The organism is Saccharopolyspora rectivirgula DSM 43747 (assembly GCF_000497205.1).
GTDB classification, from domain to species: Bacteria; Actinomycetota; Actinomycetes; order Mycobacteriales; family Pseudonocardiaceae; genus Saccharopolyspora; species Saccharopolyspora rectivirgula.
This window is the reverse complement of the sequence record NZ_AYJW01000030.1, coordinates 1-48,942: the sequence shown is the minus strand read 5'-3', so window position 1 is coordinate 48,942 and position 48,942 is coordinate 1. Positions and strand designations below refer to the sequence as shown.

Below are 48,942 nucleotides of genomic sequence, written 5' to 3'. Positions count from 1 at the left end.
GTGTGCTCTTCCGATCTCGCGGCGGGCGGGAAATACTCAAGGAGTGCCGGGAGCTGCGGGAGCGCAAGTACCCGAACGGCTTGCCCACCGGTCAGGCGGTGGCCACCACCGCCGGGAACTTGCCGGCGCGCTGGGTCATCCACCCCCCCGGGCCGGTCTACGACCCCGCCGAGGACAGCTCCGAACTGCTCGCCACCCGCAGCGATTCGCGGTAGCAGGAGGCGAGCAGTTCGGAGCTGTCCTCGGCGGGGTCGTAGACCGGCCCGGGGGTGTGGATGACCCAGCGCGCCGGCAAGTTCCCGGCGGTGGTGGCCACCGCCTGACCGGTGGGCAAGCCGTTCGGGTACTTGCGCTCCCGCAGCTCCCGGCACTCCTTGAGTATTTCCCGCCCGCCGCGGCGGTGGATGGCGCCGTCCACCCCGCCTCCGCCCAGCAGCGTCGTGTTCGCCGCGTTGACCACCGCGTCGACTTCCTGCGCGGTGATGTCGCCTTTGACCAGGGTTACCCGCATACCGGCCAGTGTTGCGGTCCGCCGCGGGACGCGCTCGTGGATCGTCGAAGAACGCGGTCAGTGCGCGCCGCCCAGCTCCAGGGCGACCACGCCGGCTATGACCAGCGCGATTCCGAACAGCTGCACCAGCGTGACCGTTTCCCCCAGGAACAGCAGGCCGATGAGCGTCACCAGCGCGACGCCGGCTCCGGACCAGATCGCGTAGACCACGCTGACCGGCAACCCGAGCTTGAGCACGCCGCCCAAGGCGATGAAGGCGGCCGCGTACCCGATCACCACGCACGCCGAGGGCACCAGCTTGGTGAAGCCCTCGGAGAGCTTCAGCGACACCGTTCCGATCACTTCGGCCAGGATCGCCCCCGCGAGCAACAGGTACGCCACCAAGCCTCCCCCGCAAAAACTAGTACATATGTACTAGTTTTCTAGCACAGCGGCGCGAACCGAACAAAGCATCGAAAGCGGGGCCGCTAGTCCTCCTTGCCCTCCTTGCCGGTCTTCCCGTCGTCCTTCTTGCCGAAGACCATCTCGGCGACCAGCACCGCCGCCCAGATCCCCGACGGGATCAGCGGCCAGAACGGCAGCAGCGAACCGGACACGACCGACGTGACGACCCAGATCGCCACCATGACGACGGTCGCACCGGCCCAGTCGCGCCACTCCTTGCCCGCCCACGCGGGCAAGGCCTTGCCCTCCTCCTTCTTCACCGGGGCGGACCGGCTCGCGGATTCGTCGACCACGGCTTTCGACGATTCCGGCAGGTCAGCGGTCAACTTCGCCAGCTCGCCCAGGGTCATCGCGGAGTACGCGGCCTGCAGCCGCTCGTCGTACTCGGTGAGCGTGAGGCGCCCCTCGTCGAAGGCCATCCGCAATCTGCCAGCGACGGCTTCTCTGTCCGCGTCCCCGGCGCGGAACGAGTCGTGGTCCGGCTGCATCACCCTGCCTCCCTAAGCACCGAGGTCCTCGTCGAGCCGACCGGACACCCTGCTCGACGCCTCGAATAGTGGCGAATATCGCAATTGTGATCGATCTCGACCGACGGCGGCCAACAGGCCCCCTCCACCAGCGCCTCCGGATCGCCGAAAAGCAGCTCCCAACAGCAACAACGGTAATCGACGCCGCCCCCGCCGAACCCCCTCTTCGCATGCTCGCCTGCCTGACCAGGACATAATTCGGGCCGAACCCAGGTGTGCGCCCACCTAGTTTCAGCTTGGGTGTTCAGCCAGAATCACCGTCTGTTCCCGACCCGGGCGCGCCCCCGTTGTTACTGATCAGTAATAGGGCGTACGCTCCCAAAACACGAACAAACGCTTCGAACAGGAGGCCGCGAGCATGGGTGCCCTGCAGCTCGTCCTGGGCCTGATCTGTCTGGCCGTGACGGCAGTCGCGGTCGTGCTGGTCGTCAGGACGGTCAGGCGGATGGTGCAGTCCATTCGCCTGGGACAGCCCGATCCGACCAGAAAAGGACCATTCGGAGCCCGCTTCGGGAACATGGTCAAGGAATTCCTCGGCCACACCCGGATGCTGAAGTGGACCCACGTGGGCATCGCCCACTGGTTCGTCATGGTGGGCTTCCTGGTCCTGAGCCTGAGCGTGCTCGAGGCTTATTTCGAGGTCTTCAACCCGGCCTTCGAAATGCCGCTGCTCGGGTCCTGGTCGGTTTGGAACCTGCTCATCGAGATCACCGGCATCGCGACCATCCTCGGTGGGCTCTGGCTGATCATCGTCCGTCAGCTCAACCATCCGCGCCGCGCCGGACGGCTCTCCAGGTTCCAGGGATCGAACTTCTGGCAGGCCTACTTCGTCGAAGCCGTCGTCGTGCTCGAGGGCATCGGCATCGTCGGACTGCGCGCGTTCAAGTACTCCTCGGACCTGTTCCACGCGCCGGCGTGGTCGGCACCGCTGACCTACGTGCTGGGCAACGCGCTGCCCGCCAGCACCACCGCGGTGACCGTCTTCGCCGCCTTCAAGATCCTCTCCGCGATGATCTGGGTGATCGTGGTGGCCAGCAACATCACCATGGGTGTGGCCTGGCACCGCTTCACCGCCTTCTTCAACATCTACTTCAAGCGGGAAGCCGACGGCGACGTGGCGCTCGGCGCGGCCAAGCCGATGATGAGCGGCGGCAAGCCGCTGGACTTCGAGGAAGCCGACCCGGACACCGACGTGTTCGGCGCCGGCAAGATCGAGGACTTCACTTGGAAGGGCTGGCTGGACTTCACCACCTGCACCGAGTGCGGTCGCTGCCAGTCGCAGTGCCCGGCGTGGAACACCGGCAAGCCGCTCTCGCCGAAGCTGCTGATCACGTCGCTGCGCGAGCACGCCTACGCCAAGGCGCCGTACCTGCTGGCCGGTGGCCGCAAGGACATGGCCGGTGACGAGGTCGGCATCACCGGCGAAGGCGCCGAGGAGCGCCTGGCCAAGATCGACGCCCTCGCCCTGGCCGAGGCCGAGCGCCCGCTGATCGGCGGCCCGGAGGAGATGGGCGTCATCGACCCCGACGTGCTGTGGTCCTGCACCTCCTGCGGTGCGTGCGTCGAGCAGTGCCCGGTGGACATCGAGCACGTCGACCACATCATCGACATGCGCCGCTACCAGGTCATGATCGAGTCGAACTTCCCGACCGAGCTCGGCGGGATGTTCAAGAACCTGGAGAACAAGGGCAACCCGTGGGGCCAGAACGCCAAGGACCGGCTGGCCTGGACCGAGGACCTCGACTTCGAGGTCCCGGTGTTCGAGGGCGAACTGCCCGAGGACGTCGAGTACCTGTTCTGGGTCGGCTGCGCCGGTGCGTTCGAGGACCGCGCGAAGAAGACCACCCGGGCGGTGGCCGAGCTGCTGCACATCGCCGGCGTGAAGTACATGGTGCTGGGCCCGGAGGAGACCTGCACCGGTGACCCGGCGCGGCGGGCCGGCAACGAGTTCATCTTCCAGATGCTGGCCCAGCAGAACGTCGAGGTGCTCAACTCGGTGTTCGAGGGCCGGGAGCCCGGCAAGCGCAAGATCGTCACGACCTGCGCGCACTGCTTCAACAGCATCGCCAACGAGTACTCGCAGCTCGGCGGCAACTACGACGTCGTGCACCACACCCAGCTGCTGAACCGGCTGGTCCGGGAGAAGCGGCTGGTCCCGGTGGCCCCGGTCGCCCAGGACGTCACCTACCACGACCCGTGCTACCTGGGTCGGCACAACAAGGTGTACACGCCGCCGCGCGAGCTGGTCGGCGCTTCCGGCGCCAACCTCCGGGAGATGCCGCGGCACGCCGACCGGTCGATGTGCTGCGGTGCCGGTGGTGCCCGGATGTGGATGGAAGAGCGCATCGGCAAGCGCATCAACCTGGAGCGCGTCGACGAGGCGCTCGGCACCGCGCCGACGAAGATCGCGACCGGCTGCCCGTTCTGCCGCGTGATGCTCACCGACGGGCTCACCTCCCGGCAGAACGAGAAGGCCGCTTCCGAGTCGGTCGAGGTGGTCGACGTGGCCCAGCTGCTGCTGTCGGCGGTCAAGCGGGGCCAGGACGGCCAGGAGGCCGGCGGTGAGGCCGAGGCGGACGGCAAGGCCGACGTCTCGACCGCGACCAAGCCGACCGGCACCACCCTGCCGGAGCAGGACAAGGAGTAAGAAGCAAGCAGCGTGCACCTGCGGTGCGGGGGCGGCTTGGCCGCCCCCGCACTTTTTTCGCCGCCGGTACCGACGCGCGGTGCCGGCTGACGGGAACGTCCCGTCCGGGGTTGGCAGGAAAGTTCCCCTCCCGCCTTCGGGGACCGGAAGCGGCCCGCCCTCCCGAGCGCCGGGCAGCCGCCCCGCCGCCCGAAAAGCTGGAGCGGGGCGTCCGGGATCCCGGGCGCCCCGCTCCAGCTCGATTCGCTCAGCTGCCCATTTCCTCCAGCGAGCGACCGTTGGTCTCCTTCAGGTAGCGGACCACGAAGAACAACGAGACGACCGCGAACGCGGCGTACACCAGGTACGTCACCGAGAGGTTCCAGTCCCGCAGCACCGGGAAGCTGACGGTGACCAACCAGTTGGAGACCCAGTTGGTCGCGGTGCCGAGGGCCAGCGCTGCGGCCCGGATGCGCACCGGGAACATCTCGCCGAGCAGCACCCACATCACCACGCCCCACGAGGCGGCGAAGAACAGCACGAACGCGCTGGCGGAGATGAGCGCGACCACACCCCACTGGAACGGCAGGTGCGCTTCTTCCCCGGTCACGACGGCGTAGCTGAACGCCCAACCGGTCACGGCCAGCGACACCGCCATGCCGGCCGAGCCGATCACCAGCAGCGGCTTGCGCCCGATCTTGTCCACCAGTGCGATGGCGATCAGCGTGCCGATGATGTTGACGATCGACTGCACCAGGGCCAGCAGCAGCGAGTTGCTCTCGTCGACGCCGACCGACTGCCACAGCGACGACGAGTAGTAGAAGATCACGTTGATGCCGACGAACTGCTGCAGCGCGGCGATGGCCATGCCGATCCAGACGATCGGCAGCAGCCCGAACTTGCCCTTCAGGTCCCGCAGGCGGGGCTTGTGCTCACCGCCCAGCGCCCGCTGGATCTCACCGATCTTCTCGTCGGGGTCGCCGGGCTCGATCCGGGCGAGGACTTCCCGCGCCTGGTCGGCTTTGCCGGCGGCGACCAGGTAGCGCGGGGACTCCGGGATCAGCGACGCGACCACCAGGTACACCGCTGCGGGCACCGCGGCCGCGGCGAGCATCCACTGCCACGCCATCAGGGGCCCGAGCTGGCCGGAGGCGCTCCCCCCGGCGGCTGCCGCCAGGCCGTAGTTCACCAGCTGCGACAGCGCGATGCCGAGCACGATCGCGAGCTGCTGCAGCGAGGAGAGCCGCCCCCGGTAGCGGGCGGGGGCCACTTCTGCGATGTAGGCCGGGGCGATCACCGAGGCGATGCCGATCGCCACACCGCCGACGACCCGCCACAGGGCGAGGTCCCACACCGCGAACGGAACCGCTGACCCGATCGCGCTGATGACGAACAGGATCGCGGCCAGCTGCATGACCCGGATGCGGCCGATCCGGTCGGCCAACCCGCCGGCGATCCCCGCGCCCACAGCGGAACCGAGCAGCGCCGCGGAAACGGTGAGCCCGGTGACCGCGGAACCAACCTGGAAATTGCTTTGAATCGCTTCTACCGCGCCGTTGATGACGGACGTGTCGTAGCCGAAGAGGAAACCACCGAGCGCGGCCGCCCCGGCGATCATCACAACGTGCCCCAAACCTGCGTCGGCGGCACGCGCACGCGTTACGGACATCGATACTCCTGCTCCCCGCCCGCGATCCGCCACTTTGCGAATCGTTTCAGCAGAGTCGGGCGTCAGACACGGTAAAACGCGCGCGGCGTGATTGGCTGCACCGATCAAGCGTGAAGCTTCTCACCCATCTGGGTGACATGGCGGCTATCACACGGTAGTTGCCCCCAGGCGCCGTTCGGTTTAACGGCGGGTGTCCACCCGGGTGAAGTTCAGGTGGGCGCGGGACGGGGTCGGCCCTCGTTGCCCCTGGTAGCGGGACCCGACCTCGCGGGAACCGTAGGGGTGCTCGGCCGGGCTGGAGAGCCGGAACAGGCACAGCTGCCCGATCTTCATGCCGGGCCACAGCGTGATCGGCAGGTTCGCCACGTTGGACAGCTCGAGCGTGATGTGACCAGTGAACCCGGGGTCGATGAACCCCGCCGTGGAGTGCGTGAGCAGGCCCAGCCGCCCCAGGGAGGACTTGCCCTCCAGTCGTCCGGCCAGGTCGTCCGGCAACCGCACGCTCTCGAACGTCGAACCGAGCACGAACTCGCCCGGGTGCAGCACGAACGGCTCGTCGTCGCGGGTCTCCACCAGCGAGGTGAGCTCGTCCTGCTGTTGCGACGGATCGATGTGGGTGTAGCGGGTGTTGTCGAAGACCCGGAAGAAGCGGTCCAGCCGGATGTCGATGCTCGACGGCTGGATCATGGCCGCTTCGAACGGGTCTATCTCGAGGCGCCCTTCATCGAGCTCTTTGCGCAGGTCCTGGTCACTCAGCAACACGCATGACAGCCTATCGGCGCCCCTGTTATGATCTACGGCGGATGCGGTGCTAAACTTGAAAGCGACAGCACCGGACCATCCGGTGATGCATGCGGATGTAGTTCAATGGTAGAACATCAGCTTCCCAAGCTGAGAACGCGGGTTCGATTCCCGTCATCCGCTCTGCAGAGCGAAAACCCCGGGCCCAAGGCCCGGGGTTTTCGCGTTCCCGGCCGAGTTCTCCCGCCCCGCGAGCGCTCCCCCTCCGGTCAGCACCCGCAGCCGCCTACCGCATCGGCGCGTGGCGCAGTCGACGAACCCCCACGGCCAGCAGACCGGCGATCAAGCCCCACAACGCGTTCACGACCAGCACCCCGACGATGGCCGGCGGATGGGCCAGCGGCCCCTGCAGTTCCCCCAGCAGGACCGGGGACAGGACCCCGCTGAGGACGATGGCGAAAACGCCGTAGGCGAGCCCGGCGAAGACGAGCGTGAGCAGCGGTTCGGCCACGCGCGTGAACCCCACCACCGCCACCCAGACCAGCGTGACGAGCGCGGTCACCGCCAACTGCGTCTGCGGCTTCCCCAAGCGCTCCGTCACCCCGACGACGTTCAGCAGCGGCCGGACGAGCGCGAACGCGCCAAGACCCAGCACCAGGAACCACTGCAGGTCCTTCAATCTGCCCATGGGGGAATGCTCGTCGACGAGGCCGGCGCGGCGCATCGGGTTTTTCCCGGACACCACCCCGATGCCACAGCTCGCCACCCCTGCCGCCCCTCGGGGGACGACGCGCACCGCCCCCAGGGGAGTCCGGCGAGGACGGGTGCGCGCCCGGGCCTCAGAACCACACGTCGGCGAGCAGCTCCATCGAACGCATCCGGTCCGCCGGGTCGTAGGTGTAGGTCACGGTGATCAGCTCGTCCACCCCGGTCGCGGCGACGAAGTCGGTGAGCTTGCGCCGCACGGTCTCCGGGGAGCCGACCGCCCGGACGCTGAGCATCGAATCGCTGAACGCCCGCTCCGACGGGGTGCCCAGCTCCTCCGGGTCCACCGGCGGCTGCAGCGGGCGGCCGCCCTTGCGGACGTCGAGCATGAACTGCTGGGTGGTGGTCCACAGCCGCTGGGCCTCTTCGTCGGTGGGCGCGACCACCACGTTGATCCCCGCCATCACGTACGGCTCGGACAGCTGCGCGGTGGGGGCTTGGGGGTCGAAGGACGACCGGTAGACCTCGATCGCCTGCTCCAGCTGCGCCGGGGCGAAGTGGGAGGCGAAGGAGAACGGCAGGCCGAGCTGGCCAGCGATGGAGGCCCCGTTGACCGTGGAGCCCAGCACCCAGAGCGGCACCTCGGTGCCCTGCGCGATGCCCGCGGTGACCGGGACGCTCTTGGCCTTGCCGCTCTTCCCGAACCAGCTGGTGAGGTCGTAGATGTTGGAAGCGAACGACTGCGGGTCCGCGCCGGAGCGGCTGAGCACCTGGGCGGTCATCGGGTCGGTGCCCGGCGCCCGCCCCAGCCCCAGGTCGATGCGCCCGGGGAAGAAGTTGGCCAGCGTCCCGTACGCCTCGGCGACGTGCAGCGGCGCGTGGTTCGGCAGCATGACCCCGCCGGAGCCGACGCGGATGCGTTCGGTGCGCGCGGCGGCCTGTCCGATCAGCACAGCGGTGGAGTTGGCGCCCAGGTGCGCCGTGTTGTGGTGTTCGGCGTACCAGACGCGGTGGTAGCCGAGCCGGTCGGCCAGCTCCGCGGCGCGCATCGATGCGGACAGGGCGTCCTGGACGGTGCTGCCCTCGGAGACGGGCACCAGGTCGAGGATGCTGATCGGAACTCGCTGCGACATGCGGGGTGACGTCCTTTCTGTCTCTGCCAAGAGAAGCAAGTCGAGCAAGTCTCGTATTTCGTGAGTCCCCTCACAGGGCCACGGCAGCTGGCGACCGGCGGCGGAGCGCGGACTGTGCCGAATGGCTCATGCGCAGGGCCGTTCCCTCGATTAACCTCATCTCGCGACGACATATAGCTCTGCGGAAATTTATTGCGGGCGCAATTTTCGGAAATCCCCTAATACACGGGAAATCACCCCCTATTACCGAAAAAACACCCCTAATCGGTATGTACTGAGCGCATTCGTTGCTATACGGTCCGAATAATCGCGCCGGTCGAAACCTGCCCACCCCGAATTGTTTCCGCAGGTCGATCGGCAGATCCGGGTTAACCGCCAAGAAGGCGGTCGACCGGTGACCGAACCTGCCGCATTACCCCGAGGAGAATCGAAAAGTGAAGACGAAGCTGCTCCGTGGTGCGCTCCTGGCTTCGCTCGTCGCAGTGCCCGCGCTGGTGTCCGGTGTCGCCGTCGAACCCGCCGCGGCGACCGGCACCCCGGCGGGGGACACCGCGCTGGAAGTTTCGGTGTCGCGCGACGGCGCGGTCCGGGAGACCAACCTCGAATGCCACCCGGCCGGCGGTGACCACCCCAAGGCCGCTGAGGCTTGCGCCCAGCTGGAAGCCGTCGACGGCAACTTCCACGCCCTCGACCAGCGCGGCGCCTCGCCCTGCACGCTGCAGTACGCCCCGGTGACCGTGAAGGCCCACGGCACCTGGAAGGGCCGCACCGTGCAGTACGAGCAGACCTTCTCCAACGACTGCGTGCGGATTTCGAAGACCGGAGCGGTCTTCGAGTTCTGATCCCGTGCGCGCCGAACCCGCCGCACCGCCCAGGGCTCCCGTGCGGAAAGGTGCTGCCACATGGAACTAGTTCGCGAAGACGTCCTGACCGGCAAATTGCGCCAACTCCTCCAGTTGGCCGGGACCGACGAAGACTTCGCGGTCGACGAATTCCACCGGCTGGTCGACACCTACGGCTGCGGGGAAATGCGCAAAGCCCTGGAAGTCGTGGGCGGCGCGGAAATCGACTCCTGACGCCGACCGGGGTCCGCGGCCGCGGACGAGGCCGCGGGCCCCGCTAGACGTCTGAGGCCAGGGCCAGTCCCGCGGTCTGCGCGGCAGCGATGCTGTCGTCCACCGCGACCACCTCCCGCCCGTGCCGGGCCAGCAGCGAAGCAGCCGTCACCGCGCGGTTCCCACCGCTGCAGTGCACCCACACGGTGCCGTCCGGGATCTGGGACAACCGGCGCGGCAGCTCCCACAGCGGGACGTGCACCGCCCCGCGCACGTGCTGCTGCCGCCACTCCCGCCGGCCCCTCACGTCCAACACCACCTCGACATCGGCCTGGCCGAGATCGGCGAACCTGGCCACCGGCAAGCTGCGCAGCGCGTTCAGCCCCGTGGCCAGCTCCTGCGGGGTGCCCACCGCAACCGCGTGGTCGACCCCGATGCGCACCAGTTCCCGGCGGGCCGCGGCCACCTGCTGCTCGTCCTCCGCGACCACCGTGACCGGTTCCCCGGGGTCCACCAGCCACCCCAACCAGGGAACCAGGGAGTTGTCCAACCCGAAGCTGACGGTGCCCGCCAGGTGGCTGCGGGCGTACCGCTGCCGGTCCCGCACGTCCACCACCAGGTATCCCGCCGCCAGCCGCCGGGCCAGCTCCGCCGGCCCCACCGGCTCCTCGACCTGCAGGCTCACCGGCGGCGGCCCCACCCGGTTGTCCTCCACCAGGCGCTGGAAGTAGCCGGGAACGGGCCCCACCCCGCTGAGCAAGTGCTCCACGAAGGCATCGGCGGAGAGGCTGAACACCGGGTTCACCTTCTTCTGCTGCCCGATCGTGCCCTGCTGGCCGACCGAGCGCGAAGCGAGGCAGAAATCGCCGGTGACGTGGGTCGGCCAGAGCTGGGCGTCGTCCGGCAGCAACCGGGCGAGCTTGTGGGCCGACTCGTGCTGCTCCCGGGCGAGCTCCTCGCTGTGCTCCGGCCCCACCAGATCGGCCCGCCCCGTGGTGCCGAACAGCAGCGAACCACCGGTGAACACCCCGACCGCCCGATCGCCCTCCTCCAGCACGTAGGCGTGGTGGTTGAAGGCGTGCCCGGGGGTGGCCACCGCGCGCAGCCTGCTGCGCAAGCCCAGCGGCAGCACCTCCCCCTCCGCCACCGGGTGGTGGTCGAAGGAAACCCCGCTGCCGGCCGGCACCCAGTACGGGGCACCGGTCAACCGGCTCAGCTCCAACCCCCCGGAGAGGTAGTCGTGGGGCAGGTGGGTTTCCAGCACCGCGGTGATCCGGGCACCGAACTGGCCGGCCACGGCGAGCACCCGGTCGACATCGCGCTGCGGATCCACCACGACCGCGGCCCCGCCATCGGCGACCACGTAGCTCCGGTCACCGAGCGAAGGCGTGGAGATCACTTCGACAGCTGGCATGGTGACTCCCGCAGAATCGGCGTGCTGCCACGGAACCACCGTCACCCGGGCGGCGCAAACGCGGACCGATCAGCCCAGCGCGGTGGCCGCGGCTGCGCCGAGCAGGGCCGCTGCCACCCCGGCGGCGAGGGAACCGCAGGCGTTGCCCGCGGCCGTCCGCCAACGACCGGCCAGCAGCAGCTGCACGGTCTCGTGGCTGAAGGTGCTGAACGTGGTCAGCGCACCGCAGAAACCGGTGGCCAACAGCGGCTGCGCGGCCCCGGGCAGTCGCGCCGACGCAGCGGTGAGGAACCCCAGCAGCAGGCAGCCGGTCACGTTGACGACCAGGGTGCCCAGCGGCAGACCGGTGCGGCTGCGCTGCTTCGCCCAGCGGTCGACCAGGAAGCGCGTCCCGGCCCCGACCGCTCCCCCGAGAGCCACCAGCAGGGAGCTCACCACCGGTCCTCCTCGACCGGGGCTCCCCGCTGCAGCACCAGCCCGGTCAGGCCGATGGCCGCCGCGGTGGCCACCAGGCAGCACAGGACGCTGCCCACCGCGAAGACGACGGCCAGCAGCGGATGGGCCCGCAGCTGGAGGACGTCGATGACGAAGGTGGAGAAGGTGGTGAAACCGCCCAGCACCCCCACGCCCAGGAACGGGCGGAGCAACCGGTGCGCCGCCCGCTGGCTGATCAGGGTCATGAGCACGCCGATGGCGGCGCAGCCGACCACGTTCACCACGAACGTCGCGGCGGGCCCGCCGAACAGCAGGGACGCTGCGTGGCGCAGCAGCGCGCCGAGCGCCCCGCCGACGGCCACCGCGGCCAGCGACTCACCGGTGCGGGGCGGAGCGTCGCGCCCCGCGGGCGGTGCAGCACCCATTCGGCCTCGCAGCGTCCTCTCCAGTGCTCCCGCGCCGCGTCCCGCGGCGGGGCAGGGCGGTCCTCGCAGCCCTGCCCGCCACGACGGTACACGGCGCGACCAGGAGCTCCGGTGGCGCGCGATCACCCGGACACGTGTCCCGCCCGCCGCGCGTTGGCCTCGATCGCCGTGCGGACGTACTCGGCGAGTCCCGGCTCGATGTCCTCGTACACGGCGGTGAACCGCTCGTCCGACACGTACATCTCGCCGAGGCCCCGGTGGATCCCGTAGTCGCAGTCGTAGCACCAGCGGGTGATGTGCTGGCGGTGCTGTTCGGCCAGCCCCATGGCGTGCTCGCCGTCCGCGGGCAGCCCGCTGCGCAGGGCCTGGGCGAACCGCTCGTGGATGTCCTGCTGCTCGGCCAGGAACCGCTGCCAGTCCTGCTTGGTGTAGCGGCTCATCCGCTGCCGGGACTGCCGGTAGGCGTCGGTGCGGCCCCACCGCTGCTCGGCTTCCGCCTCGTAGTCGTCCGGGTCGAAGTCCCCGAACAGCTCGAACTTCTCCTGCTGGGTCAGCTCGATCCCCAAGGTGTTCGCCTCCAGTTCGCGTTCCACTGCCGCGAGCATGCGCTGCAGCCGGTCGATGCGGGCCTGCAGCAGCTCGCGCTGCCGTTGCAGGTGGGCGGTGGCGTCCCCGTCGGCGAGGATGTCGGCGATCTCGTCGAGGCCGAGGCCGAGTTCCCGGTAGAACAGGATCCGGCGCAACCGGTCCAGGTCCTCGTCGAAGTAGCGGCGGTATCCGGCCGCGGTCCGGTGGCCGGGCACCAGCAGCCCGATCTCGTCGTAGTGGTGCAAGGCGCGCACCGTGACCCCGGCGAGCCGGGCGACCTCCCCCACCGTGTAGCCCGTTTCCTCCCTCTGCACGGGTCCCAGCCTGCGGCCTCACGCCGCGTGAGGGTCAAGCCGAATTCCGCGGCGACCGGTCGGTGGCCGGCTGGATCGGGTGGGCGGTGTGCAGCCGCTGCTGCGGGTCGTGCTGGGCCTTGAGCCGGGCCAGCCGCCGGTAGGTGTCCGGTTCGAACCCGGCGCGGGTCTGCTCGGCGTCGCGGGGGCCGTAGCTGAAGTTGAGCGAACGCCCGAGCGCGTGCTCGGTGAACGGCTCGAAGGCCTCGGCGTGCACCGCGCGCACCAGGTCTTCCTCGCCGGATCGGACCGGGGAGAGCACGCCGAGCGAGTAGGCCGCTCGCCGGTGGCCGACGGCGTTGGGGATCCGGGGTGGCCGGGCCAGCGCGCCGCCGAGGTGGCGCATGCTGACCACGCACATCACCGGCGCTTCCGGGCCCGTGGTCCCGGGCAGGGTGGCCAGTGCGCGCGGGTCGAGGTCGGCGAGCAGCCAGTGGTCGCTGCGGTAGGCGTGCGGTTGGTCGGGTTCGGCGAACACCGAGCCCGATTCGGCGTACGGGAGCTCGCGCAGGGTGTCCTGCAGGTGGGGGCCGAGTTCGCGCAGCGGCTGCAGCACCCGCTCGCCTTCCGCGGCGCTGCCGAGGTGGGCGAGTTGGATCTGGGCGACGTACCGGCCGCGCAGCGGCGCCGGAACCCCCTCCACGTCCGGGTACGGCAGCACGGCCACCGCCGAGGTCATCTCCTCCGGCGCGGTGCTCGTCCACTCCCGCCAGGCTTCCAGCACGTGGGGCACCTCGGCGACGTCGAAGAACAACGAGCCGCCGTAGAGGCCGGTGACCGGCACCAGCTCGATCTCCATTCCGGTGACCACGCCGAAGTTGCCGCCCCCGCCGCGCAAGCCCCAGAACAGCTCGGGCTCGCCGTCCGGGGTGACCTCGCGCAGCGAGCCGTCCACGGTGGCCAGTTCGAAGCGGCGCACGTGGTCGGCGGCGAACCCGTGGCGCCGCGCCAGCAGCCCCACCCCGCCGCCCAGGGTGTAGCCCACCGCTCCCACGCCCGGGAAGCTGCCCGACAGCGGTGCCAGCCCGTGCGGTGCGGCCGCTTCGATCACCTGCTGCCAGCTGGCCCCGGCCTCGACCCGAGCGGTGCGCGTCCGCGCGTCCACGTGGACGCCGGACATGCGGCGCGTGTTGATCAGCACCCCGCCTTCCAACGCGGTGGTGCGCCCGTGCCCGGTGGCCTGCACCGCCACCCGGGCGCCGGCGTCGGCGGCGAATTCGAGCGCGGCACGCACGTCCTGCGCCCCGGTCGCCTCGACGACCACCGCGGGCCGGTGCGGCTGCCCCAGCTGGAACCCGGTGCACCCCTGGTCGTACTGCTCGCTCCCGGGGGTCAGCACCGCTCCGCGGACGCGGCGGGCCAGCGCGTCCACGTCGAGCTTCGAAGTCCGCGTCGCATCGGGCATGTTCGCACCTTAGGAGCTGGAGCGCGCTCGAACTCCAGTCGAAGGCGCGGTGGTCGACGAGAATCCCCCGTCGGGGAGACGGCGCCGCGCGCGGCGACCGCTCAGCGGCTGGCGACTTTGCGGTAGCGGTTCACCGCGAGCGGGATGAACACCGCGATGATCACCAGGGCCGACGCGATGGTGTACGCGACCGCGTGGTGGTAGGGCCAGCTGTCCGGTGGCGGCCCGGTCACCCGGATCGGGTTCCCGTACAGCTTGCGCAGCGCATCGGCCGTGACGGTGATCGGATTCCACTCGGCCACCGCGCGCAACGGCCCGGGCATGGACTCGGCGGGCACGAACGCGGAGGAGATGAAGGTGACCGGGAACAACCAGATCAGGCCGGCGCTCTGGGCGACTTCGACGCTGCGGGCGATCAGTCCGATGAAGGCCCCCACCCAGGACATCGCGAAGGAGAACAGCAGCAGCAACAGGAAGGCCAGCACCGCTTCGGTGAAGCTGCCGCGCAGCCGCCAACCGACGATCAACCCGCAGAGGGACATGATCACCACGGTCAGCACGCTGACCGCGAGGTCAGAGCTGGTGCGGCCGAGCAGGACGGCGACCCGCGACATCGGCAGCGCCCGGAAGCGGTCCACGATGCCCTTCTGCAGGTCGTTGGCCAATCCGATCACGGTGAAGGCCGAGTTGAACGCGACGGTCTGCACGAAGATCCCGGGGATCAGGAATTCCCGGTAGGCCTCTCCGCCGAGACTGCCGCCGAAGACGTAGGCGAACAGCAGCACGAACATGATCGGCTGCGCGGTGCTGGACAGCAGGAAGTCCGGGTTGCGCTTGATGTTCACCAAGTTCCGCCAAGCGACGACGCTGCTGTCCCGCAGACTCACGGCCAGTGCGGTCACGACTCCCCCCTCCGCCGCTGCCGAGGATGCGGCGGCCGGCCCGAGGGGGCAACTCGCGGTGCGGTGCGCCGCGCCGCGGTCACGGCGCACCACCCGGTCAATTCAGCACGGAACCCCCGGCCAATTCAGCACAGGACGATCCGGTCCAGGTACGGGCTCACGCCGCGGGATTCGTGCTTCCGCGTCTGCCCGGGCGCGATCGAGAAACAACGGCTGTCCGCGCCGCGCGCCATGATCAATTTGATCCGGTAATTGCGCTTGCACTTGTTGGTCACCCAGACCGTCGTGTAAACCTTGCCCTTGGATTCTTTGTCGTGCATGCACTTCGGCGCGGTGGTTTCCCGCGGCTGCATTTCCGGAGCATCGGAAACGGCCGCTGTCGCCGGAACGCCTCCCAGCAGCGTCATCACCGCCGCCAGGAGCACCCCAGCGGAAAGAGCGCGCTTTCCAGTACGCACTTCGTCCTCCCCAGTTTGGAAAAACCCGATTTCTCGGGTCGGAACAACACGGCTACGCCGTCGCGACGTCTGCGGGCACCGCAGGAATTGTTCGGTGGTTGCAACCGAAGGAGATCCTCTCCAACGAAAATCGGAAAAACCAGATTTCGATCTCGAGTCCCACCGAAGTAGTGATCACCGCAGGAATATTCCTGTTTCGACCTCCCGCCGGAAAAAGGCGGATCGCGGCGCGGCGCTCCTGATCAGCGCTCCGAGGACGGTGCTCGAACAAGGCGGGCCCCGTTCTCGACGCGCCGTGACCGGTCCTCCGGAGACCGGGAGTCGGAGCAGGAATTTCCGCGGCCGGCAGCGGTGTTCCCCACCGGGATTCCGGGTCGGCCCGCGGCGCCGACCCGGTTTCCGCTCCCCGGTGGCCCGGGAACCTCCGGAGTGGACGGGCGCTCGGCACCACCGGACCCCGGGAGCCGCACGACCGGCTCGACTCCGGAATGGACGCCAGCGCCGGCTCCGGTGGGTGCTCCGAGACCGCACCGCGCCCGTCCCCCGGTCCACCGGGCCGAAATCACGGACATAACGAACATATCGGCCGGTCAATTAGTGATCTACATCATATTGGGTCTCGGGTGTAACGCGGGGGGAACGGCTGGCGATAACCCCAGTGACCCCGCGGTGCTGTCGGACCCCCGACCTGGCAGCATCGCGGGGCTTCCAATCTCAGCCGACCTCAGCCAGGCGTTCGCCTTCCGCACCACCCGTTGCGCTTGAAAGCACCGGCAATCCATCGCGCAGTCATTTCGCGTCTCGAACTCGGGGGGATCCAATTGGAGCTGCTCACCATCTTGTTCTGCACTCTGGTACCGGTGCTCGCAGCAAGTGCCTACTACCTGGCCGACAACAAGCAGTGAACCACCGCACCCACTGAACGGCCCATCCGCTCGACCTCGCCGCGGTCCGCCACCGAGCAGCCGCAGCACCGCCCCGACCGCGCACGGCGGAGCTGCGCGCTGTCCGCCGTGCGCGGTCACCGGCGAGCGGCAACGGGGATCACCGACCCCGCCGCGCCGCGGACCGCGGCGAGGTGAGCACGACCTGCTCGGAGTCGATCGGGCGAAGAGACCTCCGGCGAACGGTGCGCTCCGCCAGCTGTCGAAGGCCGGGCCGAGCCGACACCGCCCCCGGGAACATCGCGCGGCTCCGTGTTGTTGACTGGACCTGTGAGTGGGGAGCAGCAGAAGCGCAAAGGTCGGGTGCGGGCGCCGGAGCTCGTAGGACGCCAGTGGCTGAACACCGGGGGCGAGCGGCTCGGGCTCGCCGACTTCCGCGGCAAAGTCCTCCTGCTGGACTTCTGGACGTCCTGCTGCATCAACTGCCTGCACGTGCTGGACGAGCTGCGGCCGCTCGAAGCGGAATTCGCCGACGAGCTGGTCACCGTGGGCGTGCATTCCCCGAAGTTCGAGCACGAAGCGGACCCGGACGCGCTGGCCGCGGCCGTTGAGCGGTACGCCGTGCACCACCCGGTGCTGGACGACCCGAACCTCACCACCTGGCAGAACTACGCCGTGAAGGCCTGGCCGACGCTGGTGGTGGTGGACCCCGAGGGCTACATCGTGCACGTCGCCGCCGGGGAAGGCCACGTCGACGCGCTGCGCGAGGTGATCACCGAGGTGGTCGCCGAGCACGAGGAGCGCGGCACCCTGCACCGCGGGCAAGGCCCCTACGTGCCGCCGGAACGCCCGGACACCACGCTGCGCTACCCGAGCAAGGTGCTCGCCCTGCCCAACGGCAACCTGCTGGTCTCCGACTCAGCCAACCACTCCCTGGTGGAGCTGGAACCGGACGGGGAAACCGTCGTCCGGCGCATCGGCACCGGGGAGCGCGGCAGCACCGACGGCAGCCCGGAAACCGCCAGCTTCGCCGAACCCGGCGGGCTGACCTTGCTGCCCGAGCACATCAGCCAGCGGACCGGCTACGAAGTCGTCGTCGCCGACACCGTCAACCACCTGTTGCGCGGGGTTCGGCTCTCCGACGGCCAGGTGCGGACCCTCGCCGGCACCGGCCAGCAGTGGCGGGACGGCGCCGACAGCGGACCCGGCCGGGAGATCCCGCTGACCAGCCCGTGGGACGTGGCCTGGTGGGAGCCCGCGGGCGGCGTGGTGATCGCGATGGCCGGCAACCACACCCTCGGCTGGTACGACCCGCTCACCGGAGAAGTCCGCCGGTTCGCCGGCACCACCGTGGAGGGGCTGCGGGACGGCGCGGCCTCCGAGGCCTTCTTCGCCCAGACCTCCGGGCTCGCCGCTGACGGCGACCGGCTGTGGCTGGTCGACGCCGAGACCTCGGCGCTGCGCCGGGTCGAGCCGGCGGACGAGGGCTTCGTGGTGCGCACCGCGGTCGGCACCGGCCTGTTCGACTTCGGGCACGCCGACGGCCCCGCGGAGCGGGCCCTGCTGCAGCACCCGCTGGGAGTCGCGGTGCTGCCGGACGGTTCGGTGGCGGTCTGCGACACCTACAACGGCGCGATCCGCCGCTACGACCCGGAGTCCGACGAGGTGTCGACGCTGGCCACCGGGGTCAGCGAGCCGTCCGGGGCGACGGTGCTGGACGGCGAGCTCGTGGTGGTCGCCTCCACCGCGCACCGGCTGGAGCGGCCGGTTCCGCCCGGGGTGACCGCGCAGCTCGTCGAGGGAGCAGCCCGGCAGGTCAAGCGCCCGGCCACGGAGGTGGGCGCGGGCGAGGTCGAGCTGGCCGTGGTGTTCACCCCGCCTCCCGGCACGAAGCTGGACGAGCGCTACGGGCCCTCCACGCGGCTGGAGGTCAGCGCTTCGCCGGCCGACCTGCTCGTCGAGGGCAGCGGGGTGGGCACGGACCTCACCCGCAAGCTCGTGCTGACCGAGGGCGAAGGGGTGCTGCACGTCGTCGCCCAGGCCGCCAGCTGCACCGACGACCCCGAGGTGGAGCACCCGGTGTGCCAGCTGACCCGGCAGGACTGGGGCGTGCCGGTGAAGGTCACCGCGGGCGGCCCGCGGCGGCTGCCGCTGGTGATGGGCGGTTTGGATACGGAGCTGTGACCTCCCTGGGAGGTGAGCGCTCGGAGAGCGACAAGTAAACTTTCCGAGTGACCGATGCCAAGCTAGAGATCCAGATGCTGCATGACCGGGTCATGGTGCGGGTCTCTCAGGAATCCGGGGAACGCCGCAGCAGTGGCGGTATCGTGATCCCGGCCACGGCCCAGGTCGCCAAACGGCTGGTCTGGGGCGAGGTGTTCGGGGTCGGCAGCCACGTGCGCTCCGTGAAGGTCGGCGACCAGGTGCTCTTCAACCCCGAAGAACAGTACGAGGTCGAAGTCCAAGGGCAGACCTACTTGGTCATGCGGGAACGGGACCTGCACGCCGTGGCCAGCGAGCGCACCGAGCAGGGCACCGGGTTGTACTTGTGAACTGGCGTTGATCGACGCACCGACACAGTCGTAGTTGGCGGTGGTTCGCGCAGTCGGGCCACCCGTGCTTTCACATGCCCAGCAGCGGCAGAAGGGTGGAACGGTGCCGGAGGACAATGATCGTCGCTGGGATGCGGAGCAACCGACCGAACGCATCCACATCGATCCGGAGCTGGGGCGAGCAGCTGGCGGACCTGCTCCGGAATCCGACACCGAGCGGACGACCCGCATCCCACCGGTGGATTCCGGTGCGCCGACGCGGAGCGGCACCAGCATCAGCGGGCAACTGGATCCGGAACCCGAGGACCCGGACCTGGAGCGCACCGAGCAGCTGGCCGCGCTGCCGTCGGACTTCCCGGACCTGCCCACCCAGGCGATCCCGGCCGTGCAGGACGAGCCCGCCTACCGCGACCCGGAACCGGCCCCCGAGCCGTTGGCGGTGGACGAGGAACCCGAGCAGCCGCGGAGCGGCAAGCGCAGCCCCGCTGCGCGGGCCGGCCTGGTGGTCGGCGCGGTGGTGGCCGCGCTCGGCCTGCTCTACGTCGGCGATCTCGCGCTGACCAGCGGCCAGGTGCCGCGCGGCACCGTGGTGGCCGGGGTGGAGATCGGCGGCATGGAGCGCGCTGCGGCGGAGGCCGAACTGCGCGAGCAGCTCGGTGCGCGGCTGGACGAGCCGGTGGAGCTGCAGGCGGACAAGAAGACCGCGACGATCGACCCGAACGCGGCCGGGCTGCGGATCGACTTCGCCGCGACCGTGGAGCACGCCGGCGAGCAGCCGCTGAACCCGTTCACCAGGTTCACCTCCCTGTTCACCACGCGGGAAGTGGCTCCGGTGACCGAGGGCGACCGGCAGCAGCTGATCGAGCAGCTGAAGGGGGTCCAGCAGAAGCTGGAGCAGGAGCCGGTGGAAGGCGACATCCGGTTCGAGGGCGCCACCCCGGTCCCGGTGAACCCGATCCCCGGCCACCGGATCGACTTGGACGAGGCCGCCGACGTGGTGATCCGGGACTGGGCGAAGGAAGGCCCGGTGCGGTTGCCGCACACCAAGCAACCGGTCTCCACCACCGCTGACGGGGTGCAGGAGGCGCTGCGCGAGATCGCCGAGCCGGCGGTGTCCGCCCCGGTGACGGTGCGTGGCGAGGGGAAGGACGCGGTGTTCTCCCCCGAGGACATCGGCAAGGCGCTGCGCTTCACCCCGAACGGCAACGGCGGGTTGAAGGCGGAGCTGGACGTGCCCACCGCGGCTGACGCGCTGCTGCCGCAGCTGGAGGAGACCGTCAAGCCGAGCAAGGACGCGGAGATCGTGCTGGAGGGCAACCGGCCGGTGGTCCGCCCGTCCGAGGACGGTGTCGGCATCGACTGGGACAAGACCCTCGAGCCGGCGATGGACGTGCTCAAGCGGTCGGAGGACCGCAGCCTCGACGCGGTGTACAAGCCGGAGCCGGCGGAGTTCACCACCGAGCAGGCCAACGAGCTCGGCATCAAGGAGGTCGTCGGCGAGTTCACCACCGGTGGTTTCGAACCCGCTTCCGGCGAGAACATCCGGCGCGTGGCCGAGCAGGTCAACGGCGCGATCGTCAAGCCGGGCGAAACGTTCAGCTTGAACGGCCACACCGGCCCGCGCACCGCGGCGCAGGGCTACGTGGAGTCCGGGATCATCAAGGACGGACGCCCGGGGAAGGCCGTTGGCGGCGGCATCTCGCAGTTCGCCACCACCCTGTACAACGCGGCCTACTTCGCCGGGATGGAAGACGTCGAGCACAAGGCGCACAGCTACTACATCAGCCGCTACCCGGCGGGGCGGGAAGCGACCGTCTTCCAGAACCCGGACGGCAGCAGCGTCATCGACGTCAAGTTCAAGAACGTCTCCAACAGCGGCATCCTGATCACCACCAGGTGGACGCCGTCGTCGATCACGGTGACGCTGTGGGGCACCAAGCAGTTCGACGTGACCTCGGAGACCAGCGAGCGCACCGACATCACGCCGCCGAAGGAAGTGCCGATCCCGCCGGGCGAGCCGTGCAGCCCCAGCAACGGCGCCCCCGGTTTCACCGTGTACGACACCCGCACCATCCGGGACCTGACCACGGGCGAGGTGCGCACGGAGCGGACCAAGACGGTGTACGAGCCGCAACCGATCATCAAGTGCGACGCGCCACCACCGGCGCCGTGACGATCGACGTCCGACGGGAGGGGCCGACCGGTTTCCGGTCGGCCCCTCTTCTGCTGTGCGGCCGGTGTCCGGCGGTCGCCGGTGCGTGGCGATTAATCGCCACGCACCTCCCCGCCCCGGCTGATCCGCGGTGATCAGCGGCGATGCCGGTCGTGCGGGGCGCTGCGCCGGGCTGCTCGCTGTTGACCCGCTGCCTGTCCGTAACGAGACTTATGTCCAAACTGCACCGCAAGCAACGTTCGTTGTCCGACAGGGAGGGTCGGCGCAAGATTCTTTTTCCCCCGGGCCGCTGGATGATCTTTTCCAGCACTTCACAACCGGTGCTCCACCCCGGGTTCGTGCCGAAAACTTGATGCGTTCGCAACACACAAGTCTGGGAATACGCCCATTCGAGTGGCACCATTCGAGCACTCGCTCTTTTACTTACTAGGAGTAACACCGTGGCGCGTCGGAAAGCACTGCGAACGATGGCTTCGTTGCCGGCCCTCGTGCTGGCCATGGCGGTAACCGGCTGTGCCGAACCCACCACCGGCGGAGGTGGCACGGCGGACGGCGGTGTCGAGGTGGTCGAAGAGGGCTACCTCACCACCTGCACCCACCTGGACTACAAACCCTTCCAGTTCCACGACCAGGGCAAGATCGTGGGATTCGACGTGGACCTCGTCGACGCCATCGCCCGAGAAATGGGGCTGCAGCAGAAGATCCAGGACACCCCGTTCGAAGGCATCCAGTCCGGCGAAGTGCTCAACACCCGCCAGTGCGACGTCGCTGCCGCGGCCATCAGCATCACCCCCACCCGGGAGGAGAACTTCGACTTCTCCGACCCGTACTTCGAAGCCACCCAGGCCCTGGTGGCCAAGAAGGGGTCCGGCATCCGCAACCTGGCCGACCTGCGCGGCAAGCGAGTGGGTGTGCAGCTGGCCACCACCGGCGAGCAGTACGCCAACGAGAACAAGGACGCCAACGGCTACGAAGTCGCCCAGTACGAGGACCTGCCGCTGATGGTGAGCGCGGTGCAGACCGACCAGGTCGCCGCCGCCATCAACGACAACAGCGTGCTCGCCGACTTCGTCAAGAACAACCCGGAGCTGGAGATCGTCAACGAGTTCTCCACCGGGGACCAGTACGGCATCGGTGTCGCCGAGGGGAACACCGCGCTGCGCGAGCAGATCAACCAGGCGCTGCAGAAGATCAAGGACAGCGGCGAGTACGACCAGATCTACCAGAAGTGGTTCGGCACCGCGCCGCAGTGATCCCCAGCCGTCACCTGTTCGGGCCGGGCCAGCAGTCCCGGCCCGAACACTGACCAGGAGCGAAGAACCGATGGCAACTGACATCGCCCAACCCAGACCGGGCCTGGGACGGCGGAAGCGGGAACGGATCAGCCGCGGGGTCCAGTACGCGGTGCTGGTCGTGGCGCTGGTGCTGCTCGCCGTGCTCGCCGACTGGAACTCCATCGCCCGCGCGTTCTTCAACGTCGAAGTCGCGGCGGCCCAGTTCCCCGACGTGCTCACCACGGCGCTGCTGAACACGATCGTCTACACGGCGCTGGGCTTCGGCTTCGGCCTCGGCCTCGGCATCGTGCTGGCGCTGATGAAGATGTCCTCGGTGGCGCCGTACCGCTGGATCGCCACCGGCTACATCGAGCTGTTCCGCGGCCTCCCCGCCCTGCTGGTCTTCATCGCCCTCGGCTACGGCGTCCCGCTGGCCTTCCAGCTGCGGTTCAACAACTACTCCACCGTGATGCTGGCGCTCGGCCTGGTGGGCGCCGCCTACATGGCCGAGACCATCCGGGCGGGCATCCAGGCGGTGCCCAAGGGCCAGGTGGAAGCGGCCCGTTCCCTGGGCATGTCGCAGTCGCGCACGATGATCACGGTGGTCATGCCGCAGGCCTTCCGGATCATCCTGCCCCCGTTGACCAACGAGCTGATCCTGCTGACCAAGGACTCCTCGCTGATCTACCTGCTCGGGTTGGCCAGCAGCGAGTACGAGTTGGCGAAGTTCGGCCGGGCAGCGCTGAACGAGTACGCCTCGATGACCCCGCTGCTGGTGGCGGGCCTGTGCTACCTGATCATCACGATTCCGCTGTCGCGCCTGTCCGACCTGCTGGAGCGCAAGTACGGCGGCGGCGCCCGCACCAAGGGAGGGGCCACGGCATGAGCGATGTGGTGATCGAGATCTCGGGGCTACACAAGTCCTTCGGCCACCTGGAGGTGCTGCGCGGCATCGACCTGCAGGTCGACCGCGGCGAGGTGGTCTGCATCATCGGCCCCTCCGGGTCCGGCAAGTCGACCCTGCTGCGCTGCGTGAACCTGCTGGAGGAGCCGACGTCCGGCAAGGTCGTGGTCAACGGCACCGAGCTGACCGACCCGGACTCGGACCTCGACGCCGCCCGCCGCCAGCTCGGCATGGTCTTCCAGCAGTTCAACCTGTTCCCGCACCTGGACGTGCTGAACAACCTCACCGTGGCCCAGCGCAAGGTCCTCAAGCGGGACAAGGGCGAAGCCGAGCGGATCGCCCGGGAGAACCTCACCAAGGTCGGGCTGCTGGACAAGGCCTCGGCCATGCCGGCCCAGCTGTCCGGCGGTCAGCAGCAGCGGGTGGCCATCGCCCGGGCCCTGTCGATGAACCCCAGCGTGATGCTCTTCGACGAGCCCACGTCCGCCCTGGACCCGGAGCTGGTGGGCGACGTGCTCGGGGTCATGCGGGAGTTGGCCGACGAGGGCATGACGATGCTCGTGGTCACCCACGAGATGAGCTTCGCCCGCGAGGTGGCCGACCGGGTGCTGTTCATGGACGGCGGCGTCATCGTCGAACAGGGCCCGCCCAGCGAGGTGATCGCGGCTCCCAAGCAGGAGCGCACCCGCAGCTTCTTGGCCCGGGTGCTGGATCCGGCGCACGTCGATCCGGTTTCCGAGTGACCGTCCACCAGCTGTGACGCACCGGTACCAGGCGGTGGAAGCGGCCGCCCGGTACCACTCTCCGGGCACATCCTGGCGTTTTTCGCAACCTCAACCCCGCTTCCGGCGTCTTCCCGCAGGGGAGCAGTTGATCGACTACGTTCCCAGTGGATCAACAGGCCGAGAGTTGGGGGACTGGCGTGGCGGTCAAGCCGAAGAACAACAGCAGTCCGGGGAGCGAGGCCGAGCAACAGCTCGACGAGCTGCTGCGGCTCGGCAGGACCGAACCCGCTGCCTACCCGCTGGACGCGCTCGGCGACCAGTTCGATCCGCAGCGGGTGGTGCGCGGCGAATTCCTCACCCGGCGACTGCTCGAATCCCTGGAAGAGCCCGGCTGGCGCCCGTTCGGTTCCCGGCGAGCTGGCCAGCAGCCGGTCATCGCCATCGAGGACACCATCATCACCGGCGAGGTGAACCTGCGCGCGACCGAGCTGCCCTACCTGCTGGAGTTCACCCGCTGCCGCTTCGACACCGCACCCGACCTGCGGCAGGCCACCCTGTCCGGGCTGGTGTTCACCGAGTGCAAGCTGCCCGGGATGCAGGCGCGCAACTTGCGGGTCGGCAGCGACACGGTGCTGCGGCGCTGCAAGAGCACCGGCGTGCTCAACCTCGCCGACGCCGACATCACCGGCTCGTTGACGCTGGACGACAGCGAACTGGAGAACCCCGAGGGGCGGACGATCCACGCCGACCGGTTGACGATCGGCGGCGCGCTGCTGGCCCAGCGCGTCAAGGCCACCGGGCAGATCCGGATCCCGGGGGCCGACGTGGCCGGCAACCTGAACTTCTCCGGGGCCACGTTGGAGAACCCGGGCCAGCAGGCGCTCAACGCCACCGGCATCCAGGTCGGCGGGAGCATGCGCTTCGACGTGGAGCGGGGGGTCTCCTTCTCGTGCACCGGACAGCTCCGCTTGGCCAGCGCGCACATCGCCGGCGACCTGCGGATGGGGCGGGCGGAGCTGCGTCCCGGCGACCAGCCGTGGAACGAGAGCGAGTCCACCCAGGACGACCCGATCAGCACGCTCGTGCTGGACCGCGCCGAGATCAACGGTGATGTGCGGCTCAACCACGGGTTCCACAGCACCGGCACCGTCCGCATGACCAACGCACGCCTCGGCGCGGACCTGCGGATGACCTCCTGCCGCATCGACGTGGGCTGGATCGGGCCACCGGCCCAGGCCATCGAGCACCCCCGCCGGGCACTGCACCTGGACAGCACGCAGATCGCCGGCAACCTGATGGCCACCGGCGCGGTGCTGCACGGCGAGCTCCGCATGACCGACGTGCGGGTGCAAGGAAGTTTCACGTTGAACAAGGCGGTGGTCTACAGCCCGCGCACCGATGCGGTGCAGGCCAGCCGGGTCACCGTGGGCAGCAACCTGGACTGCCGGGAGGCCGACATCACCGGCTCGTTCCAACTGCAGGGCGGGCAGGTCGGGGCCAACCTGGACCTGCGGGCCACCCACCTGACCAAGCCGGCCTGGCACCGGCACAAGATGACCTACAAACCGGCCCTGGACCTGCGGGGCACCACGATCGCCCGCGATCTGGTCTGCGCCGCCGGGAGCCGGGAGTTCCGGGCCGAGGGCGAGATCCAGCTGCGCCGCACCTCCATCGGCCGGCAGGCCAACTTCACCGACTGCGTGCTGGGCGACGTGGCCTCCCGCAACGCGATCAACGCGTTCGGGCTGTTCGCCCAGGAACTGACCCTGCTGCCGAAGGAACCGCCGCAGGGGCGGGTCCTGCTGCGGCAGGCCTCCTGCGAGCTGCTGGCGGACAAGGACGTGCTGTGGCAGGCCAAGGGCGGCGTGGACGTCGAGGGGTTCTCCTACGACAACTTCAGCCGCCCGATCGAACCCACCGACAAGGAGCGGGTCCAGGAGCGCTTGGAGTGGCTGCGGGTCAACTCCCGGGGGCGGTACCAACCCGGGCCCTACGACCAGCTGGCGATGGTCTTCCGCAGCAACGGCTGCGAAGAGCACGCGGTGATGGTGATGATCGAGAAGCAGCGGCGGCGCTACCAGGCGATCGCGGCCGAAACGCGGCCGGTGCTGCGGTGGCCGGTGCAGCTGTGGAGCCTGCTGCAGCGGGTCACGGTCAGCTACGGCTTCCGGCCGGTGCGCGCCCTGACCTGGATCGTGGTGCTGACCGCGGCCGGCACCGCCTGGTTCCACCACCACCCGCTGGAGCCGATCAACGAAGAGGACAACCCGGTGTGGAACCCGTTCCTGTACACAGTGGACCAGTTGGTGCCGATCATCAACCTGGGCCACGACCAGATGTGGCGGGCCACCGGGGGCTCGCAGTGGATAACGGTGGCGCTGATCGCCGCCGGGTGGATCCTGGCCACCACCGTGGCAGCCGGTATCACCCGCGCGCTGCGCCGGGAACCGTGACGCTCACGCGAACGGCCCCAGTTTCCGCGGCAAGCAGGTGATTTTCCGGTCAACAGGCCGATTTTCGTGCTAGATCGGATGAGCCGTCGGCTGATCCGATCAGGAGGTCCACGTGGAAATCGGTCGGCTAGCCAGAGCAGCTGGAGCCCTCGCCGTCGCGCTGGGGACCGGACTGGTCCCCGCAGCGCACGCCGCGGAACCGCTGGAGTACGTGGCCCTGGGGGATTCGGCCGCGGCCGGCCCGCTCATCCCGCCCCCGGCAGGGCATCCGCTGTGCCTGCGCTCCGGCACCAGCTACCCGCAGGTGGCGGCCGAGCTGCTGGGCGCCGAACTGACCGACGTCACCTGTTCCGGGGCGGAGATCGAGGACTTCTCCGAACCGCAGTACGGGCTGGTCCGACCGCAGTACGAGGCGCTCCGCCCCAGCACCGACCTGGTCACGGTGACAATCGGGGGCAACGACGTCGACCTGGTGCAAACGGCGGTGGGCTGCCTGAACCTGCTTCCGGAGCCGTTCGGGCGCTCCTGCGCCGACGAGCTGACCGAGGACGGGGACGTCCTGGCCGACCGGATCAACGCGCTGGCCGATGAATTCGACGAGGTGCTGGCGGAGATCTCCCGGCGGGCACCGCGGGCGGAGATCTACGTGGTCGGCTACGCGACCTACATCCGGGACGGCGGCTGCTACCCGCACCAGCCAATGTGGGCCCGGGACGCCACCTACATCCAGGCCAGTGTGGACAGGCTCAGCGCGGTGTTGCGGGAGCGGGCGGTCGAGCACGGGGCCGAATTCGTGGACCTGGCGCCGGTGAGCGAGGGGCACGACGTGTGCGCCCCGATCGGCGAGCGCTACATCGAGGGCGTGCTGCCCACCTCGCTGGCCGCCCCGCTGCACCCCAACGACAAGGGGATGACGGCTTTCGGGCACGCCGTGGCGGAGGCGATCCGCTCCGCGAGCTCGAACACCGCGGCCGACTGACGGCGCGGGCTCGGTGCGGGAGCCGTTCGACCGGGACGTTCCCGCCCCCCGCCCGGTGCTCGGGTCAGTTCTGCCCGAGCAGCGTCGCCAACCGCGGCGAGTAGGTGTGGTCCAGCACCAGCGAAGCCGCCCCGACGGCCCCGGCGTCTTCCCCGATGAGCGCCGTCTGCACCTGCACCGGCCGGACCTCCCAGGCCGGCGCATTGGCCCGCAGGACCTTCGCCACCCGCTCGACCACCAGGCCGGCGACGTGCCGCAGCGCGGGGCCGCCGAGCACGATGCGGTCCACGTCCAACAGCCCCACCAGGCCCGCCAAGCTCTGCCCGAGCCGAGTGGCCGCCTGCCGGAGCACCCGCAGCGCAGCGGTGTCCCCGGCCGCTGCGCGGCGCGCGAACTGGTCGTAGGCCCGCTCGGGGCTCTGCTCGCGCGAGTCGCCGCCGGCGGCCCACCAGTCCGCCAGCATCGCCGGGATCGAGCAGTAGGCGTCCAGGCAGCCCTTGCGCCCGCAGCGGCACTGCCGGTTGCCCCCTCCGTTGAGGTGCCCGATCTCCCCGGCGTTGTTGGTGACCCCGCGGTGCACCCGGTCGCCGAGCACCAGCCCGGCACCGACCCCGGAGCCGAGGTACACGTAGACGAAGGAACCGGCCCGCTGGGCACCGCCCGCCCAGCGCTCCCCTATCGCCGCGGCCGTGGCGTCGTTGTCCAGCACCACGTTCAACTCGATCCGCTGCTGCAGCGCGTCCGCGAGGGCGACGTCGGCCCAGCCGGGCAAGCCGGGTGGGGACAGCACTTGGCGGCGAGCGGTGTCGATCGGGCCGGGCACCGCCAGCCCCACGCCCAGCACCCGGCCGGGATCCACCGCGGATCGGCGCACCAGCTGCTGGTAGGTCCGGTGCAGCGCGTTGAGCACCGTGTTCGGGGTGGCTTCGCGGGGCAGTCGGCGCCGGCTGCGCACCCGGACCGTTCCGGCCAGGTCCAGCAGGACGCCGGTGATCACCCCGGGATCCAGGTGCAGGCCGATCGCCGAGTACGAGTTCGGGGCGATCTTCAGCAGCACGCGGCGTTTGCCCCCGGTCGAGGGCGCCCGCCCGTTCTCGGTGACCAGCCCCTCGTCCATCAGCGCGCGCACGATGTTGGACATGGTCTGGGCGGTCAGACCGGTCTTCTGCGCCAGTTCCACCCGGCTGATCTCCCCGTGCTGCCGTATCGCGTCGAGCACCACGGCTCGGTTGAACCCGCCCACCCTCGGCAGATTTGTTCCCTGCCAGGACTCCATCGGCAGCTCCTCGGCGCAGCTGAATCCGGCGAGATCGCCAACTTGTTCCAAGTACTGGAATTAAGCCGTCATAGAGTGTGATCTAACTCTCAGCACGAGTGCAACCGCCGCCCGTGGGTGAGCAGGAACCGCGCGCGTCCGAACGGCCGGTCGCGCGCTGCGACGTCCGGAATCCTGCGAAGTCGGGCGGCTTCTTCACCTTTTCCATCACCGGCTCGAGGAACCACCCCGGGAGACCCCTGACATTCCTCACTGCGCGTGATGACAGATAGCGCTATCGAGAACACTTTTCCCCTGATGTGATGATCACGGTGTCCGTGATCATCAGTCGGCGTTCTGCCGGCCACGAATCGAACGGGGGGCGCATGCGCAACACCACGCGCGTTCTGGGGGTCACCGCAGCCATCACCGCACTCCTGACCGCAGCAGCACCCGCTTCGGCCGAACCGGCACCGTTCGCAGTCCCGAGCGAGTACGCCGACCAGCGCATCGACTGGCAGCCCTGCTTCGACGAACCACCGCCCCAGTTGCCACCGGGCGGCGAACGCCTGGAATGCGGCACGCTCACCGCGCCGATGGACTGGCACAACCCGGACAACGGCAAGGAAATCCGGATCGCGGTCAGCCGACTGCGCCCGGAGGGCACCCAGAACGCGCGCGCCCTGTTCACCAACCCCGGCGGCCCCGGCGGCGCAGGACTGGAAATGCCGCTGGGCTTCCTGTTCGACGGACGCGACGAACTGGCCGCCCACTTCACCATCTACGGCATCGACGTGCGCGGAACCGGGAGGAGCACAACGGTTTCCTGCGGACCGCAGGAGAACGCGCCCAGCTTCGACGTCAAGGACCGCAGCCCGCAGAACGTCCGCGCGATCCTGCACCACACCGAGGAATTCGCCGAGTCCTGCGCCCAGCACAGCGGTGAACTGGGCAGGTACGTCAACACCGAGCAGACCGTTGCCGACCTGGACCTGCTGCGGCGGGTGGAGGACCACGACCGGATCAACTGGTACGGGGTGTCGGGCGGAACCTGGCTGGGCGCCCACTACGCCACCTACTTCCCGCGCGCGGTGGATCGGATGGTGTTGGACTCGAACACCCAGTTCACCGGCAGCTGGCAAGAAGTCTTCGCTTGGCAGCCAATGGCTTTCGAACGCCGCTGGCGCGAGGACGTGCTCCCCTGGCTCGCCGCGCACGACGACCAGTACCAGCTGGGGAGCAGCCCGCGCCAAGTCCAGTTCACAGTGGACCAATTGCGGGAGGGCTTGAAGCGGCAACCGCTGCCCACCCCGCAGGGACCGCTGGACCACAACGCGCTGGACGCCCTCCTCGTCCAAGCGATGTACAGCAAGTCGCTGTTCCCCGAGCTCGGCGAGGCGCTGCGCGCCCTGCGCGCGGAGACCGACCTCGAGCTGGTCGCCGAGCGCCTGGCCGCGACCAGGGCCAGGTTCGTCCCGATGCAGACCGACCCGGCGGACAGCCAGGCGGCCACCATGTTCGCCATCCGCTGCAACGACACCGAATTCCGCGGTACCCCCGACTCCGTGGCGGCCTGGTCGCAGCTGCAGGGGCAGATGTTCCCGCTCTACGGCTACCACACGATCGTCCAGCCGTGCCTGTACTGGCACGGGCAGCAGGCGCAGCTGAAACGCCCGGACGGGAAGGGAGTTCCGCCGGTGCTGATGCTGCAAGCGGAGAAGGACCCGGCGACCGCCTACGAAGGCGCGCTGATCGCCCACCGGGAGTTCGCCAACTCCCGCCTGGTGACCGTGCGCGGCGAAGGCGACCACGGGGTCTACGGCGCTGGGAACGGTTGCGTGGACGACGTCGTCGTGGAGTACCTCATCGACAAGCAGGTGCCGGCGGGGGACATCTCCTGCCCCGGCGGAGAGCTGCCCGGGGTCGACGTCCGCGACCAGCGGTCCGGCCTGCTGGACAACCTGCTGGAGCTGCAGGACTTGCTGTGACGGGCGGTGGGTGGCGAAGCGCTTCACCACCCACCGCGGGTGGCGGTCACCGGGTCACCGCCACGGGTTCTCCTGGGCTTGCCGAAGGGATGGCAGTTCGGTGTCTTCGCCGTCCCCGGTCTCGTCCTCCTCGGCTCTCAGGGAAATGAACACCGCGACTATGGCCACCACGGACAGGGCGAGCATCGCCAGGTTGGCCATGGCACACCTCCCGGTTCGCCACCTTCCGCCCGTTTTGGGCGGATTTACCGGTTGGACGTACCAAGTGTCCTCCTGGTTGCCTGGCGGCGACCGCTGATCGCGCACGGGGTTTAGCCGGCGGACCACCGTGGTACCGGGAGACAGCAAAACGGCGCTCCCCCGAAAGAACTTCGTCTTCCCTGGGGGAGCGCCGCACGTCCGCGCAACAATCAGGGGGTGACTGACCCGGACGGGCAGATCGCCGACCTTCCCACGCCGATCAGCAATTCCACCCGTCCGGGCGTCGCTCGGTCAGAGACCGAGACGCTTCTTCAGAGCGGCCAGCTCGTCCTTCATCGAGGCCGGCAGCGCGTCGCCGATCTTGTCGAACCACTCCTCGATGAGCGGGATCTCGGCCTTCCACTCCTCGTCGTTGACCGCCAGCGCGGCGTTCACGTCCTCCTCCGGGGTCTCCAGCCCGGACAGGTCGAGGTCCGCGGCCGAGGGGACGCGGCCGATCGCGGTGTCGTGGGCGGAAGCCTTGCCCTCGATCCGCTCGGTGATCCACTTCAGCACGCGGGAGTTCTCGCCGAATCCCGGCCACAGGAACCGGCCGTCCTCGCCGCGGCGGAACCAGTTGACGTAGTAGATCCGCGGCAGCTTGCTGGCGTCGGTCTTCTGGCCGATGTTCACCCAGTGCTGGAAGTAGTCGCCGACGTTGTAGCCGAGGAACGGCAGCATGGCCATCGGGTCGCGGCGGACCTCACCGACCTTGCCGGCGGCGGCAGCGGTCTTCTCCGAGGACAGGGTGGCGCCGAGGAACACGCCGTGCTGCCAGTCGAAGGCCTCGCTGACCAGCGGAACCGTGGTCTTGCGGCGGCCGCCGAACAGGATCGCCGAGATCGGCACGCCCTTCGGGTCGTCCCACTCGGGCGCCAGGATCGGGCACTGCGACATCGGGGTGCAGTACCGCGAGTTCGGGTGGGCGGCGGGCTCGTCGGAGTCCGGCGTCCAGTCGCGGCCCTTCCAGTCGATGAGGTGCTGGGGGTCGCCCTCCATGCCTTCCCACCACACGTCACCGTCGTCGGTCAGCGCGACGTTGGTGAAGATGGAGTTGCCCTTCTCGATGGTCTCCATCGCGTGCGGGTTGGTCTTCCAGTTGGTGCCCGGAGCGACGCCGAAGAAACCGGCCTCCGGGTTCACCGCGTACAGCCGGCCGTCCTCGCCGAACCGCATCCACGCGATGTCGTCACCGAGGGTTTCGACCTTCCAGCCCGGGATGGTCGGCCGCAGCATCGCCATGTTGGTCTTCCCGCAGGCGGACGGGAACGCGGCGGCGACGTAGTAGACCTTGTTCTCCGGGGAGATCAGCTTCAGGATCAGCATGTGCTCGGCGAGCCAGCCCTCGTCCCGGGCCATCGCCGAGGCGATCCGCAGCGAGTAGCACTTCTTGCCCAGCAGCGCGTTGCCGCCGTAGCCGGAGCCGTAGCTCCAGATGGCGCGCTCCTCCGGGAAGTGCGTGATGTACTTGGTCTCGTTGCAGGGCCAGGGGACGTCCTCCTGCCCCGGCTCCAGCGGAGCACCCACCGAGTGCAGCGCCGGCACGAACTCGCGGTCCTCACCCAGGCGTTCGAGGACCTTCGAGCCCATCCGGGTCATGATGTGCATCGACACCACGACGTACTCGGAGTCGGTGATCTCCACACCGAGCTTGGGGTCCTCGGCGTCCAGCGGCCCCATGCAGAACGGGATGACGTACATCGTGCGACCACGCATGCAGCCCCGGTAGAGCTCGGTCATGGTCGCCTTCATCTCGGCCGGGTCCACCCAGTTGTTGGTGACACCGGCGTCCTTCTTCTCGCGGGTGCAGATGAACGTCCGTTCCTCGACCCGGGCGACGTCCGAGGGGTCGGAGGCCGCGTAGAAGGAGTTGGGCTTCTTGTCCAGGCGGACGAAAGTGCCCGCTTCGACCAGGCGGTCAGTCAGTCGTTTCCATTCCTCCTGCGAACCATCGCACCAAACCACCTGGTCTGGCGTGGTGAGTTCAGCGACCTCGCGCACCCACGCCAGCAGGCGCTCGTGCTTGGTCGGTGCCTGGTCGAGACCGGGGATGGTCGTTGCGGTCATCGCGTCGTGTCTCCTGACTGGGCGCCACAGCCCGGATTCGCCACCAACGGGAGTTCCCGCTGGGTTTTTCAGGGAATACTTCACCCGGCTCACCAGTGAGCCGAGAGCGGAAGGGGATATCCCGAGGCTAACGGCAGCGGCCTGCGGAAATGGAGATCAGCATTGTTTCTTCTCTCACAGGAACGATAAGGGAATCGATTAAGTTTGCCCGTTGAATCATCTGCAGCGGAAATTCCGCATTGCGGGCCCGCGTCGAGGCCGAGAATTTCCGGCGAACCAGCTCCACCGGACCGGTCGATCAACACGCTCCGTGACCGGGCGAGCAGCGCTCCGGCACTCAGCGCGACGGGCAGCAGACCACTGCACAGTGGACTCGAACTCGCGGGCGGCGATCCCCTTCGAACTCGCGGGCGGCGATCCCCTTCAGACCCAGTGCAGGTCACCGCCGGCAGGGCCGATCTCCGGGCCGCGCTGCTGCGGCCGCTGCTCGTCCCTCGGCAGCTCCGGTTCCCCCAGGTCCCAGGTGAAGTCGTCGGTGCCGACCGGTGCGGCCGGAGCGTTCTGCCCACCGGCGACGGACCCCCGTTCCACCACCGTCCACTCCCCACCACCGACGTGCTGGGACACCGTCACGTCCCCGGTTTCGGAAATCCGGACCACTTGATCGGCGGTCCGGTCCCCGTCCACATCGGTGATCAGCAGCGTGCTGCGCTCGGTGTTGACCACCGCGGTGTCGGGGCGCCCGTCCTGATCGGTGTCTTCGGTGGCCGGGCCGAGGTGGTGCTCGCCCCGGGCGGTCTCCACCACCATCGAGTCGTCCGGGCCGTCCTGCTCCCGCGGCTCCCCCGGCCAGGGCTCCGGCTGCTGCGCGACCCAGCGCCCGGTCGCTTCGTCGTAGCGGGCCTGCTGGACGACCGCGCCGCACCCGTCGATGGCCCGCACGACGTCGGCCCGCCCGTCGTCGTCCTCATCGGTGTAGGCGAAGAAACCGTCCTCGGTCATCACCACGGCGGTCTCGTCGATGCCGTCGCCGTCCAGGTCGTGGTTGGCCTCGGCGGTGTACTCCTGCCCCGCGACGTCGATCTTGATGTCGCCGTCACCGGCGCCGGTCTGCTCGATGTACACCTCGTACCCCCAAAGCCGCCGATCAGCTTGCCGCCAGTTGGACGCAGCGTAACGCCCCACCGGTTCCCGCTGGGGCGAGGAAAAACCAGAACACCGGAATGGCCGGCAATTCTTCGCACCCGACAGCGGGATCGGACACGACAACCCGGAAATGTCGGAATGTCGACCTCGGAGATATCGAGTACCACCTTCCGGTTGAACGGACAATTCCCGACTTCAGCGAGAAATCGGGCGACCCTGGAACACGGCGTCACCCGCGTTCCCCCGGAAGGGTCGAAGAAACCGGCACCGCGGGCGGGGCGGAATCCCGCAATCGGCGGATCTGCCCCAGCAGGTGCTCCGCCTTCCGGCGCCCCGAAGCGGTTTCCGCCAACCGCCGCTGCACGGCCTGCAGCCGCCGCTGGCGTTCCGCGGCGTCCATCCGCAGCGCCTTGTCCACCTGCTTCAACTCGGCCTCGATCGCCTCGATGCGCCGCCCCAGCGCTTCGTCCAAGGCCAGGGAGAGCTGCTGCTCGGCTTCGATCAGTTGTTCAGCGACCACCTGTTCCAGGGTGGACTTGGCCTCGGAGACCACTTCGGTCAGCCACTGCTTGAGGTGCTGCTTGTCCGCGGCGTGCTTGCGCACCCGGGCCATCCACCACCCGGCTCCCAGGCCGAGCCCGATCGTCACCGGCAGCACGATCGGGCTCAACGCCCCGACCCCCAGCCCGGCCAGTGGCAGGACCGCTGCGCGACCGAGCCCGAGCCCACCGGAGACCCCCAGGAAGACCAACAGCTTGTCCTCCGCGGTCGGCGGCCGGCGGTCCGGCTGCCGCAGTTCGATCGGCGCCTGCGCGCCCCGGGCGAACTGGGCGCGGACCACCTTCAACTCCTCGGCGGAGAACAGGTCGGCGAAGGCCTGCTCGGCGACCTGGGACAACCGGCTGGACAGCTGGGCGGAGATCCGGCTGGACACCAGCTGCAGCGCCGCGTCCACGTGCGGCGCCATCCCGGCGAGCTGGTCCCGATCCGCGGTGTCGATGGCCCGGCGGAACCAGTTCTGCACCCCGCGGATCTGCCGGCTCACCTCGTGCCCCAGCTCCACCCGGGCCCGCTGCACTTCTCCGCGCAGCTTGAGCTGCCACCCCCGGGTGGACGACCGGCGGGCAGCGCTCAGCTCGTGCCGCCGGCGGCGCAGATCGGCGGCCTCGCCCTCGCCGGTGGCCAGGGCGCGCTCCTCGGCCGCCAGTTCGGCCTCCAGCTCCTCCGCCGCCGTGATCAGGGCGCGCAGGGTGTTGGCCTCCCCCAACATCGCTGCCCGGCCGCCGACCAGCCGCTCCAGGTCCGCGCGCAGCCGGTCGATCCCCGAGTTGGTCCGCAGCACGTCGGCCGCCTGCTCGGTGGGGGCGTTCTCCGCCAGCTCGTGCAGTCGGGCCGACACCGGGGAGAAGGGGGCTCCGGCGAAGCGGGGGGCGTGCTCGGCCAGCAACCGCTGGTCCTCGGCGAGGATCTGCCGCCACCCCCGGTAGCGGTCGGTCTTGGTGAGCGCGAAGACGACCGTTTCCACGCGTTGTGCGGCTTTCTGCAGGAATTCCAGTTCACCGCGGGAGAACGGAGCCGAGGAATCCACAGTGAACAAGAGTGCGGTGGCCGATTCGGCCGCGTCCAGCGCCAGCTCCCCGTGCAGTTCGTCCAACCCGCCAACGCCCGGTGTGTCCACAATGGTCATGTTTTCCAAAGAGGACAGCGGGGCGCCGACGCGGACGCAGCGCGGCGGCAGCTGATCACCCGACCGATCGCCGGCCAACACCCGGTCCGGCAACTCCGAGAGCTCCAACCGGACCTCCCCGGAACCGGACCAGGCGTGCGCCTCCCACTGCTGGGCGTGCTCGAACCGCACGTGCACCGCGGTGGCGGCAGCCGCGTGCACAGGCGACAGGCCGGGTTCCCCCACCAGCGCGTTGACCAGCGCGCTCTTGCCCCGGTCGGTCTCCCCGACCACCACCACGGTCGGCGTCCTGGGCCGTTGCCGACGGGCCCGCTCCACCCAGTCGGCCGCGTGCGGAGCCGCCTCCCGCAACAGGGCGAACAACCCGTCCCTGACCTGCTTGACCTGCTGCGGCAAGCTCTCCGCCGCCGCGCTGCCCGCCGGGTCCATGGCCGCTCCCGTCAACTCCACCGGATCGGCGGCTCGTCGGCGCGACCTCAGCCCTGGAACTGGTAGACCACCACCACCGGCGGCCGCAGCAGCCGACCGCGGTCGGCGAAACCGACGAGCTCGATGTCCGCGACGATCCCGTGCAATTCCGGATCATCGGTGGGAACTGTACCGCCGGCCTCGTGCCAGGCCGGGTCGAAACGGCAACCGACCGGGCGCAGCACCGACACCCCGACCCCCCGCAAACCGTCCACCACCCGCTCGGCGACACCGGCGCTGCGGGCCCGGTCGATCGCGTACACGCACAGCTCGATCAACGTCGTCCGCTCCGCCAACGCCCGGTCCAACGCTCCAGCGACCTGGCCGGTCATGGTGGTCATGGCAACCGCCTCGAAACTCCGGTGACTCTGCGCCGCGTGCACCGGTTCCGACGCAGCAGCTCCCCGGCCGGTTCCGGAAAACCCCCACCGGTGGGTCACTCACCCGACCGCAGCCGCTGCCACAGCAGGAAGTAGGCCCGGTGCACCACGTGCGCCACCCGGCTCTGCGCCGGGGTGGCCCCGAACGAGGCGAACGCCCGCCACCAGTTGGCCCGCTCCAGCGCGCTCTCGGCCAGCTCGGCGGAACTCCGCCCGGGCAACCCGAGCTGCTCGGCAGCGCTGCTGCCGCTGCCGACGCGCAGCACTTCCGCGGCCAGGTCCGCCGGGAAGTTCGCCTGACCGGAACTCACCAGCGTCAGCGCCTCCAGCACGCGGAACTGGTGCGACTCCGGCCTGGCCAGCAGCGCCTCGATGGCGTCCCGCACCAGCTGCTGCTCCGCCGGGTCCCCGGAGGACTCGGCCAGGGCGGAGATCGACCCGAGCGCGGCGGCCGCCTTGATGCCGTCGGCCCGGGACCGGAACAGCGAGTTCACCTTCCCCAGCACGGCCGCCATCCCGGAGTCCTCCAGCAACTTGCGCCGCAACTGACCTGCGGTGATGTCCGGCTGCGCGGTGATCGCCGCCAGCGCGCACCGCACCCCGTGGAGGTCCAGCCGCTCCAGCAGCCGGGTGCGCACCCCGATCGGCACCGCGCAGTCCCAGCTGGTGAACAGGTCCGGCGAGAGCAGCATGGTCTCCCGAGCGGACTCCTCCAGCTCGGCCAACTGGCGCAGGGCCTCGGCGTCCTCCTCGGTGAACCCACCGGTCTCCGCGGTCTCGGCGAGCAGGCCGATCACCGGCAGCACACCGGCCACCCGGGGGGAGAGCAGCTCCTCCTGGTGGGCGGCCAGCAGCGCGGCCGCTCGCCAGACGTCGCCGTCGGCACCCGGCACCGAGTCCGGTTCGACCGTGTCGGCTTTGTTCAGCAGCGCCACCACGTTCCCCGGTCCGGCCTGGCGGCCCGCGGTCGCCGCCTCGAACGCCGCCAGGACCTGCTCGTCATCGGCCCGCGCGGTTTGGGTGAGCACGTAGAGCACCGCTTCGGCCCCCGCCACCGCGCTGCGGGAGACCGGGTCCAGCTGCTCCGCGCCGAGCAGTTGTCGCGACCGCGCCGACGAAGCGTCGTCCAGCGATTCCAGCCCGGGCGTGTCGATCACGGTGAGGTCCCGCAGGACCGCGTTGGTCAGGTAGACCTCGAGGTGCGAGATCCGGGCCGGCTCCACGCCCAGCTCGGCGGGGATGGCCCCGCTGGGGTCGAACGGCACGGTCTGCTTGCCCCCGTCGGTGCGGACGACCTCGATGCGGTCCACCGTGCCGTACTGGAAGCGGGTCACCAGCCGGGTGCACTCGCCCACCGAAGTGGGCGCGACCCGGCGCCCGATCAACGCATTGACCAATGTGGACTTACCGGCTTTGATCCGCCCGGCCACCACCACCTGCAGCGGAGCGGCCAGTCGGCGCAGCACTTCCCCGAAACCGACAGCGGTGCGCTCGCCCATCCGCGGTCGCAGCGCGATGCACATCCGGGCGACCGCGGCCGAGAGCGGACCCGCCCAGCACTGAGGACCGGGTACGTTACTCACCGCCACCTCTCTGCTGCACAGCGTTGGCCACCACATCCTGCCACGCAGCGGTGCGGGATGATTTCGGCGCTGGTGGGCGTTGCAACCGGTGCCCACCGTTTGCGTGGTGTTCTCCCGCCCGTTGCGGGAGGTGCGGAACGTCTTGGTGGAGTCCCCATCCGGAAAGCGCCTAACCTACAGCAGTGACCGCATCGACTTGGAAACCTCAGCTCGTGGCCCTCGACGTGGACGGGACCCTGCTGGATCCGGCGACGCACCGGATCTCCCCCGCTGTCCGGGAAGCCGTGCACCGGGTGCTGGCCGCCGGCAGCCAAGTGGTCATCGCCACCGGGCGCAGCCAGCTGGCCACCTTGCCGATCCTGCAGGAACTCGACCTGACCAGCGGTGTTTCGCTGTGCTCCAACGGTGCGGTGGTGTTGGACGCGGCCACCCGGGAGGTGCTGTCGACGGAGACGTTCGACCCCGGACCGGCGGTGGCCAAGCTCCAAGAACTGTTCCCCGGCGTGCTGCTGGCCGCCGAGGAGCTCGGCGCCGGGCACCTGGTGACCGGCCGGTTCGACGACCACCTGCTGGTGGGGCCGCAACACCCGGTCTCCCCGCACGAGCTGGGCGAGCGCCGGGTACCGCGGCTGATCGCCCACTGGAAGGGGCACACTCCCGCCGAGATGGCGGACGTGCTGGCCACCGCCCAGCTGCCGGCGTGCACGTGGACGCTGGACCACACCGAGGCCTGGCTCACCCTGGTCCCGACCGGTGTCTCCAAGGGAGTGGCGCTGGAGAAGCTGGCGGCGGAAATGGGGATCACCCGCGAGGACGTCCTCGCCGCCGGGGACGGCAGCAACGACGTGCAGATGCTGCGCTGGGCCGGGCACAGCGTCGCGATGGGCCAAGCCCCGCACGACATCCGCGCGGTGGCCGACGAGACCACCGCCAGCGTGGACCAGGACGGACTGGCCCTAGCCCTGAACCGCTGGTTCCGGTGAACATCCGGGAGAAACCCTGAGGTGGCGCTCCCCGCGGAGCGGTTGACTCCTTCCACGGCTGCGCGCACCACGCGCGGCAGCTGCCGAATTCGGCCCGCTCGGGCCCGAAGTCACCGCACGGGAGTGGAGATGATCGAGGCAATAAGCCTCACCAAGAGATACGGCCGCAAAACCGCGGTGGAAGAGCTGAGCTTCACCGTCCAACCCGGAGTGGTCACCGGTTTCCTCGGCCCGAACGGTTCGGGGAAGTCCACCACCATGCGCATGATCCTGGGCTTGGACCACCCCACCAGCGGAGAAGCGCGGATCGCCGGGAAGCGCTACCGGGAGCTGAAGCACCCGCTGCGCACGGTGGGCGCCCTGCTCGACGCGAAGTGGGTGCACCCGAACCGCACCGCGTGGAACCACCTGCACTGGATGGCGCGTTCCAACCGCATTCCCCGCCGGCGGGTCGACGAAGTGCTCGCGTTGACCGGTTTGGAGGGCGTGGCCGACCGCAAGGCCGGTCAGTTCTCGCTCGGCATGGCGCAGCGGTTGGGCATCGCCGCCGCGCTGCTGGGCGATCCGGAAGTCCTGCTGTTCGACGAGCCGGTGAACGGCCTGGACCCGGAGGGCATCCACTGGCTGCGGCAGCTGCTGAAGAACCTGGCCGCGTCGGGGCGCACCGTGTTCGTCTCCAGCCACCTGCTCTCGGAGATGGCGCAAACCGCCGACCAGCTGGTGGTCATCGGGCGCGGGAAGCTGCTCACCCAGTGCAGCACCGAGCAGTTCGTGTCCGCGGCGGCACCGCAATCGGTGCTGGTGCGGACTCCCGACGCGGAACTCCTCCAGCGCGTCGCCGCCGCCGAGGGGCTTCCGGCGCAGGTCGGCAGGTCCGGGGAGCTGCTGTTCCGCGAAGCCACCGGGGAGCGGATCGGTGAGCTGGCCGCGCAGCACGGGATCCGGCTGCACGAGCTGACCCCGCAGCGCGGCTCGCTGGAGGAGGCCTTCATGCGGTTCACCGGGAACGCGGTGGAGTACCAGGCGAGCGCGCTGACCGGAGCGGGGGTGGCGGAATGACGTTGTTGGCGACTGAGCGCATCAAGCTCTTCTCCACCCGTTCGATGTGGTGGTGCGCGTTCCTGGCGGTGGGCATGAACCTCGCCTACGCGGTCCTGCTGGTCTCCCAAGCGGATGGTCCGGTGGAGGTGCCGGACACCCAGCGGGGCACCATGTTCGCGATGATGGTGGTCCAGGTGCTGGCCGCGCTGTCGGTGACCACCGAGCACCGCTTCGGCACCATCAGCACGACCTACCAGGCGGTCCCCAACCGGGTGGCCGTGCTGCTGGCGAAGACCACTGTGGTCGCCGCGGTGGCGTTCGTGATCGGGGAGCTCGCCTCGTTCGCCTCGCTGGGCGCCGGTGTCGTGCTGTCCCCGGGATCACCGCTGGCCATCGACAGCGATGCGGATCTGCGCAGCACCGCCGGAACCGGTCTGGTGTTCGCGCTGGCCGCGGTGCTCGCGGTGGCGGTGGGCAGCCTGGTGCGGCACACCGCCGGCGCGGTGACGCTGCTCCTGCTGTGGCCCCTGCTGGCCGAGCCGCTGGTCGCCGCGGTACCGCAGATCGGCATGCAGGTGTACCGCTGGATGCCGTTCGTCATGGCGAACCACTTCCTCGACGCTCCGCGCTCCTTGTCGGGGATGCCGTTCGGGCCGTGGGCTTCGCTGGTCTACTTCGCCGCCGTGGCTTTCGGAGCACTGGCGATCGCGGCCGTGGTGGGCCAGCGCCGGGACGCTCGGTGAGCTCACCGGCACGCGAGGTGGGCGGCGAAGGGCAAACCTCAATGATCAACACAGCGAAGCTCCTGCTGGGAGCCCAGATAGCAAAACGTTACCGAACCCCGCGGAGAGCCTTGTCACGTCAGTAGATAGGATCGACCGCAAGATCGAGCCACTGGTGCCGATCGTCGTCGCGGCCGGAGGACCGGCCGATCAGTGTCCACAGCAGACACTCCAGGTGCGGCACCGGAAACCATGGTCGACCGACTGCAACAAAGCGCTCGGGGGCGCTAGCGGTCGGGACGGGGGAGGGCCCGGGCTGTCATTCGGGGGACGGCCCGGGCCCTTGTGCGTTCACCGCCCCGGTGGTCATATCGACGGCCGGACCACCAGGACCGGGCAAGCGGCGTGCCGCACGCACTGCTCGGCCACCGAGCCCAGCAGCAGCCCGGCGAAACCACCGCGACCGCGGTGACCGACGACGAGCAGCTCCGCCCCGCGCGCGGCTTCCAGCAGCGCTTGCGGGGGCGGGGAGTGCACGATGTGGAGGTTCACCTCGACGCCCGGATCATCCCCGAGCCGCTTCTGCACGATCCGTTCGGTGTCCTCCCGGACGGCCCGGTGGAACTGCTCCACACTGGGCATGGTGTTCGGCGGGCATTCCGCCGGGCGCGGGGCCGTGCGGATGCTCCACGCGCGCACCACGTGCAGCGGCGCGCCGCGAGCCTTGGCCTCGTCCGCCGCGACCTGCAGGGCCCGTTTGGACGATGCCGAACCGTCCACGCCCACCACCACGCCGCCGGCGGTGTCCCCGCGGAATGTCTGCTCTCCCACACCCCCATTGGATAAGCTGGGCAGTTTTTTGTCCAGTTAGCGTGCTTCGCACTGTTTTTCGACAATCATAGTGATTTTTGCCACAAAAGCACTTTTTGTGCCATACTTTGGCCCACCTGGTGGTAATGCATGGAGTACGGGCGTGTCTCTGCCAGCGTTGCCCGAGGCATGTCGCCGGCCGAGGCGAGCTCAGCGGCTCGCAACTTTCTCAACAGCAAATGGGGTGAGCCACATGGTGCGTTCAACGGAATGCTCGCGGACCGAGGCAGGACCCACCGGTGTGCGCGCTCGAGGTTCACTGAGCGACGTCCAGCTCGAACCAGTTCCAGGCCTGGAGTGGTCGCTGGCCACCGAAGCTCACCCACCCACCGAACAACAAGCCGTCTCCCCCGCCGCGCTGCGGCGGAGCTGGATCCACACCGCCGCCGAGGACAAGGTCCTGGACCTGTACCGCGAGCTGGGCGGCTCGTCCTCCCAGCTGCCCGCGCCGTGGTGGTTGCGGGCGCTCGACCGCGGCACCCTGCCCTCCCGGCAAGCCGCGTTCGACTTCGAAGACCAGGTCCACGCGGTGCTGCGCGACCGCTCCGGTTGGGTCTTCGTCCCCTGGACGGAGGTCGGGGAAACCGGCTATTGGGAGTACGCCCCTTCCGACCGGGAGCCGATGAAGAACCCGACCACGATCACCCTCACCGACGAGCACCCCGGCTGGCTGAACGTGATCCCGGCGTACCGCGACACCCAGCCGCTGCCGATGCCGCTGGACGGGGTGAGCGGACTGCTGGCAGCGCTGCCGCAGATCGAAGCCTGGTGAGCCGGACCTCCACAAGCGCCCGCCCCGGCCGCTGCACGGGGCGGGTTTGCCATACTGGCTGCTTGTGAACTCGTCTGACCAGCAGATTCCCCATCGCCGCACGGTCGTCAGCTACGTCCAGCGGGGCGGGCGGATGACCACCGGGCAGCAGCGGGCCTGGGAGCGGCACTGGCTGCGCATGGGTGCCGAAGTCAGCTCGCTGCCGGAGGGGGAGCTGGACTTCGAGTCCTGGTTCGGCCGGCGCGCCCCGGTGGTCCTGGAGATCGGCTCGGGCATGGGGGAGACGACCGCCCAGCTCGCCGCGGCGCAGCCGGAGGTCAACTACCTGGCGGTCGAGGTCTACAAGCCCGGACTGGCCCAGTTGATGCTGCGAGCGGAGAAGCTGGGGCTGACGAACCTGCGGCTGATCCGCGGGGACGCCCTCGACCTGCTGCGCGAGCACATCGCCCCGGACTCGCTGGCCGAGGTGCGCATCTACTTCCCCGACCCCTGGCCGAAGAAGCGGCACCACAAGCGCCGACTGGTGCAGCCGGCCAACGTGGACCTGATCAGCTCGCGGATCGCTCCCGGTGGCGTCCTGCACCTGGCGACGGACTGGGAGAACTACGCCGAGCAGATGATGGAGGTCTGCCAGGCCGAGCCGCGCTTGCGGAACCGGTACGCGGACGAACCCGGCGGTTGGGCGCCGCGCCCGGAGTGGCGACCGATCACCAAGTTCGAGGCCCGGGCGCAGGAAGAAGGCCGGGTCGTGCACGACCTGATCTTCGAACGGATCTGAGCAGCGGACCGCGCGACTCGCTGACCAGCCCCGCCAGCCGTCCACAGTGGATACCATGTGGACAGCAGCTGCGGCGGCGCACCGCCGAGGCCGAGGAGGGCGACCGCAGTCCGACGTCCTCCGCGCGGACCGTCAGTCGCCGGCCCGGCGAGCGGCGCAGTACTCCTGCAGGTCGGGCAGCACCGAACTGAGCGCCATCAGCAGCAGCACGACCAGCGCCACGGCAGCGCCGATGGTGGCGAACACGTCGAACAACATCTGGTGGCCTCCTCGCCTCACCCAACCGCCACCAATAGTCCCTTTTGTGGTCGTATTTCCGAATCGGCCATTGTGGTGCTCTCTCGCCGGAACCACCGCTGCCCGGAAGGCCGGCGGACTCCTCCAGCTCCGATCGGGTGACCAGCCGCTCCCGGCCCTGCGGCACAATGCGGGACATGCCGACCGCACTCCGCCTGCACGCCCCGCTGGTACTGCCCTGCGACGCCGAGTGCTCCCTGGTCCGGGACGGCGTGGTGGACATCGGCGACGACGGGCGCATCACCCACTGCGGCCCCGCCGCGAGCGCCCCGCAACTGCCCGCGGGGGCACCGGTGCGCGAGTGCAGCGGCATCCTGCTGCCAGGTCTGGTCAACGCCCACGCCCACAGCCCGATGACCCTGTTCCGCGGGATGGGCAGCGACCTGCCGCTGCTGCGCTGGCTGCGCGAGGTCATCTGGCCGGCGGAAGCCCGACTGCGCGAGCAGGACATCCGGGACGGAATGCGGTTGGGCTGCGTGGAAATGCTGCAGAGCGGCATCACCACCACCTCGGAGATGTACTTCTCCGGAGAAGCCATCGCCGAAGCGGCGCTGGACGTGGGCACCCGCGTGGTGCTGGCCGCGGCCGTCATCGACAACCCGGCCCTGGGCAGCTGGCAGAAGATGCTCCAGGGCATCGACGCGTGGATCGACACCGACGGGCTGCGGTTCGGCCCGCACCAGCAGATCGAACTCGCCTACGGCCCGCACGGGGCCTACACGCTCCCGGCAGAAGCGCTGCGGGCGATCGGCGAAGCCGCCCAGGAACGCGGCGCCCTGGTGCACACCCACGTCGCCGAGACCCTCGGGGAGGACGCCGCGCAGCGCGCCGAGTACGGCTCCGTGCCGGCGATGCTGGAGCAGCTCGGGGTGCTGGGCGGGCGGGTGCTCGCCGCCCACTGCGTGCACCTGTCGGACAGCGACATCGCCCTGCTCGCCCGGCACGACGTGGGGGTGGCGCACTGCCCGGGCTCGAACACCAAACTGGCTTCCGGCGCCGCCCGGCTCACCGACATGCTGGCCGCGGGGCTGCCGGTCGGCCTCGGCACCGACGGCCCGTCCAGCAACGACGACCTGGACCTGTGGGCGGAGATGCAACTGGCCGGGCTGGTGGCGCGCCTGGCCACCGGGGACGCCACCGCGCTGACCGCCCGCCAAGCCCTGCTGGCCGCCACCCGGGGCGGCGCGGCCGCCCTGCACCGGGACGACATCGGGGCCCTGGAACCGGGCCGGTGGGCCGACATCGCGCACTTGGACGCGGACACCCCCGCGTTCGCCACCGGTTTGGACGCCCCGGACGAGCAAGTCCTGGCCAACGTGGTGTGGGCGGCCGGCTCCCGCCACGTCCGGGACGTCTGGCTGGCCGGTGAGCTGGTGCTCAGCGACGGCGAACCCACCCGGGTGGACCGGCGGGAAGTGCAGGCAGCGGCCCGCGCGGCCGCCCAGCACATCCGCGGCTGAACCGCTTACGCCGTCGGCCGGATGACGATCTCGGTCAGGTGGGCGTCCCGGGACGCGCGGATCGCGGAAACGATCGGCTCGGCCACCGACTCCGGCCGCAGGTAGCGGTCCGGCTCGTACTCGCCGCCCTCCTGCTCGCGGACGCTGCGCTGCATGTCGGTGGCGGTGCGACCGGGGAACACGGAAGTGACCCGCACCCCGTTGGCCGCCTCCTCGGCCCGCAGCACGTCCGCGAACGCGCGCAGCGCGAACTTGCTGGCCGCGTACGCGCCCCAGTTCGGCTTGGCGTTCAACCCCGAACCGGAGTTCACCAGCACCACGTGACCGGACGCGGCCCGCAGCGCCGGCAGCAGCCGGCGGGTGAGCTCGGTGACCGCGAACAGGTTCACCTCGAAGGTGCGGCGCCAGGAGTCGGCCGGGCTGTCGGCCACCTTGCCCAGCTCGACCAGGCCGGCGCTGTGCACCAGCACGTCGAGCCGGTCGATGCCGGCGACCGCCTCGGTGACCGCCTCCTCGTCGGTGATGTCCACCGGCCAGGGTTTGGCGTTCGGCAGCTCATCGGCCAAGGCTTGCAAGGACTCCTGGTCGCGCCCGCCGAGAAGCAGGTCGTGCGTGTCGGCGAGCATCCTGGCGACAGTGGCACCGATGCCCCGTGAAGCACCGGTGACCAGGGCGAATGGGCGTTCTGGCATGCCTCAACCGTATCGAGAAAGACATCGGCGCCCGGTACCAGGTCGATTTCACAACGTGGGCCAGCACTTGACCCGCGGCGGCACGGCGTTCTTAGGTACCCGGGTGAGCCACGTCAGAACCACCGGGCCCGACAGCCGAGTGCTGCGCAAGGTCGCGTTCCGGCTGATGCCGTTCCTGTGCCTGCTGTACTTCGTCAACTACTTGGACCGGGTGAACATCGGCTTCGCCGGTCCGAACGGGATGAACGACGAGCTCGGCATGACCGCGACCGTGTTCGGGTTCGCCTCCGGCATCTTCTTCCTGGGCTACCTGGTGCTCGAAGTGCCCAGCAACCTGGCCCTGCACAAGTTCGGCGCCCGCAGGTGGCTGGCCCGCATCATGATCACCTGGGGCATCGTGGCCACCGCGATGGCCTTCGTCCCCAACGCCACCACCCTGGTGCTGCTGCGCTTCCTGCTGGGGGTCGCCGAAGCCGGCTTCTTCCCCGGGATCATCCTCTACCTGACCTTCTGGTTCCCGGCCGCGCAGCGGGCCAAGGCCGTCGCGCTGTTCATGGCCGCGGTACCGGTCTCCAGCGCGATCGGCGCGACCGTGTCCAGCCTGCTGATCAGCGGCGGCGAAGGCGCCTTCGGCCTCTCCGGGTGGCGCTTCATGCTCCTGGTGGAGGGCATCCCGGCCATCCTGCTGGGCGTGCTCACCTGGTTCTACCTGACCGACCGGCCGGAGCAGGCGAAGTGGCTGGAGCCCGAGGAACGCCAGTGGCTGGCCGAGCAGCTCGCCGCTGAACAGCGGCAGACCGAGACCGAGCACCACTGGCCGCTGCGCAAGGCCTTGACCCACCCGCGCATCCTGGCGCTCGCCTTCGTCTACTTCGGAATCGCCTACGGGCTGTACGCGCTGGGCTTCTTCCTGCCCACCATCATCGCCGGGTTCGAGCAGCAGTACGGCACCGAGCTGTCCACGGTGCAGGCCGGGCTGGTGACCGCGGTGCCCTACGTGGTGGGCGCGCTGCTGATGGTGCTGTGGGCGTCCCACGGGGACCGCACCGGGGAACGGGTCTGGCACGTGGCCGCACCGATGCTGCTGGGCGGGGTGAGCATCCCGGTCGCGCTGCACATGAACTCCCCGCTGACCGCGATGGTGGCGGTCACCCTCTGCGCGATCGGGGTTTGCGCGGCGCTGCCCACCTTCTGGGCGTTGCCGAGCAACTTCCTGACCGGCGCCGCGGCGGCCGGCGGCATCGCGCTGATCAATTCGCTGGGCAACGTCAGCGGGTTCGCCGCCCCGTACATCACCGGCGTGCTGCGCGACCTGACCGGCACCCAGCAGGCCGGGATGTGGGTGGTCGGCGGGGTGATGGTGCTGGCCGCCCTGCTGGTGGTGGCGCTGCGAGCAGCACCGCGCCCCAGCGACGACTGAACGCTCCGGGAGGCGCGGCGGGGGACTCCTGGTTCCCAGCAGTCCCCCGCGCCCGCTGGGAGGAGTTCAGCTCGCGCCGATCTCGCCGCCGTCTTCGCGCCACACCGCGACCACTGCCGGGCGGGGTCGGGAGGAACCCCCGTCCGGCCAGTGCGAAGCCGGGTTGTCGGCACTGGCCCCGTCCAATTCACCCGGGTGCTGCACGCACACCGCCACCAGGTCGTCGGTCACCACCGGACCGCAGGTCTCCGCACCGATCGGAACGGTCAGGAACTGCTTGACCTTGCCGCGTTCCGGTCCGGTGACCGGCACCGCGAACAGGCCGTCGTTGGACCCCAATTCGTTGCCGTCGGTGGTGATCCACAGGTTGCCGTGCCGGTCGAAGGCCACGTTGTCCGGGCACGAGATCGGGCTGACCTGCGACTTGTCGAACCCGCCGAAGTAGGTGCCCGGGTCCTGCGGGTCCCCGCACACCAGCAGCAGGTTCCAGCGGAACTCCCGACCGGTCGGGTCGTCGTCGATCTCCAGCACGTGACCGTGCTTGTTGTGCACCCGCGGATTGGCCTCGTCCGGACCGGCGTTCCCAGCGGCACCGCGGTTGGAGTTGTTGGTCAGCGCGCAGTAGACGCGGCCGTTGACCGGGTTCGGCTCGATGTCCTCGGGGCGGTCCATCTTGGTCGCCCCGACCCTGTCCGCCGCCTCCCGGGTGAACACGTACACCTCGTCCGCGCTCATCCCGGGCACGAACGACCGGTTCCCGCTGGCCAGCGGGATCCACTCGCCGGTGCCGTCGAAGGCGCCGTCGGACGGCAGCTCGCCGCTGCCGTCGATCTCCTCCTCCGGGCTGTTGCCGGTGAACCGGGCGACGTAGAGGGTGCCCGAGTCCAGCAGCGCCATGTTGTGCCGCCGGGCGTGCGCGCTGCGCCCCGGCTTGACCTTGCCGTTGGAGACGAACTTGTAGATGTACTCGAACCGCTCGTCATCCCCGGAGTAGGCGACCACCCGGCCGTCCTCGGCGATCGTGACGGAGGCGCTCTCGTGCTTGAACCGCCCCAGGGCGGTGTGCTTGACCGGGGTGGAGTTCGGGTCGTAGGGGTCGATCTCCACGATCCACCCGAACCGGTTGGACTCGTTGAGCTCCTCGCCGACGTCCCAGCGGGAGTCGAAGCGCTCCCACTTGCGCTCGCTGGGGCCACCGGAGATGCCGTAGCGCTCCAACCGCCGCTTGGCCACCGGGTCGGTGATCCGGTCGGCGTTGGCGAAGTACTGGTGGACGTTCTCCTCACCGGACAGCACCGTGCCCCACGGGGTGACACTGCCGGAGCAGTTGTTCTGCGTGCCCAGCACCCGGGTCCCGGTGGGATCGGCCGAGGTCTTCAGCAGGTCGCTGCCGGCCGCGGGCCCGCGCAGTTCGAACTCGGTGGTCAGCGTGATGCGCCGGTTGTACCCGCTCATCCGCGGGACGAGCCCGTCCCGCCCCCGCTCGACCAGCACCACCGACAGGCCGTGCGCGGCCCAGGCCGTCCGGACCTGCTGCTCGGTGGGGTTCTCCTCGTCGTAGCCGGGGAACATGTGCGATTCGGTGGTGTACTCGTGGTTGACCACCAGCAGGTGCTTCCGGCCGTGCGGGTCCAGCGGGAGCAGTCCGGCGAAGTCGTTGTTGTAGCCGAACTGCTTCTCCTGCGCCTCCGGCGTCTGGTCGTCGAAGTCGAACTCCGGCGCGCCCGGCAGCACCGGGTCACCCCACCGGATCACCAC

General features: G+C 69.6%; 43 protein-coding genes, 1 tRNA gene and 2 pseudogenes. 21 read left to right on the top strand and 25 right to left on the bottom strand.

The window, feature by feature from the left end:
• A pseudogene (locus tag SREC43747_RS20245) lies at positions 1-194 on the top strand (macro domain-containing protein); the annotation flags it as partial.
• On the opposite strand, the pseudogene SREC43747_RS0110435 reads toward SREC43747_RS20245, so the two are convergent.
• From SREC43747_RS0110435 to SREC43747_RS0110425, 3 genes and pseudogenes are all read right to left on the bottom strand, one after another.
• Positions 191-511: pseudogene (locus tag SREC43747_RS0110435) on the bottom strand (macro domain-containing protein); the annotation flags it as partial. The pseudogenes SREC43747_RS20245 and SREC43747_RS0110435 sit on opposite strands and share 4 nt — an antisense overlap.
• Positions 512-568: 57 nt before the next feature.
• Positions 569-895, bottom strand: a complete 327-nt coding sequence (locus SREC43747_RS0110430; RefSeq protein WP_201768671.1) for a DMT family transporter — start codon at positions 893-895, stop codon at positions 569-571.
• An 83-nt stretch (positions 896-978) separates the two neighbouring features.
• Entirely contained in the window at positions 979-1,443 is a 465-nt protein-coding gene (locus SREC43747_RS0110425) for a DUF1707 SHOCT-like domain-containing protein (protein ID WP_029721172.1), read from the bottom strand.
• Positions 1,444-1,840: 397 nt separating this feature from the next.
• On the opposite strand from SREC43747_RS0110425, the gene SREC43747_RS0110420 reads away from it, so the two are divergent.
• Positions 1,841-4,129 (top strand): (Fe-S)-binding protein, encoded by a 2,289-nt coding sequence (locus SREC43747_RS0110420; RefSeq protein ID WP_029721170.1) that lies wholly within the window; start codon positions 1,841-1,843, stop codon positions 4,127-4,129.
• A gap of 247 nt (positions 4,130-4,376) precedes the next feature.
• Here SREC43747_RS0110420 and SREC43747_RS0110415 read toward each other — a convergent pair whose 3' ends face one another.
• Positions 4,377-5,777 (bottom strand): sugar porter family MFS transporter, encoded by a 1,401-nt coding sequence (locus SREC43747_RS0110415; protein ID WP_029721169.1) that lies wholly within the window; start codon positions 5,775-5,777, stop codon positions 4,377-4,379.
• 180 nt (positions 5,778-5,957) lie between these two features.
• The gene (dcd, locus tag SREC43747_RS0110410; protein WP_029721167.1) at positions 5,958-6,539 is read right to left on the bottom strand and encodes a dCTP deaminase; all 582 of its coding nucleotides are present in this window, start codon (positions 6,537-6,539) and stop codon (positions 5,958-5,960) included.
• 91 nt (positions 6,540-6,630) lie between these two features.
• Between dcd and SREC43747_RS0110405 the strand changes: the two genes are divergently transcribed.
• Positions 6,631-6,701 (top strand) — tRNA-Gly (locus SREC43747_RS0110405).
• A gap of 103 nt (positions 6,702-6,804) precedes the next feature.
• Here SREC43747_RS0110405 and SREC43747_RS0110400 read toward each other — a convergent pair.
• Both SREC43747_RS0110400 and SREC43747_RS0110395 read right to left on the bottom strand, forming a co-directional pair.
• Positions 6,805-7,206, bottom strand: coding sequence for a hypothetical protein (locus SREC43747_RS0110400; RefSeq protein ID WP_029721166.1), 402 nt, complete (start codon positions 7,204-7,206; stop codon positions 6,805-6,807).
• Between the two features lie 151 nt (positions 7,207-7,357).
• Positions 7,358-8,356: an LLM class flavin-dependent oxidoreductase gene (locus tag SREC43747_RS0110395; RefSeq protein WP_029721165.1), complete on the bottom strand. Its 999-nt coding sequence runs from the start codon at positions 8,354-8,356 to the stop codon at positions 7,358-7,360.
• Positions 8,357-8,790: 434 nt separating this feature from the next.
• Between SREC43747_RS0110395 and SREC43747_RS0110390 the strand changes: the two genes are divergently transcribed.
• Complete coding sequence (locus SREC43747_RS0110390) at positions 8,791-9,198, top strand: SSI family serine proteinase inhibitor (RefSeq protein ID WP_051387932.1); 408 nt, start codon at positions 8,791-8,793, stop codon at positions 9,196-9,198.
• A 60-nt stretch (positions 9,199-9,258) separates the two neighbouring features.
• Positions 9,259-9,432, top strand: a complete 174-nt coding sequence (locus SREC43747_RS21315) for a hypothetical protein (RefSeq protein WP_160172997.1) — start codon at positions 9,259-9,261, stop codon at positions 9,430-9,432.
• Positions 9,433-9,475: 43 nt separating this feature from the next.
• Here SREC43747_RS21315 and SREC43747_RS0110380 read toward each other — a convergent pair whose 3' ends face one another.
• The 7 genes from SREC43747_RS0110380 to SREC43747_RS0110350 all read right to left on the bottom strand — a co-directional run bounded on the left by SREC43747_RS0110380 (position 9,476) and on the right by SREC43747_RS0110350 (position 15,391).
• Entirely contained in the window at positions 9,476-10,825 is a 1,350-nt protein-coding gene (locus SREC43747_RS0110380; RefSeq protein ID WP_029721163.1) for an MBL fold metallo-hydrolase, read from the bottom strand.
• 69 nt (positions 10,826-10,894) lie between these two features.
• Entirely contained in the window at positions 10,895-11,260 is a 366-nt protein-coding gene (gene crcB, locus SREC43747_RS0110375) for a fluoride efflux transporter CrcB (protein ID WP_029721162.1), read from the bottom strand.
• The gene (locus SREC43747_RS0110370) at positions 11,257-11,685 is read right to left on the bottom strand and encodes a fluoride efflux transporter FluC (RefSeq protein ID WP_029721161.1); all 429 of its coding nucleotides are present in this window, start codon (positions 11,683-11,685) and stop codon (positions 11,257-11,259) included. The genes crcB and SREC43747_RS0110370 overlap by 4 nt, the downstream gene beginning before the upstream one ends.
• A 122-nt stretch (positions 11,686-11,807) precedes the next feature.
• Positions 11,808-12,587, bottom strand: coding sequence for a MerR family transcriptional regulator (locus tag SREC43747_RS0110365; protein ID WP_029721160.1), 780 nt, complete (start codon positions 12,585-12,587; stop codon positions 11,808-11,810).
• Between the two features lie 34 nt (positions 12,588-12,621).
• Positions 12,622-14,031, bottom strand: coding sequence for an FAD-binding oxidoreductase (locus SREC43747_RS0110360; protein WP_029721159.1), 1,410 nt, complete (start codon positions 14,029-14,031; stop codon positions 12,622-12,624).
• Positions 14,032-14,132: 101 nt separating this feature from the next.
• Positions 14,133-14,933, bottom strand: coding sequence for an ABC transporter permease (locus SREC43747_RS0110355; RefSeq protein WP_029721158.1), 801 nt, complete (start codon positions 14,931-14,933; stop codon positions 14,133-14,135).
• A gap of 125 nt (positions 14,934-15,058) precedes the next feature.
• A complete protein-coding gene (locus tag SREC43747_RS0110350; RefSeq protein ID WP_152528381.1) occupies positions 15,059-15,391 on the bottom strand; it encodes an alpha-amylase inhibitor in 333 nt (110 codons plus the stop codon).
• A gap of 1,214 nt (positions 15,392-16,605) precedes the next feature.
• Here SREC43747_RS0110350 and SREC43747_RS0110340 point away from each other — a divergent pair.
• From SREC43747_RS0110340 to SREC43747_RS0110305, 8 genes are all read left to right on the top strand, one after another.
• Complete coding sequence (locus SREC43747_RS0110340) at positions 16,606-18,459, top strand: NHL domain-containing thioredoxin family protein (RefSeq protein WP_029721154.1); 1,854 nt, start codon at positions 16,606-16,608, stop codon at positions 18,457-18,459.
• A gap of 47 nt (positions 18,460-18,506) precedes the next feature.
• On the top strand, positions 18,507-18,827 hold the full coding sequence (locus SREC43747_RS0110335) for a GroES family chaperonin (RefSeq protein ID WP_029721153.1): 321 nt from the start codon (positions 18,507-18,509) through the stop codon (positions 18,825-18,827).
• 103 nt (positions 18,828-18,930) lie between these two features.
• Positions 18,931-21,000, top strand: coding sequence for a VanW family protein (locus SREC43747_RS0110330; protein ID WP_029721152.1), 2,070 nt, complete (start codon positions 18,931-18,933; stop codon positions 20,998-21,000).
• Between the two features lie 440 nt (positions 21,001-21,440).
• Positions 21,441-22,253: a basic amino acid ABC transporter substrate-binding protein gene (locus tag SREC43747_RS0110325; RefSeq protein WP_497707035.1), complete on the top strand. Its 813-nt coding sequence runs from the start codon at positions 21,441-21,443 to the stop codon at positions 22,251-22,253.
• 70 nt (positions 22,254-22,323) lie between these two features.
• Positions 22,324-23,160, top strand: coding sequence for an amino acid ABC transporter permease (locus SREC43747_RS0110320; RefSeq protein ID WP_029721148.1), 837 nt, complete (start codon positions 22,324-22,326; stop codon positions 23,158-23,160).
• Entirely contained in the window at positions 23,157-23,921 is a 765-nt protein-coding gene (locus tag SREC43747_RS0110315) for an amino acid ABC transporter ATP-binding protein (protein ID WP_029721146.1), read from the top strand. The genes SREC43747_RS0110320 and SREC43747_RS0110315 overlap by 4 nt, the downstream gene beginning before the upstream one ends.
• A 179-nt stretch (positions 23,922-24,100) precedes the next feature.
• The gene (locus tag SREC43747_RS0110310; RefSeq protein WP_029721144.1) at positions 24,101-26,356 is read left to right on the top strand and encodes a translocation/assembly module TamB domain-containing protein; all 2,256 of its coding nucleotides are present in this window, start codon (positions 24,101-24,103) and stop codon (positions 26,354-26,356) included.
• Positions 26,357-26,468: 112 nt separating this feature from the next.
• Positions 26,469-27,335 carry an SGNH/GDSL hydrolase family protein gene (locus SREC43747_RS0110305; RefSeq protein WP_236623128.1) on the top strand — a complete coding sequence of 289 codons (867 nt, stop codon included), beginning with the start codon at positions 26,469-26,471 and terminating at the stop codon, positions 27,333-27,335.
• Between the two features lie 64 nt (positions 27,336-27,399).
• On the opposite strand, the gene SREC43747_RS0110300 is transcribed toward SREC43747_RS0110305, so the two are convergent.
• A complete protein-coding gene (locus SREC43747_RS0110300; RefSeq protein ID WP_037331748.1) occupies positions 27,400-28,611 on the bottom strand; it encodes an ROK family transcriptional regulator in 1,212 nt (403 codons plus the stop codon).
• Positions 28,612-28,913: 302 nt separating this feature from the next.
• Here SREC43747_RS0110300 and SREC43747_RS0110295 point away from each other — a divergent pair, with 302 nt between their 5' ends.
• Complete coding sequence (locus tag SREC43747_RS0110295) at positions 28,914-30,578, top strand: alpha/beta hydrolase (protein ID WP_236623127.1); 1,665 nt, start codon at positions 28,914-28,916, stop codon at positions 30,576-30,578.
• A gap of 54 nt (positions 30,579-30,632) precedes the next feature.
• On the opposite strand, the gene SREC43747_RS21310 is transcribed toward SREC43747_RS0110295, so the two are convergent.
• From SREC43747_RS21310 to SREC43747_RS0110265, 6 genes are all read right to left on the bottom strand, one after another.
• The gene (locus SREC43747_RS21310) at positions 30,633-30,779 is read right to left on the bottom strand and encodes a hypothetical protein (protein ID WP_160172998.1); all 147 of its coding nucleotides are present in this window, start codon (positions 30,777-30,779) and stop codon (positions 30,633-30,635) included.
• 291 nt (positions 30,780-31,070) lie between these two features.
• Entirely contained in the window at positions 31,071-32,885 is a 1,815-nt protein-coding gene (locus tag SREC43747_RS0110285) for a phosphoenolpyruvate carboxykinase (GTP) (protein WP_029721140.1), read from the bottom strand.
• Between the two features lie 423 nt (positions 32,886-33,308).
• Positions 33,309-34,070, bottom strand: coding sequence for a DUF6802 family protein (locus tag SREC43747_RS0110280; RefSeq protein WP_201768669.1), 762 nt, complete (start codon positions 34,068-34,070; stop codon positions 33,309-33,311).
• A gap of 190 nt (positions 34,071-34,260) precedes the next feature.
• Positions 34,261-36,147 (bottom strand): dynamin family protein, encoded by a 1,887-nt coding sequence (locus tag SREC43747_RS0110275; protein WP_051387931.1) that lies wholly within the window; start codon positions 36,145-36,147, stop codon positions 34,261-34,263.
• A 47-nt stretch (positions 36,148-36,194) separates the two neighbouring features.
• Positions 36,195-36,527, bottom strand: a complete 333-nt coding sequence (locus tag SREC43747_RS0110270; RefSeq protein ID WP_029721132.1) for a nucleotide exchange factor GrpE — start codon at positions 36,525-36,527, stop codon at positions 36,195-36,197.
• 95 nt (positions 36,528-36,622) lie between these two features.
• Entirely contained in the window at positions 36,623-38,089 is a 1,467-nt protein-coding gene (locus SREC43747_RS0110265) for a dynamin family protein (protein ID WP_051387930.1), read from the bottom strand.
• A gap of 242 nt (positions 38,090-38,331) precedes the next feature.
• On the opposite strand from SREC43747_RS0110265, the gene SREC43747_RS0110260 reads away from it, so the two are divergent.
• The 3 genes from SREC43747_RS0110260 to SREC43747_RS0110250 all read left to right on the top strand — a co-directional run bounded on the left by SREC43747_RS0110260 (position 38,332) and on the right by SREC43747_RS0110250 (position 40,916).
• Complete coding sequence (locus SREC43747_RS0110260) at positions 38,332-39,132, top strand: Cof-type HAD-IIB family hydrolase (protein ID WP_029721130.1); 801 nt, start codon at positions 38,332-38,334, stop codon at positions 39,130-39,132.
• Positions 39,133-39,261: 129 nt separating this feature from the next.
• Entirely contained in the window at positions 39,262-40,191 is a 930-nt protein-coding gene (locus SREC43747_RS0110255) for an ABC transporter ATP-binding protein (RefSeq protein WP_029721129.1), read from the top strand.
• Positions 40,188-40,916 carry an ABC transporter permease gene (locus tag SREC43747_RS0110250; RefSeq protein ID WP_029721128.1) on the top strand — a complete coding sequence of 243 codons (729 nt, stop codon included), beginning with the start codon at positions 40,188-40,190 and terminating at the stop codon, positions 40,914-40,916. The genes SREC43747_RS0110255 and SREC43747_RS0110250 overlap by 4 nt, the downstream gene beginning before the upstream one ends.
• 345 nt (positions 40,917-41,261) lie before the next feature.
• Here the strand turns inward: SREC43747_RS0110250 and SREC43747_RS0110245 are convergent, their stop codons facing one another.
• Positions 41,262-41,726: a universal stress protein gene (locus SREC43747_RS0110245; protein ID WP_029721127.1), complete on the bottom strand. Its 465-nt coding sequence runs from the start codon at positions 41,724-41,726 to the stop codon at positions 41,262-41,264.
• A gap of 280 nt (positions 41,727-42,006) precedes the next feature.
• Between SREC43747_RS0110245 and SREC43747_RS0110240 the strand changes: the two genes are divergently transcribed.
• Both SREC43747_RS0110240 and trmB read left to right on the top strand, forming a co-directional pair.
• Positions 42,007-42,537, top strand: coding sequence for a hypothetical protein (locus tag SREC43747_RS0110240; RefSeq protein WP_029721125.1), 531 nt, complete (start codon positions 42,007-42,009; stop codon positions 42,535-42,537).
• A gap of 133 nt (positions 42,538-42,670) precedes the next feature.
• Positions 42,671-43,315 carry a tRNA (guanosine(46)-N7)-methyltransferase TrmB gene (gene trmB, locus SREC43747_RS0110235; protein ID WP_236623130.1) on the top strand — a complete coding sequence of 215 codons (645 nt, stop codon included), beginning with the start codon at positions 42,671-42,673 and terminating at the stop codon, positions 43,313-43,315.
• Positions 43,316-43,447: 132 nt separating this feature from the next.
• Here the strand turns inward: trmB and SREC43747_RS22160 are convergent, their stop codons facing one another.
• Positions 43,448-43,573, bottom strand: a complete 126-nt coding sequence (locus tag SREC43747_RS22160; RefSeq protein WP_269077822.1) for a hypothetical protein — start codon at positions 43,571-43,573, stop codon at positions 43,448-43,450.
• 167 nt (positions 43,574-43,740) lie between these two features.
• On the opposite strand from SREC43747_RS22160, the gene SREC43747_RS0110225 reads away from it, so the two are divergent.
• Positions 43,741-45,072, top strand: coding sequence for an amidohydrolase family protein (locus SREC43747_RS0110225; RefSeq protein WP_408005184.1), 1,332 nt, complete (start codon positions 43,741-43,743; stop codon positions 45,070-45,072).
• Between the two features lie 5 nt (positions 45,073-45,077).
• Here SREC43747_RS0110225 and SREC43747_RS0110220 read toward each other — a convergent pair whose 3' ends face one another.
• Positions 45,078-45,764 carry an SDR family oxidoreductase gene (locus tag SREC43747_RS0110220; RefSeq protein ID WP_029721121.1) on the bottom strand — a complete coding sequence of 229 codons (687 nt, stop codon included), beginning with the start codon at positions 45,762-45,764 and terminating at the stop codon, positions 45,078-45,080.
• Between the two features lie 166 nt (positions 45,765-45,930).
• On the opposite strand from SREC43747_RS0110220, the gene SREC43747_RS0110215 reads away from it, so the two are divergent.
• On the top strand, positions 45,931-47,184 hold the full coding sequence (locus SREC43747_RS0110215) for an MFS transporter (protein WP_236623129.1): 1,254 nt from the start codon (positions 45,931-45,933) through the stop codon (positions 47,182-47,184).
• Positions 47,185-47,250: 66 nt separating this feature from the next.
• Here SREC43747_RS0110215 and SREC43747_RS0110210 read toward each other — a convergent pair.
• On the bottom strand, positions 47,251-48,942 hold a 1,692-nt coding region (locus SREC43747_RS0110210; protein ID WP_029721119.1), incomplete at its 5' end, for a PhoX family protein.

Bases quoted from the DNA above. Each gene is read 5' to 3' on its own strand.
- SREC43747_RS0110425 (WP_029721172.1), bottom strand. From the start codon at position 1,443: ATGCAGCCGGACCACGACTCGTTCCGCGCCGGGGACGCGGACAGAGAA.
- SREC43747_RS0110420 (WP_029721170.1), top strand. From the start codon at position 1,841: ATGGGTGCCCTGCAGCTCGTCCTGGGCCTGATCTGTCTGGCCGTGACG.
- SREC43747_RS0110415 (WP_029721169.1), bottom strand. From the start codon at position 5,777: ATGTCCGTAACGCGTGCGCGTGCCGCCGACGCAGGTTTGGGGCACGTT.
- SREC43747_RS0110400 (WP_029721166.1), bottom strand. From the start codon at position 7,206: ATGGGCAGATTGAAGGACCTGCAGTGGTTCCTGGTGCTGGGTCTTGGC.
- SREC43747_RS0110395 (WP_029721165.1), bottom strand. From the start codon at position 8,356: ATGTCGCAGCGAGTTCCGATCAGCATCCTCGACCTGGTGCCCGTCTCC.
- SREC43747_RS21315 (WP_160172997.1), top strand. From the start codon at position 9,259: ATGGAACTAGTTCGCGAAGACGTCCTGACCGGCAAATTGCGCCAACTC.
- SREC43747_RS0110380 (WP_029721163.1), bottom strand. From the start codon at position 10,825: ATGCCAGCTGTCGAAGTGATCTCCACGCCTTCGCTCGGTGACCGGAGC.
- SREC43747_RS0110370 (WP_029721161.1), bottom strand. From the start codon at position 11,685: ATGGGTGCTGCACCGCCCGCGGGGCGCGACGCTCCGCCCCGCACCGGT.
- SREC43747_RS0110360 (WP_029721159.1), bottom strand. From the start codon at position 14,031: ATGCCCGATGCGACGCGGACTTCGAAGCTCGACGTGGACGCGCTGGCC.
- SREC43747_RS0110320 (WP_029721148.1), top strand. From the start codon at position 22,324: ATGGCAACTGACATCGCCCAACCCAGACCGGGCCTGGGACGGCGGAAG.
- SREC43747_RS0110315 (WP_029721146.1), top strand. From the start codon at position 23,157: ATGAGCGATGTGGTGATCGAGATCTCGGGGCTACACAAGTCCTTCGGC.
- SREC43747_RS0110300 (WP_037331748.1), bottom strand. From the start codon at position 28,611: ATGGAGTCCTGGCAGGGAACAAATCTGCCGAGGGTGGGCGGGTTCAAC.
- SREC43747_RS0110295 (WP_236623127.1), top strand. From the start codon at position 28,914: ATGATCACGGTGTCCGTGATCATCAGTCGGCGTTCTGCCGGCCACGAA.
- SREC43747_RS21310 (WP_160172998.1), bottom strand. From the start codon at position 30,779: ATGGCCAACCTGGCGATGCTCGCCCTGTCCGTGGTGGCCATAGTCGCG.
- SREC43747_RS0110285 (WP_029721140.1), bottom strand. From the start codon at position 32,885: ATGACCGCAACGACCATCCCCGGTCTCGACCAGGCACCGACCAAGCAC.
- SREC43747_RS0110275 (WP_051387931.1), bottom strand. From the start codon at position 36,147: ATGGACCCGGCGGGCAGCGCGGCGGCGGAGAGCTTGCCGCAGCAGGTC.
- SREC43747_RS0110270 (WP_029721132.1), bottom strand. From the start codon at position 36,527: ATGACCACCATGACCGGCCAGGTCGCTGGAGCGTTGGACCGGGCGTTG.
- SREC43747_RS0110265 (WP_051387930.1), bottom strand. From the start codon at position 38,089: ATGTGCATCGCGCTGCGACCGCGGATGGGCGAGCGCACCGCTGTCGGT.
- SREC43747_RS0110255 (WP_029721129.1), top strand. From the start codon at position 39,262: ATGATCGAGGCAATAAGCCTCACCAAGAGATACGGCCGCAAAACCGCG.
- SREC43747_RS0110250 (WP_029721128.1), top strand. From the start codon at position 40,188: ATGACGTTGTTGGCGACTGAGCGCATCAAGCTCTTCTCCACCCGTTCG.
- trmB (WP_236623130.1), top strand. From the start codon at position 42,671: ATGACCACCGGGCAGCAGCGGGCCTGGGAGCGGCACTGGCTGCGCATG.
- SREC43747_RS22160 (WP_269077822.1), bottom strand. From the start codon at position 43,573: ATGTTGTTCGACGTGTTCGCCACCATCGGCGCTGCCGTGGCGCTGGTC.
- SREC43747_RS0110225 (WP_408005184.1), top strand. From the start codon at position 43,741: ATGCGGGACATGCCGACCGCACTCCGCCTGCACGCCCCGCTGGTACTG.
- SREC43747_RS0110220 (WP_029721121.1), bottom strand. From the start codon at position 45,764: ATGCCAGAACGCCCATTCGCCCTGGTCACCGGTGCTTCACGGGGCATC.
- SREC43747_RS0110215 (WP_236623129.1), top strand. From the start codon at position 45,931: ATGCCGTTCCTGTGCCTGCTGTACTTCGTCAACTACTTGGACCGGGTG.